Below are 57,671 nucleotides of genomic sequence, written 5' to 3' on the forward strand. Positions count from 1 at the left end.
GAAGACTTCGAAGCCTTGCTGCCGTGGAACTGCTCGCCAGAGATGCCACGGTAACCATTAAGCCCATCGTTTGGTATGTGGGGTTTATGAGGCGCTTACCGTGAACGGGCCACTGGCTTCACGATAGGCGACAATCGCCTTGGCCTTCGCTGAGCCAATACCGAACAGATCACGCCTCAGAGTTTCCGCATCCGCAGTGTTGAGATTGACCTTGGCAGTGGTTTGCTCGGCCTTGGACATTTGGGAGGCGATGGGGGTGAGAGTCTCGGGTTTGGCTGACGGGGCTGCGCTGACAGCCAGTGAAATGCTGGTGAGGACAGCAAAAACCAGAGATGAAAAACAGGCTTTACGCATATAGAGACGCTCCATGACATCAGTGAGAAAAGCAGCTTTTCCGAAGCTGCTTTTCAAACTTAGGTGATGTTTGGGGATAGTCAAAAATGGGTAAATTACAGGGTGTGAGTTCAGGGTTCCAGGCGGCGTTGCTGGTAGATCCAGTCGACGATTTCGCCATCTGGCGCATAGCCACTGACGGTGTCGCGCAGCAATTGACGGACACGGTTGTAGTCATCCTGATCTACTGCAGCAAGCAGCTCTGTCAGCTTGCCTTTGAGTACTTCCCAGTCTAGGTGATCTTCGTTGGCACTCATGATCATTGGGTGCTGGGTCGCCACCACGTTGTCACCAATCAGCAACTCCTCATAAAGCTTTTCGCCGGGACGTAGGCCGGTGAATTCGATGGAGATATCGCCGTGGGGATTCTTTTCGGAACGAACACTCAGGCCTGACAGATGAACCATCTTCTCAGCCAGTTCGACAATTTTTACCGGCTCGCCCATATCCAGTACGAACACATCTCCGCCAAGTCCCATGGAACCGGCTTGAATAACAAGCTGCGCCGCTTCGGGGATGGTCATGAAATAGCGAGTAATTTTCGGGTGGGTTACGGTCAGCGGCCCACCGGACTTGATCTGTTTGTGAAACAGTGGAATCACTGAGCCGGAGGAGCCCAATACATTGCCGAAACGGACCATGGTGAAGCGGGTTTTATTCACATGGGACACGTTGGATCTATCACCGAACAATACCGGTGCCAGTTCACGGCTAAGAGCCTGGAGCGTCAACTCGGCCAGGCGCTTGGTACTGCCCATGACGTTGGTGGGGCGGACAGCCTTGTCGGTGGAAATCAATACAAAGTTGGCAACCCTGGCCTGCAAGGCGGCTTGTGCGGTATTCAGTGTGCCTATTACATTGTTGAGCACGCCTTCGGCAATGTTATGTTCCACCATTGGCACATGTTTATAGGCGGCAGCGTGGTAGACAGTATCCACCCGCCAAGTATTCATGACATCCAGGAGCTTCGATTGATTGCGTACGGAACCCAGGATCGGCAACAGTTTGACTGGCAGCGCCTCGCGAATGACGCGCGGCTCAAGTTCGGAGAGAATGCTGTAGAGATTAAACTCACTGTGTTCAAACAACAGCAATGTCTTGGGCTGCAAAGACAGTATTTGTCGGCAAAGTTCAGAGCCGATGGAGCCACCTGCGCCTGTTACCAAGACGCTCTGCCCCTTGATGCAGTGCTCCAGAAGCTCACCCTGAGCAGGCACAGCGTCACGACCCAATAGGTCGGCGATATCAACTTCCTGAATATCATCGACCTTGACCCTGCCGCTAGCCAGGTCCATAAAACCTGGAACGCTGCGTACGTGAAGCGGAAAGCCCTCGAGGAAGCCCAGGACTTCCCGACGGCGACCGCGATTGGATGAAGGGATTGCCAGGAGAATTTCTTGTGCGCCCGTAACGTCAATCATCCTCTGGATATGTTTAGGCTTATAGACTTGAAGACCGGCGATGACGCGCTCTGCAATGCTGCCATCATCATCAATGAATGCTACAGGACGCATCACGCGCCCCATCCGCAGAGCAGCGACAAGTTGGTTACCCGCAGCACCCGCGCCGTAGATTGCAACTTTGGGCAATCCATCATCGCGATTGGCAAAAGGTACATGCTGGGCAGCCGCAAACCAGTCGCCAAGGAAGTATTGACGCATAGCTAAACGTAGCCCGCCGATCATGATCAGGCTTAGCCACCAGTAGTTAAAAATAATGGAGCGTGGAACGACATTCTGGTGGTTGCTGTACCAGTAGACCACAATCCCCAGGATCAGCGATGACAAGCTGACGGCCTTGATAATGGCAATAAGGGCGTCGTTGCCGAAATAGCGCATAACTGCACGATACATCCCAAAGCGGACAAACAGAGGGATGGCAACAACAGGAGCACTCAAAAACAGCCAGAAATGGACCGTCAGCGGGTTCACCATCTCGTCAAGACCCAGCCGAACTACGAACGCCAACCATAGGGCGAGCCACACCAAGAACACATCAGTAGTTACTTGGATCAAGCGTTTTTGCCTACGTGGCAATCCCTGTAAGAACGTCCGCATTTTTTCCATCGACACGTTTAAGCCCTCCCTACTCTTAAACCAAACAGCTTCTGAACTTCAAGCGTCAAGAAGTGCTTTAAATACAAATATTTGCTAGCGCCAGCAAGTTAAAAATCAAACTACCGCTATCCCACAAGCGAATATAACAACCCTACACTATCACTCATGTTGGATATATAACTTGAATGCTCATTATTCAATCACAGAGGCTAACATTAAAACCTCTTTCAAGACAGAGCACGTTTTATCAATCTCATCATTAGTCAATGTTGGATGCACGAGAAACATCAAACTACTTTCTCCCAGTTTCTTGGCAACGGGCAAACGCTCCACTGGCCGCCAGCCTGTGCCGTCAAAAGCCTTTTCAAGATAAACTTCCGAGCAAGAGCCGGAATAGCACGGCACGCCCCGAGAAACGATCTCGTTGATAATTCGATCCCGGTTCCACTGGGGTTTCAGTTTTTTTGCTTCAACGAACACGTAGCATTTATAGGCAGCGTGCTGAATGTCCGAAGGTATTGCGGGCACCCTGAGCCCAGGAAGAGCGGTTGCGCAGTCCCAGATGCGATTGGCATTGGATAGGCGCTTGGAATGCCACTGCGACATTCTACGAAGTTGAATCCGGCCTATGACTGCTTGCACCTCAAGCATCCGCCAATTGGTGCCAAAACTCTCATGTAACCAGCAAAAACCCGGGGCGTGTTGTCTCTCATACACAGCTTCCCAACTTTTCCCGTGATCCTTGAAGGCCCACATGGTTGACCATAACGCTCGATCGTTAGTGGTAACCATACCCCCTTCCCCGCCTGTCGTCATGATCTTGTCCTGACAGAAGGACCACGCGCCAATATGGCCGATCGACCCGACGGGACGTCCTTTATAAGTTGTGCCGTGGGCTTGGGCGCAATCCTCGATTACCTTGAGGTCATAGCGCTCAGCCAACTCCATGATCGGATCCATATCGCACGGCCATCCAGCCAGATGCACACACAGAATTGCTCTGGTTTTAGGAGTCAGGACCTTAAGAACCGTCTGCGCCGTAATATTTTGAGAGTTCTCGTCAACCTCAGCGAAAATAGGTATGGCTCCAGCGTTTACGATACTGGAAACGGATGCGAGAAATGTCCTAGGGGTAACGACGACTTCATCTCCCGGCCCTATACCCAACGATTTGAAAGCCAAATCAAGTGCCACAGTGCCGTTGGCAAGGGCGATTGCATACTTGCAGCCTGCCCAGGCTGCAAACTCCTTTTCAAACTCACGACCCTCTTGTCCGGTCCAATAGTTGACCTTATTGGACATGATTACGCTTTTTACCGCATCGGCTTCCTCTTCGGAGAAAGACGGCCAAACAGAAAATGGAGTATTTAGCACAGAAAACCCGTCAATTCACAAAATATTAAATTCGTTAAGAAGCCAACGAAACATTATGAGGTTTTCATAATTCGGGCTGGGATCCCCACAACCACCACCTCATCGGGAACATCGGACACTACAGCCGAACCCGCACCTACGGTTGTTCCTGAACCTATACGTATCATTTGCGTGACACATGAGCCGACACCTACCCAGGAAAAATCACCGACAGTCACATTTCCGGCCAATCGGGCTCCTGGGCTGATGTGTACATTAGCCCCGAGAACACAGTCATGATCTACACTAGATCCAGTATTGATGATAGCGCCTGGGCCTATCATCGCATAGGCATTGACACAGGCTCCTGCAAACACCACCGAACCCCTGCCCACCTCGGCGTACTTGCTGACTATCGCAGCGGGATGAATCACACTCACAATTCTTGCACCTGCGGCCTCAAGCAGCTCCAGTTTCGCTCCCCTTGTACGGTTATGCCCGATCGCGACGATCACGCCATCAAACTCATGCACTCGCGCGACTAGATCTGCAGTGGTCCCGCTGATTTTCCATCCCCCGTTCAGGACACGTTCAGGCCAGCAGTTATCAAAAAAGTCAATCTCCGTCCATCCGTTGCACTCAGCAGCATCGGCAACGACTTTCCCATGCCCCCGGGCCCCCAAAATCGCGAGCTTTTTCATCAGTTCTTCCCTGTAAACTTAGACATGGTCACCTCGCCCTCAGCGCCTATCCCATCCCTTACCACGACCTTCTTGACTGTCAGCAGCAGGATCTTGAAGTCGAGCCAAAGGGTCCGGTTGTCCACATACCAAACATCCAACTTGAATTTTTCCTGCCAACTCAAAGAGTTCCGTCCATTGATCTGCGCCCAGCCAGTAACGCCCGGACGGACTTCATGACGCCGAAATTCCTCTTTGCTGTAAAGAGGAAGGTATTCAAGCAACAACGGTCTCGGCCCGACCAGGCTCATATCGCCCTTTAACACATTCCATAACTCGGGGAGCTCATCCAGGCTACTGGACCTCAAAAAACTGCCAAACTTGGTCATTCGCTGTGCATCAGGCAGCGGCTCTCCGCTTTCATCATTGGCATCCCGCATGGTACGAAATTTGATCATTTCGAAGCTTGAGCCATTAATACCTGAGCGCACCTGGCGAAAAAAAACGGGGCTGCCCAACTTCTTGCCAACGAGATACGCGACGACCAGAAGCACGGGAAATAAGACTATCAACATAAAAAAAGATCCGAACACATCAACTATTCTTTTCATCATGCAGCCTTCAAAACGACAATAGATAAATCATTTCCCACTAAACGCAGCGTACTCGTCAATCAGACACTGTGAGATCACGTTAGTATCAAACTTTTCAACGGCGCGCTTCTGAGCGTATGTGGACATCTCGTGACGAAGATTATCGTCACCCAACAACAGCAATAGCGCCTCGCTCAGAGCAATTTCGTCGCGAACAGGAACCAACAAACCAGACTTGCCGTGCTCAATAGCATCGGTCAACCCGTAGATCGCCGTACCCACCGTCGGCGTCCCCATCGCCGCAGCTTCAATGATCACCGTACCAAATCCTTCACGATAACTGGGTAGACATAGGATATCAGCCATTTTCATGTGCTTTTCCGGCTCACTGGAAAACCCAACGGCTTTGACCTTCTCATAAGCTTCTGAGTTTATCTCAGCTAACACCGCAGTCCCGTCTTCTTCGAGAGGGCCTACAAGCACTAGATAAGTATTTTTTTCCGTCTTACAAAGCAGCTGAAAAGCGCCCAATAACTCCCTGACTCCTTTTTCAGCGGTTATACGCCCGACAAAGAGAATGACCTTGGAGTCCAGAGGCAAGCCCACGCCAGCCTTGAACTGACTGATCTCATCCGCGCTGTATCGATCAATTCTGAATCGGTTCAGGTCAATACCCGCGACAGATCCACTACCTAACACACCAATATCACTGTCCTCAACAATATGTGACGCCACCAAGAACTCTAACTGACTTTGGCTATCGGCATAACACCTTGTATTCAAAAATCCGATAATCTTGTCGCAACTCTTCAGAAGATTCTTTTTGAAACCTTCCATTGTGGCCCAAGGCTGACCGGTAAAGGTATGAAGCCTGATCTTTACTCCCGCCAACTTCGCCGCGATCGCACACAGCAAACCTGCTTTAGGTGTTGTCGAATGCACGATATCGAACTTTTCGCGCCTGAAGAGGAAAAAAAGCTCCCACAGTGCGGATAAATCATTCAATAGCTCAATTTTTCGAGGAATGTTCACAATTTTATAAGTCACGTTTTCGATAGCACGAACTCGATCCGCGTGCTCGCCATCACTTGTAACTACGAAAACATTCGCACCTGCATCGTTCATGTACTGAATCTGTTTTTGCAGATGAGCGACAACAAAAATAGGTACCGTAGATACCCGAGCTATTTTTAGGTTTTTTATGGCCATCTGATTTTTCCTATGCATTCGACGCAATAATCGCATCATAAACAACAAAACCCCTGACGTAAAATACAAAGGGCCGCGATTATTTGGCTATTATCTCACCGATATAGTCAGGCACCGATCGCTTAGGCACGAAGTCCAGTACCGCCTCCAACTTTGCCACGCTGTAGGTGGTCCTGCTGACAAGAGAATCAATTCGCTCCTGCGTTACCGGGGAACGCATGAAAAAAGGCGTTAAGTACGCCGCAGACCGCACCATGAGTTCGGGAACCCTATACCCAGGAGGCGGCACGCCCATCGCCAGAGCCAACCCCTCTATCATGGCTTCCAGCCGGCAATCATTGGACACATTGAAAATATGCCCCTTCGCCCTATCGTCAAAACCCACCAACATCAATACATCAACGACATCCTCGACATGCACATACGTCGATATGGCCCCGGCACTCCCGACGTAGAAAAACATCCTACGCTTCACCATATTTGCCAGTTGACGTAACGATGCGTTGGGCATATCGGAAGCAAAGATGTTCGAAGGCCGCACTATGCTGAATGTGAAACCGTCATTTCCCGCATTCGAGATAATCAGTTTATCCGCCTCGGTCTTCGTGATCTCGTAGGTACCTTCAGGGTTAGGCGGAGTCGACTCGGTAACTATTCTTTTTTCTTTGGATGTGCCATACGCACCGACGCTACTAAGTTGTACAAAATGAAAGATCGACTGATGCTGAATCGCCATGCGTGCCATCGCATTAAGAACTTGTTGAATTGTCACCACATGCAAATCATGCATAGCCGACTCATTACGAATTTCACCTGCACAGTTATAAACAACATCACACCCAGTCAGTAATTTATCAAAATCCAAATCCTTGCTGACCAAGTCGCCCTGGAAAAACTCCACCCCATCGACTGGTGAGCGAGACTTTCTACTCAGAACGCGAACATTGTGCCCCTGTGTAACCAGGGACGAGAGTAGCCTTGCCCCGACAAAACCACTGGCACCCAACAATAAGACTTTCATAACGCCTCACCTAAAATACCTGGAATAAAGTTAAACACCACAAACCTCACCCCGCACACTATGAAATGGAACTCCCAGATACTCCAGTTCTAAAATAATTCTTTCGATCAACGGCGTATAGGTAAAGCACTATTGAGAACAGCGGCATCACCTGTAGCCCCTTAAACGTAATTACCAAAAATAGCAAAATCAACGCAATTGCAAACAGTTTTACATCTATTCGACCGGGGTAGTAACCGTCGAAAAGCAAGCTAATCAAACAATAAGTATTCAGCATAACAAAAACAAAAAGTGACCCAACCCCGGAAAAATATAACACTCTAAGATAACCAATATCAGTTCCCATATAAAACTCAAGAGCATCTGCACTTCCCGAAAAATATTTTCCTGCGCCCACCAAGTAAACACCAATCGTATCCGGGAAAACATACATATCAGCCAGACTAGTCACACTATGGCTACTTAGCCTCCCTTGATCAAGATAGTTTCTGAAAATTTCAGTCGCCTCATAAAATGGCCCCTTAGTCACATAAAAACCTATGACCAGCATAAGAAAAAATGACAGCGCAAGTATGAGTTTGAAGGCAAACCCGCGACGAACTACACCGAAGATCATGTAAGCCACAAGGGCACTTCGCGCCATCGCCATAGAGATTGGCAGCATGAGTACGAGAAACACACCTTTTAGAAGCCCAGACCCAGAAATCAGCATGTAATAGAAGGCCGCCACAATAAGAATCAGCGCACCGTCGACATGAAACAAGCCAAAACCCAAAGCCCGCAGTCCAAATACATACTGAAATATTTCCGCCGACCTCGGGGAAATGAATCCCAGCAGGAACGTATATACCCCCACACTTATCACAGACATAACGATGATAATTAGCTGAAATAGCAACCAGACAAGCAGTGCATTGGGTTTATCTTTTATTACTTTGTAAACAACATACCCAAAGAAGAAATTCAAAACCATCTTGCTGGAGATGACAAAGTGAAAAAACAGATCTTGCAGTGAACCCTCACCATACCAGCAAGCGAATATGCCGCCTATCAACCAGATAGTGAAAAGCCCGAAAAATCCTACTGCAAGCCAGCCCCTGACAAACATTAGCCTGAAAAAGCCTATGACAAAAAATGGTATTAGGAATATCGCCATAGGTAATTCCGTGCCATAAACCCTTGGAAACCCTATCACGAGAATTAAAACCAAACTGGCGGTTAATATCGACATTCCATTGTTTTTCATATTATGATGCCGCCCATTAATAACTTCATCAAACACTAATTACCATCTAGCCCTATATCTCAGCGCCCGCTTGCACTGGTCACTCTAACTACTGACGAGTCATATATTTGAGCGCCGACTAACGACATAAAACCTGTAGAGTCGAACTAGGTCAGTAATTCTCGGCAAAGTCTTGGCCTTCAATAAAACCCTTAATGAGTGTTTATAAGCTCTTCTTAAAAATACCAGATCTAAAACCATAGTCATCAACGCGCGCGCAGCAATTTCTTTCTTGTATTCTGGATACATGTCGATAAATTCGAGCTGACTGTTGCTGAAAAAGACTCTCATCTGGTTAGTAGGTTTCGCTCCACTGGAGAGTCCGGCGGAGTGCAATCGATACATTCCAAGAGTCTCCCCCAACACTTGTGCATACCCGTCCCCCAACAAGCGTACCGAAACATACCAATCGAAGGCATCAATTTTGCATGAGTCATCCCAGAAATAACGCTCCACCCTGTACATCGTAGAACTGTGTACAGCCACAGATCCATATAAAAGCATGTCGCGCACCGTCAACTGCCTATTAATTATCGACGACCCTACATTAGGTCGCACATAGGTATCACCAGTCTCGTTGAAAAATCTTGCCTGATGCCAAACCAGACTACAATCTGGATGCTCATCGAGAAAGTTGGCCTGCTTCTGCAACTTCCCCTCGCACATCAGATCATCGCCATCGATATGGGCGATGTACTGCCCTTTAGCCAGGGTATGTACCGAAACATAATTCTTGGTAAAACCGACATTTTTCTCATGAAAAACCGGAATAACAAGCCCGGGATACTTCTGTACGAACTCGGAAATTATTGCCTGAGTCGAGTCAGTTGAAGCATCATCGCCGACTATAATTTCAAAGTCGAAGTCACAGCACTGCTCGACAATACTCTGCAAGCAATCCCTGATGTAATTTTCCTGATTATATGAGACTACGCACACAGAAACTTTACAACCAACAACTTCATGATTATTCATACTTCACTCATGCCTTTTCTAAACCTTCTAAAAAATATAGACCGACCATAAGAAGACCCGAGTAACGAAACAAAAAGCACAATTAGACCAAACACCATTAAATACAACAAGCCGTGGGAATCATCTTGACGGACTAATGGCAGGTATTTCAGGAGAGCACCAGTCACGATGGCAGGCCCGACGATGACAAGCACGTCACCAAGGAGCCACTTCATATGCAGTCCGGGTTCAAGCTTGTAATGGACATATGCTACCCAGCCGAACAGATAAATCATGTTCATCACCACCCATATTACGCCCGCGCCAACCGCACCATATTCTTTGGCCACCACGACGATACAAGGAATCAGCAAGACCAGCAGGCCTACGTTACCGATCAGATGGTACTTTAGAGTGCCTTTTGCGTATTGAAGATAATAGGGAAAAGCACCTATGGAGAGAATTCCGTTGCCCAAGGCATAAAGTTCCAGAATGGGTGCCACATCTTTTGCAAGCACGGCATCTCCAGTCCAGGTATAAACCAGTGTTTCAGCACAGAAGAACATGGTAACTGCAGCAGCGCCTGATATTACACTTACAACTTGGGTGGCATCGCGGTAGACCTTGACCAGTTCGACACGTGCTCCTTCCATGTGCAGTTTTGCCATTCGAGGCATTATAGCCAGGCTGACTGGACCGCTGATCACCATAATTGCACTTGCGACCAGTACCGCCAAGGTAAAATTACCGTACTCTGAGAGCGACAATATATTAGATAATAATAACTTGTCAGTTTGAGTTACCAGAATCCACACCGAAGAAGTAAAAGCGATTGCCAGAGCGAACTTCAAGACCGGTTTTATTGGCTTAATTGACCACCCGAAACTTTCACCCGATTGTACCTGAGGCAAAAGACAACAAGCCTTCCAAAACAGGCCGAATGCCTCTATCAGTGATACCAGCAGTTGAAACATGAAAAACACATACGGGGTTGCTCCATACAGCCACATGGCCGGCAAAACGCCCACAAAGCGCAAGGTAGCCAAAACGAAGTTAAAACTACTCAACCAGACAATTCTTTCAGAGCCCGAAATTACTCCTTTATATAGCCCCCCGATCCATCGCAGAGCTACACTGACAGCCATTATTTGGAGTGCCGTCTGGATGTCGGAAACACTGAGTTCTACTGGTTTCAACCAACGAGAGCTTATTTCATCGGAAAGCACAAAAAGCACGCCGCCGCCTATCAAGGCTATAGCATAAAATATGAGGCTTAAAATTCTAAAAAGTTGGCGAAACTCAAGCGCAGTTGTTGTTCCAGACCTATAGCGTGCTGTCTCTCGGCCAATTGTGGGAGTCAGCCCCATATCCAAAAGACTGAACCATGCCTGGAGCATGGTGAAAAAACCTATCAACCCATACGCCTCTGCCCCCATATACCCGATATATAGAGGCAGTATCAAAATACCTATGAGGGCTACGTATATTTGACTCACGTATCCTGAAATTATATTTTTTTTCAAACTCAATTCGAGAGCTCCTCGATGCTTCCGCTCACTTCAAACCAACCCATTGAGGCTCCCTAGATAGTCATAAATCAATTACTAAAAGCACCTTCTATCAGGGTAATCACTTTTTCCTGCTCCGTATCACTCATACCAGGATATATGGGCAAACATAGAACTTTCAGCGCTATCTGATTCGCCACAGGTAGATTCTCAAGACGCGCCGATTGCATACCTCGGTACATAGGAAACTCGCTAATAAGAGGATAAAAGTAACGCCTGGCAAATACGCCATTAACTTTAAGCCTCTCATACAGGCCATCACGACTCAATGGATATTGCGCATCAATCAAGATAGGAAAATATGAATAATTGGCAATTTTTTGGAGGGTATGCCCTACTAACTTTATTCCTTTAACCTTCGCCAGCCTTTCACGATACTTCTCATCAATATTTTTCCGACTGGCCAAGATCGATTCTATATATTCGAGCTGCAGCAGCCCAAACGCTGCATTGACCTCGCTCATCTTGCCGTTAATACCTGGCGCCACTACGGTAAGCTCATCAACGAATCCGAAATTTTTCAGATGGTCTATTCGTTGTTTCGTTTTCGCGTCTGGACAAATGATAGCTCCACCTTCAAAGGTGTTGAATACCTTCGTAGCATGAAAACTAAGAACACTCAAGTCGCCATGTCGCAATATGCTACCGCCGTTATCTTTTACACCAAAAGCATGTGCAGCATCGTAGATGACTTTAATATTATAATTGTCAGCGATTTTCTGAATAGCATCCACATCACACGGATTCCCATAACAGTGTACCGGCATGATGGCTGTTGTGTGCGGGGTAATTGCCGCTTCGATTTTGACCGGATCTATATTCAATGTTTCTGGATCAATATCTACGAATACAGGCTTGATACCGTTCCACAGCAGCGAATGAGCCGTTGCCACAAACGAGTAGGGAGTTGTGATGACCTCGCCGCTAATCCGCAGGGATTGGAGTGCAGTGAGCAACGCAATAGTGCCGTTGTTGAACAAGGCTATATGCTCAACGCCCAGGTACTCGCACAGAGCCTGTTCTAGCTGCTGATGCATTACCCCACCGTTCGTCAAGATTTTATTTTGCCAAATCTGCTCGAGATAAGGCATAAACTCTGACAATGGCGGAAGAAAGGGTTGAGTAACATATATAGGTTTATCGCTCATCCTGCATCCCTATAACCAAAATAGAGCCGTCAGTCAACGGCAAAAATCCAAAAAAGAAAAAGTTCCATAACGCAGCATGTGAGCTTTGTATCCATTCACTACACAATGCTGCAGACTCGTAAGCACTGCACTCAGGCAGACTAGAAATAGTAACACGACCGCCTTATAAACCCATCAATGCCAGCCAATTGCTACGCCCCCTATGCACCAACATTACGCCAACGCAAGGCTGCGTCAGTCGGTGTGCGGAGGGCTCTACACCCATACGGCGCCAGCACACCGCACGAACCAAGGCTAGAAAACCCGGCAATGTCCTGTTTTGAAGCCCACAGGACCGCTTACAAACAGGGGCTTGGACGCAATTTACCTCATCCTTCAGCTTCATCAGGCAGCAAGCCTTATCACTGACGTCGTAGGACACCGCTTGAATTTCAAAGCTCTTACCTGAAAACCACACCCCACATCAAATAGTGTTTCCTCACAGGCGTGGGCTTATCCTTGCAGCCCCCCGGCATCAGGATAGTTGTCACCTCTCCGATTTTTCCTGAAAACGCATATCGGGGACGGAAAGGGACTGCTCGTGCCGTATTATTTGAACGTAAAGCCGCACTACTGAAGATGCTACTTCCCCCGCTGAGCCTGACGACGGCCGAAGTTCCAGGCATGAGGGGGTCAGTGAAATGTCGTTGTCCCTGAAAACCAAAAGGCCCATCCAAGGACAGGCTTCTTGTCTAAAGTGTCTATATTTTTGGCAACTCCACAGTGGTTTCGCGCCCTTGAACACGAGGAGTAGAATTACTACCAAGAGCAGAGCCGGATGGGCTCATAAAATACCGAAACGCTGCAATTACGAGACCCAATACAGCACCTATCAAAAGCCCAAGAACTATCAATAGCGTCCTTTTTGGTTTTATTGAAGATAAAGGCTCAGAAGCTTCCTGATCAATGGTCGCTAATTTGAGCGAATTCATGTTCGTGCTCAAGTTCCGTAGCCTGACCATTTCAGCTCGCAGTGACTCAACCCCACCCAAAAATACTTCTTCGTTCTTGCGAGCGTTCAGCACTTCAATTTCTCGATTCGCTTCGAGCAGTTGAAGTTCCTTGGCTATCTGCGAAATTCGGCCTTCGGTAAAGTCATCCGACTTACGAGCCTGCAATGCTGCGCGCTCAGCTTCCAGTACCTCAACCCCCATAAAATATAAAGGTATTTGTTGATTATTAACTTCAGTCCGCATTACGCTAGGCGCAGTAGTGCGCTCTGTGTCCGAGAAAGATGACGGAGTCGATGGCTTTCTGATATTCAGAGCCTTGGCTATACCAATGGCTTCACTCAACTGCGCAAGCCGATTTAGTCGCTGGGACTTCAGTTGAGCTCGCAGAGCTTTCAACTCATCCAGCAATTGTGCATGGCGCAGGACATCGGCTTCCTGCAACTTGGCGATCCTAGTTTCTTTTTCCGAATCGTAGCTTGAACGCGCCGAGTCGTACTTGCCTTCTAACTCATTCAGTCGATTGCTTACGATTACGACCATATCGGCAGCGATCTGTTTGCGTTCTATGTTAATCGCATAATCAACAAGCCCGTTAACGATAGCGACACCATCGACGCCCTCTGGATAGTTCAATTCAACTTTTATATAAGAACTTAGCCCTACCGCGCTCTTCGAATCAGGTAGAGCTAAGCTTATGGAGTTCCTATTAAACTCTTCAAAACCTTGTTCAAGTGTTTGCCCCCGACGCTCATAAGCTTGGAAAAGTTTCTGATTAGCTCGAAAAAAACCCAGGCGGGTTTCATAGGACTCCAGCGACGCCCCCACTTTTATAAGAGCTTCAGAAGGAGGAAGCTGATAAACATCAGAGCGATTCAACGCATCCAATTCATTGATTGCAGCTGGGCGCAGCACACTGCTAGCTTGGTATTCGGGGGTGGCTAAAAATGCGTAAGCAGCCGAAATTAACCCGACTCCGGCTGTCGCAAGCATTATCAGCTTTTTCTGCTGCCATACTGCTTGGAAAAGCGCAACAAGATCAATTTCGTCAGACTGGAAAACCGGAGGGGCACGAAAGTTACTACTCACAACAAAAACCTGCCTTCAAAGAGAAACTGCGGGCTCGTTATGCAGACGATTTTGTGGGTTTCTTGTATTTAGACGATCAGCCAGCAAAACCAAGCGTCGCTGCTGGGCTTTGGGCACACAAAATGACTGTTATCGAGAACAGGATGCATTTTGCCATCTCTCCGTCACATTGCAAGACTTGACAGGCCTGCAAGGCAATTCCTATTTAAATAGGAGTTATCCCTAAGTGAGGGTGCGATGAAGCTGGGATTCGAGAATAATCCGGTAAAGTAGAAGTAGCCCTTGCTGCTTCAGTCAGATTTTCGGGGAGAGCCATCAGAGCACGTTATACGCCCTCCCCAGGCGACAAACGGTAATCCGTCACTGACACCACCATCAACGCTCCTGCGCTATCTGCTTGCGACGACCGCTAGGCTTAACCAGCAAACCCAGGACTGGCCCTATCAGCATCCCAACGATCAACGCCACCGTAACAAACACCGAAACCGGCATCTGCGGCGTACTCCACCCCAGAAACGCCAAAGCAACGGCCTGCTGATTTTCCAGTACAAACGCCAGGATCACCAAGGCGATGATCAAGACAGTCAGTACCATGGCAACGCGCTTAACACCGCGCATAAACTTCTCCTATCCCAAAAAAACTCAGACGTCGTCTTCTTCGTCTTCGTTCACTCGATCGCGCAATTCCTTGCCCGGCTTGAAGTGGGGCACGAATTTGCCGTCGAGGCTGACGGACTGGCCGGTTTTTGGGTTGCGACCCACGCGAGGAGCGCGGTAGTGCAACGAGAAGCTGCCAAAGCCGCGGATCTCTATTCGATCGCCAGTGGCGAGGCACTGAGACATTTGCTCAAGCATGGTCTTGATGGCCAGCTCGACATCCTTGGATGAGAGCAGCCCCTGATGGGTGACAATTCGTTCGATCAACTCCGACTTCGTCATATTTTTCCCTTCTTTTTCAAGCAGCTAGGAAAAGCGCTCCGAAGGTTTTAGCATGACCGGAGGAATTTGAACAGCCTGCGTCTTGACTTATCTTGCACAGACTATGTCGGGAAGTGCAGGAACCAGGAACGGACACGCCGCGAGCTTTAGCAATCACCTAAAGCCGCCGGCGCCTTTTGTACCAAGACCACAACAGAACAGGGGATCGTAGCCTGTAGCGACTCTCAGCGAGCCGAGCATGCCTTACGGCTGCATGACAGTCAGGCAGCTCAAATCCCAGGCACAAAAAAGGGCGACCGAAGTCGCCCTTTTTCTATGGTCGGACAGAACTTAGTTCTGTTTTTCCATTTGTGCACGCAACAGGTCGCCCAGAGTGGTAGGACCAGCAGCAGGCTCAGAGGTAGCTGGCTTATCGCGCAGGCTCTGGATTGCTTCTTTCTCTTCAGCATCGTCTTTCGACTTGATGGAGAGCTGGATTACGCGGCTCTTGCGGTCAACGCTGATGATCTTGGCTTCTACTTCTTCGCCAACTTTCAGAACGTTACGTGCATCTTCGATGCGGTCACGGCTGATTTCGGAGGCTTTCAGAGTCGCTTCGATATCGTCGGCCAGAGTGATGATGGCGCCTTTAGCGTCAACTTCTTTCACGATGCCTTTAACGATTGCGCCTTTGTCGTTCTCTTGAACGTACTCGGAGAACGGATCGCTTTCCAGTTGCTTGATGCCCAGGGAGATGCGCTCGCGCTCTGGGTCAACCGACAGGATAACGGTGTCCAGCTCGTCGCCCTTCTTGAAGCGACGAACAGCTTCTTCGCCCACTTCGTTCCAGGAGATGTCGGACAGGTGAACCAGGCCGTCGATGCCGCCGTCCAGACCAATGAAGATACCGAAATCGGTGATCGACTTGATGGTGCCGGAGATTTTATCGCCCTTGTTGAACTGGCCAGAGAAATCTTCCCATGGGTTAGATTTGCACTGTTTGATGCCCAGGGAGATACGACGACGCTCTTCGTCGATGTCCAGAACCATAACTTCCACTTCGTCGCCGACTTGTACGACTTTCGAAGGGTGGATGTTCTTGTTGGTCCAGTCCATTTCGGAAACGTGTACCAGGCCTTCCACGCCTTCTTCCAGCTCTGCAAAGCAGCCGTAGTCGGTCAGGTTGGTAACACGCGCGGTAACGCGAGTGCTTTCTGGGTAACGAGCCTTGATAGCGACCCATGGATCTTCGCCCAGCTGCTTCAAGCCCAGGGAGACACGGTTGCGCTCACGATCGTACTTCAGAACCTTTACATCGATCTCGTCGCCAACGTTGACGATTTCGGAAGGATGCTTGATACGCTTCCAAGCCATGTCGGTAATGTGCAGCAGGCCATCGACGCCACCCAGATCGACGAATGCGCCGTAATCGGTGAGGTTTTTGACGATACCTTTGACTTGCTGGCCTTCCTGCAGGGATTCGAGCAGAGCTTCACGCTCGGCCGAGTTCTCTGCTTCGAGGACGCTGCGACGGGAAACGACAACGTTGTTGCGTTTCTGGTCGAGCTTGATGACCTTGAACTCGAGCTCTTTGCCTTCCAGGTGCGTGGTGTCGCGCACAGGACGAACGTCAACCAAAGAACCTGGCAGGAACGCACGGATGCCGTTAACGTCGACAGTGAAGCCGCCTTTAACCTTACCGTTGATAACGCCCTTGACCACTTCTTCAGCTGCGAAGGCTGCTTCCAGAACAATCCAGCATTCAGCGCGCTTGGCTTTTTCACGGGACAGCTTGGTTTCACCGAAGCCGTCTTCAACCGAGTCCAGCGCAACGTGAACTTCGTCACCGACATTGATAGTCAGATCGCCAGCGTCGTTGTAGAACTGCTCAAGCGGGATGAGTGCTTCAGACTTCAGACCAGCGTGAACGGTTACCCAGCGAGCTTGGTAATCGATATCAACGATAACACCGGTGATGATGGAGCCAGCCTGAAGGTTCAGGGTTTTTAGGCTTTCTTCAAAGAGTTCCGCAAAGCTTTCGCTCATTTTAATTCCTGTTGATAAGGGCGAAGAAGACGCCCATCTGCCACACCCCAGACGGTGTGGGTTACGTTCATATAAGAGAAGAAAGGCAGGACTAAGACTGGTCCCCTGCGCTCCTTCTAAGTCACCCGGTGATATCGCGAATAGCGATTTCACTCAAGATGCGTTCCAGTACCTGCTCGATGGACAACTCCGTGGAATCCAGCTGTATGGCGTCAGCCGCCGGCTTGAGCGGGGCTACCGCACGCTGGGTATCACGCTCATCGCGTGCACGAATCTCATCTAGCAGACTCGACAGACTAACACCATCGACTTTGCCCTTCAACTGCAAGTAACGACGACGAGCTCGTTCCTCGGCGCTGGCGGTCAGGAAAATCTTCAGCGGTGCCTCGGGAAACACCACCGTGCCCATGTCGCGACCATCGGCCACCAGGCCCGGCTGCTCCTGAAATGCCCGCTGGCGCTGCAGCAACGCGTCGCGTACCGCCGGCAACGCGGCTACTTGGGAAGCCCAGGCGCCGACCTGTTCGTTACGCAGATCATCGGTCACATCATCCCCTTCCAGGATAATGCGTTGCGGATGACCTTCCGTCGCCCCGAGGAACTGCACATCGAGGTGAGCCGCCAGCAGCTTGAGGGATTCTTCGTTGGTCAGGTCGACGCCATGGTTGCGCGCTGCAAATGCCAGCAGGCGATACAACGCCCCGGAATCCAGCAGGCACCAGCCCAGGCGCTTGGCCAGGATGCCGGAGATAGTGCCTTTGCCCGAGCCACTTGGCCCGTCGATGGTAATCACCGGTGCTTTGATATTCACAATTGAGCCTCTTGGGCAACACGAATGCCGACTTGGGCACACAGTGTAAGAAAATTCGGAAAAGATGTAGCTACATTGGCGCAGTCATGGATACGGATCGGCGCCGCCGAGCGAAGGGAGGCCACGCTGAATGCCATGGCGATCCGATGATCGCCATGAGCGTGCACTTCACCGCCACCTATCTGGCCGCCATCAATGATAATCCCATCAGGTGTCGGTTCACACTTCACGCCCAGCGCCAGCAGACCGTCGGCCATGACCTGAATGCGATCTGACTCCTTGACCCGCAACTCTGCCGCACCGCGCAGGACTGTTCGACCTTCGGCACACGCAGCGGCAACAAACAGCACAGGGAATTCGTCGATAGCCAGCGGAACCAGCGCCTCGGGAATCTCGATCCCTATCAGCGAAGCCGCTCGAACATGCAAATCAGCTACCGGCTCGCCACCCACTTCCCGCTGGTTTTCCAGGGTGATATCGGCGCCCATCAGACGCAAGATGTCGATTACTCCGGTACGGGTCGGATTGACGCCCACATGCTCAAGCACCAACTCGGAGCCTGTCGCAATCGAAGCTGCCACCAGGAAAAACGCTGAAGACGAGATATCGCCCGGCACTTCGATATGAGCAGCAGTCAGTACATGCCCTGATTCAACCGAAGCCGTAGCCCCCTCGACACTCACCGGATAGCCGAAGCCACGCAACATCCGCTCGGCATGGTCACGGGTCGGAGCAGGTTCAGTGATCGAAGTTTTACCCTCGGCATACAACCCGGCCAGCAACAGGCAGGATTTAACCTGGGCACTGGCCATCGGCAGCGTATAGGTAAGCCCCTTGAGTGCCTGACCACCGCGAATGGTCAACGGCGGCCGCCCATCAGCAGACGTCTCGATGACTGCGCCCATTTCTCGCAAAGGCTTGGCCACACGGCTCATCGGCCGCTTGGACAGCGACGCATCGCCGGTCAAGACGCTGTCAAAACTCTGCGCCGCCAGCAAACCGGACAACAAGCGCATGGAAGTGCCTGAGTTACCCAGATAGATAGGGCCTGGCGCCGGCTTCAGGCCATGCAAACCAACACCATGAATAGTCACGCGCCCGTGGTGCGGACCCTCGATCACTACCCCCATATCGCGAAAAGCCTGCAAGGTCGCCAGGGCATCTTCGCCCTCCAGAAAACCCTCGACCTCGGTAATACCCTCAGCCAGCGAGCCCAAGATGATCGAGCGATGGGAGATCGATTTATCACCCGGCACACGGACCCGCCCGCTCAGCCGACCACCAGGGCTGGCGATGAAAACCATGTCATCCGCATTTACAGCGGCATCCATATAAGCCCGACGAGCCAGAATCTTGCTGAAATGCTCCCGCGCCACCCGCGCACGGGTGAACACGCCCAACAACTGATGCCCATCTCCAGCATCGACCGCGTCGCGCAAGGCATCGAGATCGCTACGGAAGGTATCCAGGGTGCGTAAAACTGCATCGCGATTGGCGAGAAAGATGTCGTGCCACATCACCGGGTCACTGCCGGCGATCCGGGTAAAGTCGCGGAAGCCACCGGCGGCGTAACGGAAAATCTCAAGGTTTTCGTTGCGTTTGGCCAGCGAATCCACCAGACCAAACGCCAGCAAGTGCGGTAAATGGCTGGTCGCCGCCAACACTTCATCGTGGCGCTCGACCTGCATATGCTCGACATCCGCCCCCAGCTCACGCCAAAGCCGGTCGACCACCGCCAATGCCGTCGGATCGGTTTCATCCAGCGGCGTCAGAATCACTTTATGTCGACGAAACAGCTGCGCATTGGACGCCTCTACCCCGCTCTGCTCGGAGCCGGCAATCGGATGCCCGGGAACGAACCGCGCCGGCATGCCACCAAAGGCCAGCCGCGCCGCACGCACCACATTGCCCTTGGCGCTGCCGACGTCGGTCAGAATCGCCTGCCCCAGGTCCATGCCAGCCAACAACGCCAACAACTTCTCCACGGCCAGGATCGGCACTGCCAACTGAATGACATCAGCGCCCTGACAGGCCACCGCCAGATCCTCCTCGCAGCGATCCACCACACCCAACTCAACCGCTAACTTGCGCGATCGCGGGTCCAGGTCCACACCGACCACTTCGCCACACAGGCCGCTTTCACGCAGCCCCTTGGCGAAGGAGCCACCGATCAATCCCAGGCCGACCACCACCAGGCGACCGACCATAGGCACAGCAGGTTGCAATGCAGTGACATCAACCACGAGCCAGAACCTTGGCCAGCGCCTCAAGGAAGCGGCTGTTTTCAGCCGGCAAACCAATGGTGATGCGCAGGTGGTTCGGCATGCCGTAGTTGGCCACCGGCCGCACGATCACGCCCTCGCGCAACAAGCCCTGGAACACCGGCGCAGCCACTTGGCCGAGATCGACGCAAATGAAGTTGCCCTTGGAAGGAATCCAACCCAGGCCCAACTCGCGAAAGCCTTCCTGCAACTGACACATGCCGCTTTCGTTGATGAGGCGACCTTCCGCCAGGTAATCAGCGTCCTGCAGCGCCGCACATGCCGCCGCCAAGGCGAGGCTATTGACGTTGAATGGCTGGCGCACGCGGTTCAGTACATCGGCGACAACGGCGGTGGATAACCCGTAACCGACCCGCAACGACGCCAGGCCGTAAGCCTTGGAGAAGGTCCGCGAGACCAACAGGTTCGGATAAGCCGCGAGGAAGTCCAGACCGTCCGGCAGGTCACTGCCTTCGGCGTACTCGATATAGGCTTCGTCCAGGACGACCAGCACGTTCTCCGGTACGTCTTGCAGGAAATCATCCAGCGCCTCGGCGCCGAACCAGGTGCCGGTGGGGTTATTCGGGTTGGCGATAAACACCACGCGGGTCTGGCCGTCGATAGCCGCCAACATGGCCGACAAGTCATGCCCCCAGTCCTTGGCCGGAATCACCCGCGCCTCGGCACCTACGGCCTGGGTAACGATCGGATACACGGCGAAAGCGTGTTCACTGAACACCGCATTCAAGCCAGGCGCCAGATAGGCGCGCGCTACCAGCTCCAGAATATCGTTGGAACCATTGCCTAGAGTGACTTGGTTGAGCTCCACCCGGCAGCTTTCAGCCAGCAGGGACTTGAGGGCAAAACCATTACCGTCAGGGTAACGGGTCAGCTCAGCCAGCTCTTCACGAATCGCCGCCAATACCTTGGGACTTGGGCCCAGCGGGTTTTCGTTACTGGCCAGCTTGACGATGTTCGCCGGATCCAGATTCAACTCACGCGCCAACTCGTCCACAGGCTTGCCCGGAACATAAGGCGACAGTTGTTGCACGCCCGGCTGTGCCAGGGCGAGGAAGTTGCCACTCATGTTAAAGCCTCACAAAATCGCTTTCGGGTAAGAGCCCAGCACCTTGAGTGCTACGGCCTCCTGACTGATTTTCTCCAGCACACTCTTGACCAGTGGGTCGCGGTGATGGCCGACGAAGTCGATAAAGAACACATACGTCCATTTACCGCTGCGCGAAGGACGAGTTTCAATTCGCGTCAGGTCAATCCCGTTGTCGTGGAACGGCACCAGCAGCTCATGGAGCGCGCCGGGCTTGTTGCTCATGGAGACGATGATCGAGGTCTTGTCATCGCCGGTTGGCGGCACTTCCTGGCTGCCGATCATCAAAAAGCGCGTGGAGTTATCCGGGCGATCCTCGATTTTCTCGGCCAGGCGCGTCAACCCGTATAAGCCAGCCGCCATATCGCCGGCAATCGCCGCCGAATTCCACTCACCCTTGACCCGCTTCGCCGCTTCGGCGTTGCTGGACACCGCCACGCGCTCGACATTCGGGTAATGGGCGTCCAGCCACTTGCGGCACTGGGCCAGGGACTGGGCGTGGGAGTAGATGCGACTGATGCTGTCGGTCTTGGTATTTTCACCCACCAGCAGGTGATGGTGAATGCGCAACTCGACTTCGCCGCAGATCACCATGTCGTGCTCAAGGAAGCTGTCGAGGGTGTGATTGACCGCGCCTTCGGTGGAGTTTTCCACCGGCACCACGCCAAAGTTCACCGCCCCGGCTGCCACTTCACGGAACACTTCGTCGATCGCTGCCATCGGCTTGCTGATCACTGCGTGACCGAAGTGCTTCATGGCTGCTGCCTGGGTGAAGGTGCCTTCGGGGCCGAGGTAAGCCACCTTCAGCGGCTGCTCAAGGGCCAGGCACGAGGACATGATTTCACGGAACAGCCGCGCCATCTCTTCGTTGCCCAACGGCCCCTGGTTACGCTCCATCACGCGCTTGAGCACCTGGGCCTCACGCTCAGGACGGTAAAATACCGGCACTTCGCCTTCAGCCAGGGAGGCCATTTTCACCCGTGCAACTTCCTGGGCGCACCGCGCGCGCTCACTGATCAGCTCCAGGACTTTCTCGTCCAGGCTGTCAATGCGTATGCGCAGGGCCTTGAGTTCTTGCTCAGACATTAGCCGTGTTCCTTTTCGAACTCTGCCATGTAGGCCACCAGCGCGTTGACGGCGTTGATGTCGACAGCGTTATAGATGGAGGCGCGCATGCCACCCACCGAGCGATGGCCCTTGAGATTCAGCAGGCCACGCGCCTCGGCACCGACCAGGAACGGCTTGTCCAGGCGATCATCAGCCAGGCGGAACGGCACGTTCATCCACGAGCGGTCTGGGATGTTGATCGGGTTGCTGTACAGGCCGCTGGCGTCAATAAAGTCGTACAGCGTGCGCTTCTTCTCTTCGTTGAGCTTGCCCATGGCGGCGACACCGCCCTGCTCTTTCAGCCATTCAAACACCAGGCCGGAGAGGTACCAGGCCAGAGTCGGCGGAGTGTTGTACATCGAGCCGTTGTCGGCCGCGACCTTGTAGTTGAGCATGGTCGGGCACAGCGAACGAGCATGACCCAGCAGGTCTTCACGGACGATGTTGACCAGGATACCGCTCGGGCCGATGTTCTTCTGCGCACCGGCGTAGATCATGCCGAAGCGGGAGATATCCATAGGGCGCGAGAGAATGTCCGACGACATGTCGCACACCAGCGGAACATCACCGACCTCTGGAACCCAATCGAATTCCAGGCCGCCAATGGTCTCGTTCTGCACGTAGTGCACGTAGGCCGCGTCCTTGGTGAGCTTCCACTCGTTCTGACCAGGAATGGCGAAGTAATCGTAAGGCTTGGCGGTACCCGCCACGTTGATGTTGCCGTAGCGCGACGCTTCTTCAATGGCTTTCTGCGACCAGATACCGGTGTCGATATAGTCCGCGGTGCCGTCTTCCGGCAGCAGGTTCAGTGGCAATTGGGCAAATTGCTGACTGGCGCCGCCCTGGAGAAACAGCACTTTGTAGTTTGAAGGGATGTCCAGCAGGTCGCGCAGATCCTGCTCGGCCTTGGTAGCAATGGACACGAACTCATCGCTGCGATGGCTCATTTCCATCACAGAGAGGCCTTTACCATGCCAGTCGAGGAGTTCACCCTGCGCGCGCTGCAGGACTGCTTCAGGAAGCGCCGCGGGACCGGCACAGAAGTTATAGGCTCTCTTGCTCACATCCAATCTCGCTCTGATCTGGTGGGACTGAAATCAAATACTGTAGGAGCGAGCTTGCTCGCGAAAAACCCGAGAGCGCAAGGGGCGCCAGGCATCCCGCGTTATCGTTGACGATCTTCGCGAGCAAGCTCGCTCCTACAGGGGGGAGGCGTTCTGTTTCATAAAGGACAAACAACAAGGGGGCGAATCTTCATCCGCCCCCTGCTTGTCCGCTTATTGCTGCGGTTCTTCTTCGTCTGCGGCAGCGTCGAGTGGTTGCTCGTCGACGCCGTCATCAGCGCCTGCGATCACCTCGTCCGGCAACTCAACCCCGTCCTCGCCTTCCAGCTCTTCGCCTTCAACTTCAGATGGCTCCTGGACACGCTCCAGGCCAACCAGAGTTTCGTCGCTGGCCAGCTTGATCAAGGTCACGCCCTGGGTGTTACGTCCCAGGCTCGACACTTCACCAACACGGGTACGCACCAAGGTGCCCTGGTCAGAAATCAGCATGATTTCCTCGCCGTCGAGCACCTGGACTGCACCGACCAGACGGCCGTTGCGATCGTTGCTGACCATGGCGATAACACCCTGACCGCCACGCTTGTACTCAGGGAACTCGCTGATGGCGGTACGCTTGCCGTAACCACGGGCCGACGCGGTAAGAATCTGGCTGCCTTCTTCCGGGATCAGCATGGAAATCAGCTTCTGCCCTTCTGGCAGGCGCATGCCACGCACACCGCGGGCCGTACGGCCCATGGCGCGAACGTCGGATTCCTTGAAGCGGGTAACCTTGCCGCCGTCGGAGAACAGCATGACTTCACGCTCGCCGTCGGTGATGGCCGCGGAAATCAGCACGTCGCCTTCGTCTAGTTCCAGGGCGATCAGACCCACGCTGCGTTGACGACTGAAGGATTCCAGCGGGGTCTTCTTCACGGTACCGCCAGCGGTAGCCATGAAGATGTAGTGACCTTCGGTGTACTCGTCGACCGGCAGCATGGTGGTGATGTATTCACCGTCACCCAGCGGCAACAGGTTGACCAGCGGACGTCCACGGGCAGCGCGGGACGCTTCCGGGATTTCGTAGGTTTTCAGCCAGTACACCTTGCCCTTGCTGGAGAACAGCAACAGCGTGGTGTGGCTGTTGGCAACCAGCAGGTGAGCGATGTAGTCCTCATCCTTGACGCCGGTAGCCGATTTGCCTTTACCACCACGACGCTGGGCCTGGTACGCAGCCAGCGGCTGGGTCTTGGCGTAGCCACCGTGGGAAATGGTCACGACGCGCTCTTCTTCCGGGATCATGTCACCCAGGGTCAGGTCGAGACGGGCATCGAGGATTTCGGTGCGACGCACATCGCCGTATTCGGCGCGGATCACTTCCAGCTCTTCGCGGATCACTTCCATCAGGCGCTCGGCGCTGTTGAGGATGCGGATCAGCTCGCCGATCTGGTTGAGAATCTCCTGGTACTCGGCCAGCAGCTTTTCGTGCTCCAGACCGGTCAGACGGTGCAGGCGCAGTTCCAGAATGGCCTGGGCCTGTTCCGGGGACAGGTAGTACTTGCCTTCGCGAAGGCCGTATTGCGGGTCCAGGGTCTGCGGACGGCAGGAGTCGGCGCCAGCACGTTCAACCATCGCCACAACGGCGCTGGATTCCCACGGCATCTTGATCAGCGCTTCCTTGGCTTCCGACGGGGTCGGCGAAGCCTTGATCAGGGCGATGACCGGATCGATGTTCGACAGGGCAACCGCCTGGCCTTCAAGGATGTGCCCACGTTCACGGGCCTTGCGCAGTTCGAATACGGTACGACGGGTTACGACTTCACGACGGTGACGCACGAAGGCTTCCAGCAGATCCTTGAGATTAAGGATCCGTGGGCGGCCATCGATCAGCGCAACGACGTTGATACCAAACACGCTTTGCAGCTGGGTCTGGGCATAGAGGTTGTTGAGGATCACCTCTGGCACTTCGCCACGACGCAGCTCGATCACGACGCGCATACCGTCCTTGTCGGACTCGTCGCGCAGCTCGGTGATACCTTCAAGCTTCTTCTCTTTAACCAGCTCGGCGATCTTCTCGATCAGACGCGCCTTGTTCAACTGGTAAGGGAGTTCGGTGATGACGATCTGCTGACGGCCACCGACCTTGTCGATGTCTTCGATCATCGAGCGGGCCCGCATGTAAATGCGACCGCGACCGGTGCGGTAGGCTTCGACGATGCCGGCGCGACCGTTGATGATCGCAGCAGTCGGGAAGTCTGGGCCCGGGATGTATTGCATCAACTCATCGATGGTCAACTCAGGGTTGTCGATGAGGGCCAGGCAACCGTCGATGACTTCACCGAGGTTGTGTGGCGGAATGTTGGTGGCCATGCCCACGGCGATACCGCTGGAGCCGTTGACCAACAGATTGGGAATACGGGTCGGCATGACCGCAGGGATCATTTCGGTGCCGTCGTAGTTCGGCACCCAGTCCACGGTTTCTTTGTGCAGGTCAGCCAGCAGCTCGTGCGCCAGCTTGGTCATGCGCACTTCGGTGTATCGCATGGCTGCGGCGTTGTCGCCGTCGACCGAACCGAAGTTACCCTGGCCGTCTACCAGCAGGTAGCGCAGGGAAAATGGCTGGGCCATACGAACGATGGTGTCGTACACCGCAGTGTCGCCGTGAGGGTGATACTTACCGATCACGTCACCGACAACACGGGCAGATTTCTTGTACGGCTTGTTCCAGTCGTTACCCAGCTCGCTCATCGCGAACAGCACACGCCGATGCACGGGCTTCAAGCCATCGCGCGCATCAGGCAGTGCCCGACCGACAATTACGCTCATCGCGTAGTCGAGGTAGGACTGTTTCAGCTCGTCTTCGATATTGACCGGGAGGATTTCTTTGGCCAGTTCGCCCATGAGAAGCCTGATTCCTTTTTCGGGTGAAACCTCGTCACATCCATATGGGACGAACGAAGCTCGCCGCCGCCGGCATGGTGCCTGACAACGACTTACGACAAATCAACGAGTTATGACACGGATCTGCGCAGTAAAGACCACCCCTCGGGGTGACCCTGGAAACCGCCGAATGTTATCACAATCGCCGCCACGCACCTATCCCCCTGATGCGCATGGAGCATAGTAAGTTGATGGATGACAGGCTTGAGGGCGACGAGAGGGGCTCAGAGGTAGATCCAGGCGGTTTTCGAAGGCAGATATACTCAATGCAGCCGCTTGCGACACATCAACTTAGCCATCTTCGCCGTATCCGGCCGCTCGACGATGCCCTTTTCCGTGACGATGACATCGATCAGGTCAGCCGGCGTCACATCAAATACCGGATTGAATACATCCACATCAGCGCCGAGCCGCTGGCCGCCCACTTCCAGCAATTCACGGCCATCTCGCTCTTCAATCGGGATGTCTTCACCACTGGCCAGGCTCATGTCAATGGTGGAGCTGGGCGCCACCACCATAAAACGCACACCATGGTGCATGGCACACAAGGCCAACTGATAAGTGCCGATCTTGCTCGCCACATCGCCATTGGCGGTAATGCGATCAGCACCGACAATCACCCAGGTCACGCCCTTGGTCTTGAGGATGTGCGCGGCGGCAGAATCGGCATTCAGCGTGACAGCAATACCCTCAATGGCCAATTCCCACGCGGTCAGCCGCGAACCCTGCAGCCATGGCCGGGTTTCGTCGGCGTAGACCCGTTCGACCATGCCTTCCAGAAATGCCCCACGAATCACCCCAAGGGCCGTGCCAAAACCGCCAGTCGCCAATGCCCCGGCGTTGCAGTGAGTGAGAAACGCCTGGGCATTGCCCTGGTGCTTGCGGATCAGGTCGACCCCCAATTGCGCCATGGTCAGGTTGGCTTCGCGATCGCTCTCATGAATGGCGATGGCTTCGGCCTCCAGCGCCAATAGCGGGTCGGCATGCTCCTTGAGGCGATCCAGGCGGTCGCGCATGCGACTCAAGGCCCAGAACAGATTCACTGCCGTGGGTCGGGAATCGGCCAGCAGAGCGAAATCCTCTTCCCACGCGGCCTGCCAGTCACCGCCCTCGGCGATGCGGGCCCGGGCTGCTAGCACCATGCCATAGGCCGCGCTGATACCGATGGCCGGCGCGCCACGCACCACCATAGAGCGAATCGCCTCGGCCACACCGGCCGCGCTGGTATAGGCAATCCAGGTTTCCTCGAACGGTAAAATGCGTTGATCGAGCAGATACAGTGCGCCATCACGCCAGTCGATGGCCTTCACCTTCTCCGCAGCCAACAGTCGATCGCGCATCCCTCACCCCGCACTCATGAACAAAAGCCGCCGATTATAGCGATCCGCCAGCCAAGACGCTCGGGTATACTTCGCCCCTCTTTATAACAGCCTTGCCTATCACAACTCGAGAAGACGCCATCTATGACGCCAACTGCTGCCCCGCTCGACTTGTTGCTACTGCCAACCTGGCTGGTACCTGTCGAACCCGCAGGCGTAGTACTCAAGGAGCACGGCCTGGGCATCCGCGACGGACGTATCGCGTTTGTCGGCCCACGGTCGATGGCACTGAAACTGGCCGCCACTGAAGTCCGTGAACTGCCGGGCGTGCTACTCAGTCCAGGCCTGGTCAACGCTCACGGCCACGCGGCGATGACCCTGTTTCGCGGCCTGGCAGACGACTTGCCGCTGATGACCTGGCTGGAAAAGCACATCTGGCCCGCCGAAGCCAAATGGGTCGACGAAGCCTTCGTGCGTGACGGCACCGATCTGGCTATCGCCGAGCAAATCAAGGGTGGCATCAGTTGCTTCTCGGATATGTACTTTTTCCCGAAAGTCGCCAGCGAGCGGGTCCACAACAGCGGCATCCGCGCGCAGATTGCCGTCCCGATCCTCGACTTCCCGATTCCCGGCGCCAGCGATGCCGACGAGGCCATTCGCCAGGCTGTCGAACTGTTCGGCGACCTTAAGCATCACCCGCGGATCAAGATCACCTTCGGGCCTCATGCGCCGTACACCGTCAGCGATGAAAACCTGGAAAAAATCCGGATAATCGCCGAGGAGCTGGACGCCGCAATCCATATGCATGTGCATGAAACCGCCTTCGAAGTGCAGCAGTCGATGGAGCACCGCGGTGAGCGCCCGCTGGCCCGCCTTGCTCGCCTGGGGTTGCTTGGGCCGCGCTTCCAGGCTGTTCACATGACCCAAATCAGCGATGATGACCTGGCTTTGCTGGTAGAAAGTAACAGCAGCGTCATCCACTGCCCGGAATCGAACCTGAAACTGGCCAGTGGCTTCTGCCCGGTGGAGCGTTTGTGGCAGGCAGGTGTCAATGTAGCAATCGGCACCGACGGCGCCGCCAGCAACAATGACCTGGACCTGCTGGGCGAAACCCGTACCGCCGCCCTGCTGGCCAAAGCTGTTGCCGGCTCGGCCACCGCCCTGGATGCCCATCGCGCCTTGCGCATGGCTACTCTCAACGGCGCCCGGGCGATGGGCCTGGAAAGCGAAGTCGGCTCACTGGAGGTCGGTAAGGCCGCAGACATCGTGGCGTTCGACCTCTCGGGTCTGGCACAACAACCGATCTACGACCCCGTATCGCAGCTTATATATGCCACCGGACGCGATTGCGTGAAACACCTTTGGGTCGCCGGCAAGCAATTGCTAGACGACCGGCAACTGACCCGCATGGATGAACAACAGCTGTGCGCCACAGCCGTTGCCTGGGGCCAACGCATCAGCGGACACACCGAATAACGTCGGCCCTGAGCCTGTTCAGGGCCGGCAACTGTTTTGTCAGATTTTAGAGGATGCCCCATGAGTAACGTCGACCACGCTGAAATCGCCAAATTCGAGGCCCTGGCCCATCGCTGGTGGGACCGCGAAAGCGAGTTCAAGCCCCTGCACGATATCAACCCGCTGCGGGTCAACTGGATCGACGAACGCGTCAACCTGGCTGGCAAGAAAATCCTGGATGTCGGTTGCGGGGGCGGCATTCTCAGCGAAGCCATGGCACTGCGCGGTGCCACCGTAATGGGCATAGACATGGGCGAAGCACCGCTGGCCGTGGCCCAACTGCACCAACTGGAGTCCGGCGTCAGCGTAGAGTACCGGCAGATCACCGCCGAAGGCCTGGCCGAGGAAATGCCTGAGCAGTTCGACGTGGTCACCTGCCTGGAAATGCTGGAGCATGTTCCTGATCCTTCATCGGTAATCCGCGCCTGCTTCCGCATGGTCAAGCCGGGCGGCCAGGTATTTTTCTCCACCATCAACCGCAATCCCAAGGCCTACCTGTTCGCGATCATCGGCGCCGAATACATCATGAAGCTGCTGCCTCGCGGCACCCACGACTTCAAGAAATTCATCCGCCCTTCCGAGCTGGGAGCCTGGAGCCGTCAGGCCGGGCTGACCGTCAAGGACATCATCGGCCTGACCTACAACCCACTGACCAAGCACTACAAGCTGGCCAGCGACGTTGACGTCAACTACATGATCCAGACCCTGCGAGAGGAATAAGCCAATGAAGTTGCGAGCGGTTCTTTTCGACATGGACGGTACCCTGCTGGACACCGCGCCGGACTTTATCGCCATCTGCCAGGCCATGCGCGCCGACCGCGGGCTGGCGCCGATTGCCGACCAGCATATTCGTGATGAAATTTCCGGCGGCGCTCGGGCCATGGTCGCCGTGACCTTTTCCATGGACCCGCAATCCCCAGGTTTTGAAGAACTGCGCCTGGAGTTCCTGGAGCGTTACCTCAAAGGTTGCGCGATCCACAGCAAACTGTTCGACGGCATGGCTGAACTGCTGGCGGACATTGAAAAATCCAAGCTGATCTGGGGCGTGGTCACCAACAAGCCGCTGCGTTTCGCCGAGCCGATCATGGAACAGTTGGGGCTGGCTCAGCGCTCAGCGTTACTGATCTGCCCGGACCACGTGACCAACAGTAAACCGGACCCTGAGCCGCTGATCCTGGCCTGCAAGATGCTCGACCTGGACCCGGCCAGCGTGTTGTTCGTCGGTGATGACTTGCGGGATATCGAGTCGGGGCGCGACGCCGGCACCCGAACCGCGGCCGTGACCTACGGCTATATTCATCCCGATGACAATCCCCGCCACTGGGGCGCCGATGTGGTGGTGGATCATCCGTTGGAGCTGCGCAAGGTGCTGGATAACGCGCTTTGCAGCTGCTGATTACGCTCCTACAAGAATTCTGTTGAGGTTGTTTATGTTTGATTACTGCGCACGCCCAGAACTGCTCAAAGGCCGCATCATTCTGATAACCGGTGCCGGTCGCGGGATTGGCGCGGCGGCGGCGAAAACCTACGCTGCCCACGGCGCTACCGTGCTGTTGCTGGGCAAGACCGAAGCCAACCTGACCCAGGTCTACGATGAAATCGAAGCCGCCGGCCACCCACAGCCAGTGGTTATTCCGTTCAACCTGGAAACCGCCCTGCCCCATCAATACGATGAGTTGGCGGCGATGATCGAAAACGAATTCGGCCACCTCGACGGCCTGCTGCACAACGCCTCGATCATCGGCCCGCGCACGCCAATCGAACAGCTGTCGGGCGAAAACTTCATGCGAGTGATGCACGTCAACGTCAACGCGATGTTCATGCTCACCGCCACCCTGCTGCCATTGCTCAAGCTGTCCCTGGACGCGTCGGTGGTGTTCACCTCCAGCAGCGTTGGCCGCAAGGGTCGTGCCTATTGGGGTGCTTATGGGGTGTCGAAATTCGCCACCGAAGGCCTGATGCAAACCCTGGCCGACGAGGTCGACACTGTGACCCCCGTGCGCGCCAACAGCATCAACCCCGGCGCCACTCGCACCAGCATGCGCGCCCAGGCCTACCCAGGGGAAAACCCGAGCAACAACCCGACGCCTGAAGAAATCATGCCGGTGTACCTGTACCTGATGGGCCCGGACAGTACTGGCATCAATGGGCAGGCGTTCGACGCGCAATAAGCCTCATCCCCACGGGTGCAGGTGGCGGTTCGCTGGCGCCTGCAACCCTTTCGTCAATAAACCGTCTTTTGCTTGTTGTCTGCTCCTGTTACCAACCCATTGAATCAAAACGATTTTTTATAACCTGAACGGAATGGCACGAATTTCGCTCCAATCTGTTTCAAACAGGTTATGCGCCGACAAGATGTGCGGCATGGGAGCAGGGGTGATAACCCCCGGCAAAGCGGACTAGACTGTTACTCATGTTTTACGCAACTGAGGGAACAGTAAGTCGCTGGGCACTCACTGCTCTCATCCAGCCTGTAAGACAGCGTTATGTGCTTAGAGGCCATCAGCTTATGAAAACACCGACCCAGACCAACGCAATTGACTTCGACAGTGCAAAATTGCAACGCCTGGGCTTTGGTCAGCCTTCCCTCCTAGCCCAACGCCCCGCCACCATTGCTCAGCTTCGCCAGCAACTGAGCCTGCAATTGCAGACCAGCCTGGAAGCAGAGCGCATTCTTGGTCTGTTCTTTCGGGAAATTCAGAGGCTGGTGCCACTGGATGCCCTGCAATATCGTCACGAGACCAGCGACCTGCGCCTGGAGTACGGCCAGCGCGGCCATCACTCAGTGAGCTACACCCTGAGCCATCAGGGCGAGCATCTCGGGGAACTGGTATTTCGACGCAACCAGCGCTTCACGGAAGAGGAGCTGGGCAATCTGGAATCATTGCTGGCAACCTTGCTCTTCCCCATGCGTAACGCCCTGCTGTATCGCACTGCAACCCGCAGCGCCCTGCGTGATCCGCTGACCGAAACCGGTAACCGTATCGCCATGGACCAGACCCTGCAGCGGGAAATCGATATGGCCCGCAGGCACTTGCATCCGCTGTCATTGCTGATGCTGGACATCGATCACTTCAAGCTTATCAATGACAGTCACGGCCACGCCGCGGGCGACAAGGTACTCAAGGCTGTTGCGGCCTCGATCAAGAGTCAGTTGCGCAATGTCGACATGGTGTTTCGTTTTGGCGGGGAAGAGTTTCTGATCCTGCTGTCCAATACCGGCCGGGATGCTGCGGCCCTGGTCGGCGAGCGACTGCGCAAGGCGGCGCAGGCCCAGGATTACTGGGCGCAAACAACGCGTATCGAATTGACAGTGAGCCTGGGTTGCTCAACCTTGTTGGCGGGAGAGTCCGCCGAGAGCCTGTTGCGCCGGGCGGACAATGCCTTGTATGTGGCCAAGCGCGAAGGCCGCAACCGCCTGGCAATGGCAGGGTAACCGCTACCCCGCCATTGCGTGTCAGGCTTCGCTGGTGGCCAGCACCTGACGCTCGCGGGCAATCGGTGCTTTCTCCAGCTGCATGCAACGCTCCAGGAACAGGTACATATAGTCGTAGCTCTTGCACACGGCCTGGCGCAACTCAACCTGCAAGGCCTTGCTCGGGTTCATCCCGGCCAGGGTGCAGATGATTTCCAGAGCCTCCCAAGGGTGGGCGTCATCGTACTGGGCATGCATCTTCAGCCATTTCATTGCACGCTTACGATCCTCCTCGGAGAAGGCCGCCGCGTAGACACCTGTCGAGCACACCAGCGCAGACCACTCCCCAGTGGCACCCTCGATGGCATAGTTGGTGGCAGCAATGGCAACAATAAGCGGATCGGCCGAACTGGTGTGCCAGCACCAATGACTCAGTGCGTGCAGTTCAGGCGGCACGTTCTGCGCTTGCAACTCTTCCAGGCTAACACCATGGGCACGCGCCCAGTGTACCCAATAATCGGCGTGATTCAGTTCCACACGAATATTGCGCATCAGCCAGCGTCGCGCCATGTCCTCGCCAGGATGACGGGCAAATTTGGTCTTGGTGAGGTTTTGTGCCATGTACAACGCAAACTGTTCAACCACCGGCCACCCACCAATCAGGTAGTGACGCATGGTCTTGGCGCTGAGCTTGTTATCGCGCATGCGCTGGTACAGTTCGTGTTCGACAACCCGGCGCTTGCTCTCGCTACAGTCCTGGATCAATTGCTGAGCCCAGGCTGGGTAACTTGAGGCTTCCATAAGCGGGCCAGTTCTGTTGAATGTGTCGATCACTGTCGGGCTCCTTTTGATGTGTGATGTATACAGACCAGCGAATGTTTCAGCGGAACGTGCCGGGCGCCTTGAATAACAGAGGCTGCGGCCGCACAGGTCGACACTGCAAACTGTCAAAGGTAAACACTTGCGGACGCTCAATCAGGTAGCCCTGAGCGTAGTCCACACCAATCTCAAGCAAGGCTTGTTCGATTTGCGATGTCTCGACAAATTCGGCAATTGTGCGTTTACCCATGACATGACCGATGTGATTGATCACTTCGACCATAGCGCGGTTAATCGGGTCGTCCAGCATATCCTTTACGAAACTTCCATCGATCTTCAGGAAGTCTACAGGTAAATGTTTAAGATAAGCGAATGAGGACATTCCGGCGCAGAAGTCATCCAGGGAAAAGTGACAACCTAACTCTTTGAGTTCATTAATAAAGCGAATTGCACTTCCGAGATTTGAAATAGCACTGGTCTCAGTAATTTCAAAACAAATCATTTCTGGGGGAATGCTGTAAGCCTTGAACTTCTCACGTAAAAAGCCCAAAAAGTCTTCATCACCAATGGTTATGCCTGACAGATTGATCGCACACATGGCCATGGGCCGGCCTGGACGCTCGATCATGCACCTGGCAATGACCCTGAACACATTCTCCACCACCCAACGGTCCAGCGAAGTCATCAGGCCATAGCGTTCGGCGGCAGGAATAAAGCTGTCGGGCAAGATGATCCGACCGGCCTCATCATGCAGGCGCAGCAGGATCTCAATATGGCCATCGCCAGGGTCGGTACGACCGAGCGGCGCGATCTCCTGGGCATACAGGCAAAAACGGTCTTCCTCAAGCGCCATGTGCAAGCGCTGCACCCACGCCATCTCGCCAAAACGCAGGGACAACTCCGAGTCATCGGCGTGATAGACCTGCACCCGGTTACGGCCCTTCTCCTTGGCCATGTAGCAGGCCATATCCGCAGCCCGCAGTGACGTCTCAAGGGTGGTAGGGGTTTGCGAGATGTGCACCAGGCCGATGCTGACGGTGGTGACAAAAGGTCGCCCCTTCCAGACAAAATGCAGGTTTTGCACGGTATGGCGCAGGCTTTCGGCGATCTTCTCGGCCACTGCTGCCGGGCAGTTCTCCAGCAAAATGCCAAACTCATCGCCACCCAGGCGAGCCAGCGTGTCGCCCTCGCGCAGGTCGGATTGCAACAACGCACAGATATGCCGCAACAACTCATCCCCTGCGGCGTGACCACAGGTGTCGTTGACCAGCTTGAACTGATCCAGATCGAGAAACATCAAGGCATGCCGCCCCGTTTGCTGGCGTCCCGCACTGTGCAGCACCTGCTCCAGGCGGTATTCAAACTCACGGCGGTTGGCCAGCCCGGTCAAGGCGTCATGAGTCGCCTGCCAGGACAGATTGGCAATGTATTGGCGCTCCTGAGTCATGTCGTGCAGCACCAGCACCGCGCCGCTGACCTTGCCGGCGCTGCGGATAGGCGCACCCACCAGGGTCACGGAAACCGTGCTGCCGTCCAGGCGCTGGATCAGTTTTGAATGCTCGCTGCTGCCACTGAGTTGGCCACCAAGAATGTGTTCGATCAGGGTAAAACCATCAGACTGGGCATTTTCATCCAGCAGGTTGAACAACGCCCCCAAGGGCAAACCCTGAGCCTGGGCCGCCCTCCAGTGCGTCAGCGACTCCGCTGCCGGGTTCATATAGGCGATGGCACCGTCGACATCGGTGGTGATAACGGCGTCACCGATGGATTCAAGGGTGATCTGGGCCCGCTCCTTCTCGACCTCCAAAGCGTCGGCAAACGCATGGCGCTGGGCCAGCAGCTTACGGGTGCGCAACAGCGCCAGGGCGATGAGCCCCAATGTCGTGGCCAGGTTGGTGATCAACAGCAAGCGCAGAATTACCCGCGAGCCTTCACCCAAGGCATCGCTGAAAGCCTTGGCGGCCGGCGTCACCCCTTCGTTGATGGCAATGATGCGTTCTTTCCAGCCCCGGACATCATCACTGCTCGCCTGATTGGCAATGATTGCCTGGTGCATCTCCTGCGCCAGGTCATCCAGTTGCACCAGGTAACCATCGCCTATGGTCCACAGTTCGATGGCTTTTTCCAGGTAACTGAAATGGCGGAAGTTGAGGTACAGCCAAATCAGGCTCGACACGTCGTCGGGATGGTTTCCACCCTTGAGAATGCCCAGGCGCGCCCCGGTCAGGTCCGGGCTGGAGTGGTCAAGGGCGACTCGCAGCTCATGGCCTCCCTGAGGCACGGCAATGGCGTTATGGTATTTGAGGAAGGTGGCTTGATCGCGGTTGTCGGCGTACAGGGTCAAGTAATAGATGGCGTCTTTCTGACCCTTGGACCACAGGCTTTCGCCAGCCACATAGCCCCGCACTGCCGAAAGCATGTAGAGACTGACACAACCTAACAATGCCTGGAACAGCACAACCGCGATAAAGGGCCAGACGATGCCCAGCAACCGTGGCGTTCCGAGAGTTGCTCCGAGAGTCCGCTTTTGCTTCATGAGGTCCCTTGCACTAGCACAGGCGAGTGAAAACCGCTCCTAACAGCACAGCCTAGGCTAAATTCGATGAATTCGAATGAATACCCTGAAGCGATTTAGTTAGCGCACTTGTTGCAAGTGTCCATAAAGTTTGGCGTAAAGACCACCGTCGGCAATCAATTGCTGGTGGTCGCCGTCTTCGGCGATATGCCCGCCGTCGAATACCAGCACCCTATCAGCCTGTTTCACCGCCGACAAACGGTGAGCAATGATCAGTGTAGTACGGCCACTGAGAAACCGCGCCAGCGCCTGATGCAGGTTGTACTCGGTCGCCGCATCCAGGGCAGACGTGGCCTCGTCAAGGATCACCACTTTCGGTTCCGCCAGGACCATCCGCGCAATGGCCAGCCGCTGACGCTGGCCACCAGAGAATCGCACCCCGGAACGCCCCACCACACTGTCCAGGCCCAGGGGCAATGCCTTGACCGTCGCATCCAACTGGGCAATTTCAAGGGCCTGCCAGCACGCTTGATCGCTGCGCTCACGGCCCATGGTCAGGTTGGCACGCACGGTGTCATTAAACAGCGCCGGGTGCTGCAGCACTACGGCAACATTCTCCCGAATGGTCGCAAGGCCTATCTCCTGCTGGGTCGAGCCACCAAAACGAATACTGCCCGACTGCGGCGTATAGAGCCCCAGTAACAGTTGCACCAGGGTACTTTTACCGCCGCCACTGGCACCGACAATGGCCACTTTCTCGCCCGGCGCGATCACCAGATTCAGCTGATCCAGCACCAAATCCTCGCCATAGCCGAAGTTTAGGCCGCGCACCTCGATGCCCACGGTTTCACGCCCCACAAACGGGTCATCGCCGCCGGTATATTGCGGCTCGTCGGCGCGGGCCAGCAGTTCGTTGATGCGCGTCAGCGCCCCGCCCGCCGCGTAGTAGGCGTATTGCAGGTTCAGCAGTTGTTCCACCGGGCCAATCATGAACCACAGATAGCTGAACACCGCGAGCATCTGGCCGATGGACAGGTCGGAAAACAGCACGGTGAGCATCGCTGCCGCACGGAAGATGTCGATACCGAACTGAAACAGCAACCCACTGGCGCGGCTGGACGCATCGCTTTTCCACTGGGAGTTGACCGCAAAATCCCGCACTTCCTGGGCACGCTGGCCCAGGCGCCCGAGGAAAAACCCCTGGCGGTTACCGGCGCGCACTTCCTGAATGGCATCGAGGGTTTCGGTAAGGGCCTGGGTAAACCGCGAGGTGCTGTCGTTTTCCAGCTTTTTCAGGTACTTGACTCGCTTGCCCAACTGCACCGTGGCGTAGATCACCAACGGGTTGAACAACAGGATCAACAACGCCAGCTTCCAATGCATCCACATCAGTATCCCGGAAGTGCCCACCAGGGTCAGCATGGCTACCAGGAACCGGCTCAGGGTCTCGCCGACAAACTTGTCCAGCGTATCAAGGTCGGTGACCAGGTGGGTAGTGACGGTGCCGCTGCCCAGGCTTTCGTACTCGCTGAGGGAAATGCGCTTGAGCCGTTCGATCAGCCGTACGCGAATTCGATAAACGATGTCCTTGGCCAACCGCGCAAACAAACGCGCCTGCACTACGTTGAACACCAGGGCGCCGCAGCGCAGCAACAGTGTCACCAGCAGCATCAGGCCGATATAACCGGCGGCTTGCTGCCAGCCCGATGGCAGCGCGTGGTTCATCACCTTCAACGCTGCGTCGCCATGGCCCAGCAAGACTTCGTCCACCAACAGCGGCAACAACAAGGGAATCGGCACGCTGCACAGGGTTGCCAAGACGGCAACGCCGTTGGCGGTCCACAAGGATTTCTTGTGATGCAGGGCCAAGCGACGGACTTGCGCCCAGGTCAGCCGATCCACTCGTTTGGATTGCTCAGTGCCGTCGGGCTGATCATGCACAGGCGGCGCGCTCCAGCCAGCGACCGAGCAATGGCGACAGATCGGACAGCGGCTGGTAGCCATTGGTGAGCAAGGCCAACTGGCCGTTTCGTTCGGCCAGCAAGGTGGGAAAACCGGAGATGCCCAGGTCCAGGACCCAGGTAAAATCGGCAGCCGTGGCAGCATGCTGTTCGGCACGATCAAAGGCTTCGGCAAATTCGATCCGCGGCACACCAGCGGTCTCGGCCAGCTCCACCAGCACCTTGGCGCGGGTGACGTCGCGGCCTTCGACATAAAATGCCTGCTGGATCAGCCCGAGCAAGGTCCAGGCGCAATCCGGCGCCAGGCTGCGGGCCGTGACCACGGCGCGACAGGCCGGCTCGGTATCGTAGACAAATCCATCGGGCAAGGCGCCGTCCAGCATGAACGGCTGGCCGGTGGCTTCAGCTACTGCCTGCCAATGCTCCAGGATGTAGCGCCGAGTGGTTGGCTCCAGCGACGCGCCACTGCCGGTGCGCAAACCGCCCACCACCAGGTGCAACTCCACGCCGGCGGCGTGGGCCTGCTCAACCAGCGCCTTGGCCACCGGGGCAAAGCCCCAGCACCAGGAGCACATCGGATCCATTACATAGAGCAGGCGCGTGGACATGACTTAAGTCTCGGTGGATGATTGCTTGTAGTTGTAGCCAATCGGGTGCGGCATATTGCGGGCCTTGGCCAGTTCAATCTGCTTTTGTCGGTCGATAGCACTGCGACGGGTCTTCTCGGAGAGCTTATCCCAGCAATGGGGGCAACTGATGCCGGCCACGTAATGCTCGGATAGGCGATCCGCTACACTAACCGGTGTGCGGCAGGCGTGACATTGATCGTAATCACCTTCGCTCAAATCATGGCGCACGGTCACCCGATTATCGAAAACAAAGCAGTCACCCTGCCATTTGGTTTCTTCCTGAGGCACCTCCTCGAGGTATTTGAGGATGCCGCCCTTGAGATGATAGACCTCGTCAAAGCCCTCGCTGAGCATATAGCTCGACGCCTTTTCACAACGAATGCCGCCGGTGCAGAACATGGCGACTTTCTTGTGTTTGGCCGGGTCGAAGTTGGCTTTGATGTAGTCGGGAAACTCGCGAAAACTGGTGGTCTTCGGGTCGATCGCACCTTCAAAGGTGCCGATGGACACTTCGTAGTCGTTACGGGTGTCGATCAGCAACACTTCTGGGTCGCTGATCAAGGCATTCCAGTCTTGCGGGTTAACGTAGGTGCCGACTTTTTTGTTGGGGTCGACGCCTTCGACGCCCAGGGTCACGATCTCTTTCTTGAGCTTGACCTTGGTGCGGTAGAACGGCTGATCGTCGCAGTACGACTCTTTGTGGTCGATGTCGTCCATGCGTGGGTCGTTCTTGAGCCAGGCCATCAGCCCGTCGATGCCTTCGCGGCTACCGGAAACAGTGCCGTTGATGCCTTCTTCGGCGATCAGCAAAGTGCCTTTGACGCCGTTGTCGACCATCGCCTGCAACAGCGGCTCGCGCAGGGCGACATAATCTTCGAGGGTGACGAACTTATACAGTGCCGCCACGACGATTGGGTGAGTCATGGGTGTTCTCTCCAGGTGGCTACCCTCGTAAAGGGTGAACCGGATGCAAAAAAAACGCGCCGTCTAAGCGGCGCGTTGCGGATTCTAGCAAATGCCCGGTGTCAGAAACACCGGCTCATCGGTTAGTGCCCGCCGGCGCAGGTCGGCGAGGCCGGGGCTACGTCGATTTTCGCCCACTCTTCAGGCGTATAGGTATGCAGCGCCAACGCATGAAACTCGCTCATCAGGTCTCCCAGGGTGGCGTAGACCTTCTGGTGGCGCTTGACGCGGTTGAGCCCGTCGAACTGCTGGCTGACCAGCACAGCCTTGAAGTGAGTCTGCAACCCACGGCTGTGCATGTGGCTTTCATCCAGCACGCTCAGGTGTTGCGGGCTCAGGGCGACGAGTGCCGATTCGATACGCTGTTGCATGGTCATTCCTGGCTCCGCTTACTTCTTCTTGGCTGGTGCTGCTGCTTTTGGCGTCAGTTCGTTGGTCATGTCTTCCAACAACTTGTTCACCACCGGTACCGCGCTTTCCAGTTTGGCCTGGGTCAACTGGGCCGATTGCTGGGTCAGCTGTGGCATTTTTTCCAGGACTTTCTTGCCCAGTGGCGACTTGTAGAAGGCGACCAGGTCCTTGAGTTCGGATTCGCTGAAGTTGCTGGTGTAGAGCTTGATCATGTCCGGCTTGAGCTTGTTCCAGCCGATGGCCTGGTCCAGGGCGGTGTTGGCCTTGGCCTGGTAGGTGTCCAGGACGGTTTGCTTGGCGGCCGGAGCCTTGGTCTGTTCGAAACGCTGGGCGAACATTTGCTGCACTTGCATGTACACCGGGGTACCCAGCTTGTCGGCATGGGCCAGAGTAAGGAAAGCTTCGGCACTGGCGTTGTGGCTGGCGGTATCGGCAAAAACCTGGCCGCTGGCACATACCAGGGCAACCGCGGTACAGATGGCACGAAGACGAGTCATCGAGTTTCCTTTTCTAGCAGGCGAGGTAAGACCCCAGGGGCGACCATTCTGCACCTAAAAAACGCCGCGGCTCAACCCCACGCCTTACAGGGCCTGGTTTTGCGGGCTTGAATCCGATGAAAAGTCTTTTAGGGAACCCCTCAGCCCCATCACGGCCTAAACTGCGCAAACCGACCCGAAGGAGTGTGCCCGATGAGCCGTATCGAAACCGACAGCCTGGGAGAAGTGCAAGTCCCGGATGACGCTTACTGGGGCGCGCAGACCCAACGCTCGCTGGTCAATTTCGCCATTGGTGAGCAGCGCATGCCACTGGCCGTATTGCACGCCCTGGCCCTGATCAAGAAAGCCGCGGCACGGGTCAACGACCGCAATGGCGACCTGCCCGCCGACATCGCCCGGCTGATCGAACAAGCCGCCGACGAAGTGCTCGACGGCCAGCATGACGACCAGTTCCCCCTAGTGGTCTGGCAGACCGGCAGCGGCACCCAGAGCAACATGAACGCCAACGAGGTGATCGCCGGACGCGCCAACGAGCTGTCGGGCAAGCCCCGTGGCGGCAAGAGCCCGGTGCACCCCAACGATCACGTCAACCGTTCCCAGAGTTCCAACGACTGCTTCCCCACCGCCATGAGCATTGCCACGGTGCAGGCGGTGCATCAGCGGCTGTTGCCGGCGATCCGCGAGTTGTCCGGCGGGTTGGCCGAATTGTCGGAGCGCCATATGAAGCTGGTGAAGACCGGTCGCACCCACATGATGGACGCAACACCGATTACTTTTGGCCAGGAAGTCTCGGCCTTCGTCGCGCAACTCGATTACGCCGAACGGGCCATTCGCAGCGCCCTGCCTGCTGTCTGCGAACTGGCCCAGGGCGGTACGGCCGTCGGCACCGGGCTCAATTCGCCCCACGGTTTTGGTGAAGCGATTGCCTCTGAGTTGGCGGCGCTGTCGGGCCTGCCGTTTGTCACTGCGCCGAACAAGTTCGCCGCGCTGGCAGGTCATGAGCCGCTGACCACCTTGTCTGGCGCCCTGAAAACCCTGGCGGTGGCGCTGATGAAAATCGCCAACGACCTGCGTCTGTTGGGTTCCGGCCCACGTGCGGGGTTGGCGGAAGTCAAGTTACCGGCCAATGAGCCGGGCAGTTCGATCATGCCCGGCAAGGTCAACCCGACTCAGTGTGAAGCCTTGTCGATGCTGGCCTGCCAGGTGATGGGCAATGACGTGACCATCGGTTTTGCCGCAAGCCAAGGTCATTTGCAGTTGAACGTGTACAAACCGGTGATCATCCACAACCTGCTGGAGTCGATCCGCTTGCTGGCCGACGGTTGCAGCAACTTCCAGGAGCATTGCATCGCCGGTCTTGAGCCCGATGCCGAGCAAATGGCCGAACACCTGGAACGGGGCTTGATGCTGGTCACCGCGCTGAACCCACATATCGGCTACGACAAATCAGCACAGATTGCCAAGAAGGCCTATACCGAAGGCTTGACGCTGCGCGAAGCGGCGCTGGCGCTGGGGTATCTCACCGATGAAGAGTTTGATCGGTGGGTACGCCCGGAAAACATGTTGTAGAGAGGGGGACACCTAGTTCTTGCTCGCGAAAGCCTGAGAGCGCTGTTGGGTGTCAGGTTTCCCGCGTAATCGTTAACGACCATCGCGAGCAAGCTCGCTCCTACATCAAGCGTGCTCGCCGGGCCTTGAGCCCGGCGAACAACGAAGGCGCCAACGCTACCGTCGCCGACCCCAGCACCACCAGCAACGCTCCGCCATAACCCAAGGCGTTGATCTGCTCGGCATGCACATAGTCAGGCCATAGCCACGCCGCCAAAGCCACCGCGACAAAGGTCACCAAAGGCGTCATCGCCAGGGTCGCGCTGACCCGTGATGCTTCCCAATGGGCCAAGGCCTCGGCAAATGCACCGTAGGCAATCAGCGTATTGAAACAGCACGCGAGCAGCAGCCAGCCTTGCAACGGGCTCAGTTGCAGCGCTTGCATGGGCTGCGCCCACGGTGTGATTAGCAAGGCGCAACACAGGTAGATCACCATCATCACCTGCAATGAATTCCATACCGTCAGCAATTGCTTCTGGCCCAAGGCATAGAAGGTCCAGATCGTGGTTGCCAGGAGAATCGTCAGTACCCCGGCGGTGTAGGTTCCCAGGGACGTCAACAGCTCCGTCAGGCGTTGATTGAAGAACAACGCAAAACCGATGATCAGCACCAGCAGGCCCATGCCCTGCCCCAGGCTAAAGCGCTCCTTGAAGATAAAGACACTGGCGATCATCAGAAAAATCGGCCCCACCTGCACCACCAGTTGTGCGGTGCCGGGGCTCAGCATTTTTAGCCCTACCAGATACAGCACGTAGTTGCCGACCAGCCCGCACACAGCCATTGCCACCAGCCAGCCACCGCGCGGGCCGAGGGACCGCCAACTGGGCAGACGCCGAACAGCGGCGAGATAAACGAACAGGCAAACACCGGAAACCGTCAGACGAAACCAGGTCACGGTGATCGGGTCCATCACCTGCAACACTTGTTTGAGCTTGATCGGCAGAATGCCCCAGAGCAGCGCGGTCAACAGGGCCAGGGATAAACCGTAGACCCAGCGGCCGGAAGAGATGTGCATGAGTGCCCCGGATGCCAGAGAAATAAAGGCTGCATTCTAGGGGATGTGCGGATCGGGGCTAGGTATTTATGACACACCGCGACATCAGCTTTTACGACTGCTGCGCAGCCGAACGCGGCCTCGTTCTACTCGACCGCTGCTACGCAGCCCTCAAGTTCGATTAACGCACCGCTTCGAACAACCCCGTCGCACCCATCCCGCCGCCCACGCACATGGTGACGATCCCATACCGAAGATTGCGCCGTTGCAACTCACGCACCAAGTGCCCGACCTGCCGCGACCCGGTCATGCCAAAAGGGTGACCAATCGAAATCGAGCCGCCATTGACGTTGTACCTGGCGTTATCAATCTCCAGCCGGTTGCGCGCATACAGGCACTGCGAAGCAAAGGCCTCGTTGAGTTCCCACAGGTCGATATCCGCCACCGAAAGGCCCCGCGCCTTGAGCAACTTGGGCACCGAGAACACCGGACCAATGCCCATCTCATCCGGCTCGCAACCGGCGACGGTAAAACCACGGAAAAACGCCCTCGGCTTAAGCCCCAGCTCCAGTGCCTTTTCCAGGCTCATCACCAACGTCATCGAAGCCCCGTCAGACAGCTGCGACGAGTTGCCCGCCGTCACCGATCCATCTTCGGCAAATACTGGCTTCAAACCAGTCAGGCTGGCCAGGGTGGTATCCGGGCGATTGCAGTCGTCGCGGTCTACCACGCCATCAAGGATTTGCACCTCACCGGTATTCTTGTCTTCCACCTTGTACTTGACCGTCATCGGCACGATTTCATCGTCGAACAAACCATCGGCCTGGGCCTGCGCCGTACGCTGTTGGCTTTGCAGGGCGTACAGGTCCTGCTCTTCGCGGCTGACGTTATAGCGACGGGCGACGATCTCGGCGGTCTGGCCCATGGGGAAGTAGATGCCCGGTACCTGTTCCTTGAGCAACGGGTTGATCAGGTTGTCGGTGTTCACGCTTTTCATGGTCAGGCTGATGGACTCGACACCGCCGGCGACGATGATCTCACTGCAGCCAGAAGCAATCTGGTTGGCGGCGATGGCAATGGCCTGCAAGCCCGACGAACAGAAACGGTTGAGGGTCATGCCAGCGGTGCCAGTGCCCAGACGAGACAACACCGCCACATTGCGGCCAATGTTGTAGCCCTGGGCACCTTCGTTGGAGCCGGCGCCGACGATGCAATCCTCGACGCTGGCCGGGTCAATACCGTTGCGAGTCAGCAGGGCATTGACGCAATGGGCGGCCATGTCATCGGGGCGAGTCTGGTTGAACTTGCCGCGAAAGGACTTGGCCAGGCCGGTTCGCACGCTGTCGACGATCACTACTTCACGCATGGGCTACCTCATTATTGTGGTTATTGAGAGATGGACCGAGCATAGATCCAGCCCTCACGAACCGCGACAATCATTCACCCCGCGTATGCAAAAGCATGGACTACTTCTTCTTGTCCTTCTTCGCCCTCTTGTCGTGCTTGTCAGACCGCTCGAACGCCGCCTCCAGCGCCAGGTTGATGGTGCGCAGCACCTTGACCCGCGCCCAGCGTTTGTCATTGGCCTCCACCAGCGTCCAGGGTGAAATCTCGGTGCTGGTGCGATCAACCATATCGCCCACCGCCGCCCGGTAGTCATCCCATTTGTCGCGGTTGCGCCAGTCGTCTTCAGTAATTTTGAAGCGTTTGAAGGGAATTTCTTCCCGAGCTTGAAAGCGTTCCAGCTGGGTCTGTTTGTCGATGGCCAGCCAGAACTTGACGACGATGACGCCCGCGTCGCTCAACTGTTCTTCAAAGTCGTTGATCTCGGCATAGGCGCGCATCCAGTCAGCCGGTGTGCAGAACCCTTCGATCCGCTCCACCAGCACTCGGCCATACCAGGAGCGGTCGAACACGGTGAACATGCCCCGCGCCGGAATTTGCCGCCAGAAGCGCCAAAGGTAAGGCTGTGCGCGCTCGTCCTCGGTGGGCGCGGCAATCGGCACGATGTGGTACTGGCGTGGATCAAGGGCGGCGGCGACACGACGAATCGCCCCGCCCTTGCCCGCCGCATCGTTGCCCTCGAACACTGTCACCAACGCGTGCTTGCGCATGCGTTTGTCGCGCATCAATCCGGAAAGCCGCGCCTGCTCGGTGATCAGTTGCTCTTCGTAGTCGTCCTTTTCCAGGCTCAGGGTCATGTCCAGGCTGCCGACCAGGCTCAACTGGTCGACAGAGGACGGCAGCGGCGCAGGATGAATGCCGCTGGCCTTGGTCTTGCGTGCCTTCAGGGCGTTTTGCAAACCTTCCAGCAGAATCTTGCCGACAGTCAGCCCCCGATAATGCGCATCGACACCTTCGATCACATGCCAAGGCGCGTAGTCGCGGCTGGTGCGACGCAATACCCGCTCACCGAAATGCACGAATTTGCCGTAGGTCTCGGACTGCTGCCAGTCCAGCGGGCTGATGCGCCAACTGTGCAACGGGTCATCCTGCAGGGCCTTGAGCCTGGCCTTCATTTGCTTCTTGGACAGGTGAAACCAGAACTTGAAGATCAGTGCGCCTTCATCACAGAGCATTTGCTCCAGGCGCTCGGCGCCGGCAATGGCCTGGTCCAGCCGCGCGTCCTTGATCTGCCCATGAACCCGGCCCTGGAGCATCTGGCTGTACCAGTTGCCGAAAAAAATCCCCATACGCCCCTTGGCCGGCAACTGTCGCCAGTAGCGCCAGGCCGGTGGGCGGGCCAGCTCTTCGTCGGTCTGCTGGTCGAAGGTGCGCACTTCAATCAGTCGCGGGTCCATCCACTCATTGAGCAGCTTGACCGTTTCGCCCTTGCCAGCGCCTTCAATGCCGTTGATCAGCACGATCACCGGGAACCGACCTTGCTGTTGCAGTTCGTACTGAGCTTCCAGCAAGGCTTCGCGCAGGGCCGGCACTTCGGCGTCGTAAGCCTCTTTGTCGATGGCGTGACCAATTTCGGCAGATTCAAACATGGGCGACTCCCTTCCAAGATGGGTCAAGACTAGCGGATTGGGCACCACGGCGGGTGGGCAATTCCATGGCACTTGCCGTGGATCAATTGCCTGGCGTGGGATCGGCTAGAATGGCCGCCTTGCCTTTGCCGAGTTGCCCATGAACCCAGTACTGCCCAATGCCCAGCTCGACTGGGATGACCAGGGACGCCCGCGCTCGCGGGTTTTCGATGATGTGTACTTTTCCGACCAATCGGGCCTGGAAGAAACGCGCTATGTATTCATCGAGCAGAACCGCCTGCAAGAGCGCTTCGCCGCCTTGCCCGTAAGCGGCAGGCTGGTGATTGGCGAAACCGGTTTCGGCACCGGGCTGAACTTTCTCTGCGCCTGGCAGCTGTTTGAACAACACGCGGTGCAAGGCGCCCGCCTGCATTTTGTCAGCGTGGAAAAGTACCCGCTCAGCCACGCCGACCTGCAGCGTGCCCTGGCCCTTTGGCCGCAGCTCAAGCCTTTTGCCGACCAGTTGCTGGCGCAGTACATCGCCATTCACCCAGGTTTCCAGCGCCTGGTGCTGGATAACGGTCGCGTGACCCTGACGTTGCTGATCGGCGATGCCCTGGAGCAATTGCCGCAACTGGACGCACAGGTCGACGCTTGGTTTCTCGACGGCTTTGCCCCGGCAAAAAACCCGGACATGTGGACCGCCGAGCTGTTTGCCGAACTGGCGCGGCTGGCGGCGCCGGGCTCGACCATCAGCACCTTCACCAGTACCGGATGGGTGCGGCGCCTGCTCAATGGTGCCGGGTTCAAGATGAAGCGCACACCGGGCATCGGCCATAAGTGGGAAATCCTGCGGGGTGAATTTCTCGGCTGGCCAGTCGAGACGCCTGCGCCTGCCGCGATCAAGCCCTGGTTCGCCCGCCCGCCAGCGATCAACGGCGAGCGACGCGCCCTGGTGATCGGCGGCGGCATGGCCGGTTGCGCCAGTGCTGCCAGTCTCGCGGCACGGGGTTGGCAGGTCAGTCTGCTGGAGCGCCATGACGGCCTGGCCCAGGAAGCCTCAGGCAACCCGCAAGGGGTGCTCTATCTCAAACTGTCCGCCCATGGCACAGCGCTGTCGCAAATGATTGTCAGCGGATTCGGTCATACCCGGCGCCTGCTGGAACACCTGCAACGCGGCGTGGACTGGGACGGCTGTGGCGTGCTGCAACTGGCCTTCAATGCCAAGGAGGCCGAGCGTCAGGCGCAACTGGCCGAGGCCTTTACAGCCGACTTGCTGCATCTGCTGGACAGAAACCAGGCCCAGGCTCGTGCCGGTATTGCCCTGGAACACGGCGGGATGTTTTTCCCCGAAGGCGGTTGGGTTCACCCTCCAGCGCTCTGCCAATGGCAGGCAGGGCAACAGGGCATCGATGTACTGGTCCATCACGAGGTGCTTGAGCTACGCAAGGTCGACGACCAGTGGCAGGCCTGGGACGGTGAGCAGTTACTGGTCAGCGCGCCGGTGGTGGTGTTAGCGGGTGCCGCCGAGGTCAAGCGCTTTGCCGCCAGCGCCGAGCTGCCCCTCAAGCGCATTCGCGGGCAGATCACCCGGCTGCCACAGACGGTAGCGAGTCAACAACTGGCGACCGTGGTGTGTGCCGAAGGTTATGTCGCACCGCCGCGCCTGGGTGAGCACACCCTGGGGGCCAGTTTCGACTTCAAGAGCGATGACCTGACGCCCAGCGCCGCCGAGCACGCCGGCAACCTGGCGCTGCTGCGGGAGATTTCCCCGGATCTGGCGCAGCGCCTGCAGGCCGACACCCTCGCCCCCGAAACCCTCGAAGGGCGCGCCGCCTTTCGCTGCACCAGCCCGGACTATTTGCCCATCGTCGGGCCACTGGCCGACCAGCCGGCGTTTGCCCAGGCCTATGACGCCCTGCGCAAGGATGCCCGCCACACACCAGACGTTGCCTGCCCATGGCTGGACGGCCTGTACGTCAACAGCGGCCATGGCTCACGGGGCCTGATCACCGCGCCGTTGTCCGGCGAACTGCTGGCGGCGTGGCTGGACAATGAACCGCTGCCCTTGCCCAGAAACGTGGCCGAGGCCTGTCATCCGAATCGATTCGCCATACGGGCGCTGATTCGCAGCAATGTCGCAAAAGCGCAAAAGTAATCTGTCGCGTACCGCCCCCCAAGCACAAGCGCCACAGCCCGCCGAGCAAGCTCCGCGAGGCTGCGGCCATTTGCCTTATAACGGATTGTTCTAAAACTCCCTGAATGCACTCGGGTCAGTCTCTGGGTGCCCGCCATTTTGTCGTGATGCACTTTTATCCCTCCCCAACGGAAAAACCGGTAAGGAATTTATGTGCGGATTAGCTGGAGAATTACGTTTCGATCACCAACCTGCCGACCTGGCAGCGGTGGAACGGATCACCCATCACTTGGCCCCTCGCGGACCTGACGCGTGGGGCTTCCATGCCCAAGGGCCCATTGCCCTGGGCCATAGACGCCTGAAAATCATGGACCTGTCGGACGGCTCCGCCCAACCGATGGTCGACGCCCAATTGGGCCTGTCCCTGGCGTTCAACGGTGCAATCTATAACTTCCCGGAGCTGCGCGCCGAACTCGAAGCACTGGGCTATGCGTTCTATTCCGCGGGCGACACAGAAGTGTTGCTCAAGGGCTATCACGCCTGGGGTGAAGCGCTGCTGCCCAAGCTCAATGGCATGTTCGCCTTCGCCATCTGGGAACGTGATGCCCAGCGCCTGTTCATCGCCCGCGATCGCCTCGGGGTGAAGCCGCTGTACCTGTCGCGCACCGGCCAGCGCCTGCGTTTCGCCTCGGCCTTGCCCGCGTTGCTCAAGGGTGGCGATATCAACCCGATCCTTGATCCGGTTGCGCTCAACCACTACCTGAACTTCCATGCCGTGGTGCCTGCACCGCGCACCCTGTTGGCGGGCATTGAAAAGTTGCCGCCGGCCAGTTGGATGCGCATCGACGCAGATGGCAAGACCGAACAGAAAACCTGGTGGACCCTGCCCTACGGCCCCCACGCCGACGAAGCCAACCTCACTCTGGAAGACTGGACAGACCGTGTCCTCGACAGCACCCGCGAAGCCGTGGCCATTCGTCAACGGGCGGCAGTGGATGTCGGTGTGCTGCTCTCGGGCGGTGTCGATTCCAGCATGCTGGTAGGCCTGTTGCGAGAAGTCGGTGTGCAGGACTTGTCGACCTTCTCCATCGGCTTCGAAGACGCCGGTGGCGAGCGTGGCGACGAGTTCCAGTATTCGGACTTGATCGCCAAGCATTACGGCACCCGTCACCACCAATTGCGCATCGCCGAAAGCGAGATCATCGAGCAATTGCCGGCTGCCTTCCGCGCCATGAGCGAGCCGATGGTCAGCCATGACTGCATCGCCTTCTACCTCCTGTCTCGGGAAGTGGCCAAGCATTGCAAGGTGGTACAGAGCGGCCAAGGCGCCGATGAACTGTTCGCCGGTTACCACTGGTACCCGCAGGTGGATGGCGCCAGCGACCCGTATGGCGCCTATCGCGATGCGTTTTTCGACCGTAGCTACGATGACTACGCTGCCACCGTCACGCCGAAATGGCTGACGGCCAATGACGCCGCTGGCGACTTCGTGCGCGAACATTTCGCCCAGCCCGGCGCCGACGCGGCTGTGGATAAAGCCCTACGCCTGGACAGCACGGTGATGCTGGTGGATGACCCGGTCAAGCGCGTAGACAACATGACCATGGCCTGGGGTCTGGAGGCGCGCACGCCGTTTCTCGACTATCGCCTGGTGGAGTTGTCGGCCCGTGTGCCGGGTAAATTCAAACTGCCGGACGGCGGCAAGCAAGTGCTCAAGGAAGCCGCGCGACGGGTGATTCCCAGCGAAGTCATCGACCGCAAGAAAGGCTACTTTCCGGTGCCCGGCCTCAAGCACTTGCAGGGCGATACCTTGAACTGGGTGCGCGATCTGCTGCTGGACCCAAGCCAGGATCGCGGCCTGTTCAACCCCGCAATGCTTGACCGCTTGCTCACCGACCCCCAAGGCCAATTGACCCCGTTGCGCGGCTCCAAGCTGTGGCAACTGGCGGCGCTGAACTTGTGGCTCAGCGAACAAGGAATCTGATTCATGAAACCTCATGCCACGGCTTACAGCCAACGCTTGCTGCGGGGCCAGGCGCCCTCCTATGAGCGCCTGCAAGCCCGCTTCGCCGAAGATGGCAGCGAACTGGGCCCCGAGCCTGTCGCCGTGCACTGCGGCTGGGGCCGGCTGTTGATCGGCCACACTTTTCCCGACCCGGCGAGCCTGGCCCTGGAGTTGCTCAACGAGCAGCCTGGGGAACGGGATATCGCCCTGTATGTGGCGGCGCCCCAGCAAATTCTGGGGATTGATCCCCAGCAGTTGTTTCTTGATCCCTCCGACACCCTGCGCCTGTGGTTTAGCGACTACCGCCCGGCGACCAGGGTATTTCGCGGTTTTCGCATTCGCCGCGTGCAGAGCGAGACGGATTGGCAGGCAGTCAATCAGCTGTACCAGGGCCGCGGCATGTTGCCGGTGGCCCCGGCGTTGCTGACCCCACGTCATCAAGGCGGGCCGGTGTACTGGCTGGCAGAGGATGAGGACAGCGGCGCAGTGATCGGCAGCGTCATGGGCCTCAATCACCAGAAAGCCTTTCACGATCCGGAAAACGGCTGCAGCCTCTGGTGCCTGGCAGTGGACCCGCAATGTACCCGGCCCGGGGTCGGCGAAGTGCTGGTGCGCCATCTCATCGAACACTTTATGAGCCGTGGGCTGAGTTACCTTGACCTGTCGGTATTGCACGATAACCGTCAAGCGAAAAGCCTCTACGCCAAGCTCGGCTTTCGGGTGCTGACCACCTTCGCCATCAAACGCAAAAACGGCATCAATCAGCCGCTGTTCCTCGGGCCGGGGCCACAAGCGGGGTTCAATCCCTATGCGCGGATCATCGTCGAGGAGGCCCATCGGCGCGGAATTGATGTGCAAGTAGACGATGCCGATGCGGGCCTGTTCACCCTGAGCCATGGCGGGCGCCGGGTACGCTGCCGGGAGTCTTTGAGCGACCTGACCAGCGCCGTCAGCATGACCTTGTGCCAGGACAAGAGCCTGACCCATAAGGTGCTCAAGGCCGCGGGGCTTAACCTGCCGGCGCAACAGTTGGCGGGGAGTGTCGACGAGAATCTGGAGTTTCTCGACGAACACCGGCGCATCGTGGTCAAGCCGCTGGATGGCGAACAGGGCCAAGGCGTGGCGGTGGACTTGCAGACTATCGAAGAGGTGCAGAAAGCCATTGAAGCGGCGCGCCAGTTCGATGGTCGGGTGTTGCTGGAAAGCTTCCACGAAGGCCTGGACCTGCGCATTGTAGTGATCGGTTTTGACGTGGTGGCTGCCGCGATTCGCCGCCCGGCAGAAGTGATCGGCGACGGCCAACATACCATCGGCGCCTTGATCGAAGCCCAGAGCCGGCGACGCCAGGCCGCCACCGACGGCGAAAGCAAAATCCCGGTGGATGACGAAACCCAACGCACCCTTGATGCCGCAGGCTACGACTACAGCAGCATCCTGCCGCCCGGCCAACACCTGGCGGTGCGCCGTACCGCCAACCTGCACACCGGCGGTTGCCTGGAAGATGTGACCGCCATTTTGCACCCTACCCTGGTGGATGCCGCCGTGCGCGCTGCACGAGCCCTGGACATTCCCGTGGTCGGGCTCGATCTGATGGTGCTGGCGGCTGACCAGCCGGAATACGTATTTATCGAAGCTAACGAACGCGCGGGCCTGGCAAATCATGAACCGCAGCCGACGGCTGAGAAGTTTGTGGATTTGTTGTTCCCCCATAGTCAGCCTTCAAGCTGAGCTGATCCGAACCCAAGGAGTCTTTATGACCCGAACCATCCCCGAACCGGATCTCAACTACCTGCAAAAAGTGCTGTTGGAAATGCTCGCCATTCCCAGCCCTACCGGATTTACCGACACCATCGTGCGCTACGTCGCCGAGCGTCTTGAGGAGCTGGGCATTCCCTTTGAAATGACCCGCCGCGGGACCATTCGCGCCACCCTCAAGGGCCAGAAAAACAGCCCCGACCGCGCCGTGTCCGCGCACCTGGACACCATCGGCGCCGCCGTGCGGGCGATCAAGGACAATGGCCGCCTGACGCTGGCACCAGTAGGCTGCTGGTCCAGCCGCTTTGCCGAAGGCAGCCGCGTCAGCCTGTTTACCGACAACGGTGTGATACGCGGCAGCGTGTTACCGCTGATGGCTTCCGGGCATGCGTTCAACACCGCCGTGGATGAAATGCCCATCAGTTGGGACCACATCGAATTGCGCCTGGACGCCTACTGCGCCACCCGGGCCGATTGCGATTCGCTGGGGGTCAGCATCGGCGATTTCGTCGCCTTCGATCCATTGCCGGAATTTACCGAGAGCGGTCACATCAGCGCCCGCCACCTGGACGACAAGGCCGGTGTCGCAGCACTGCTGGCCGCCCTCAAGGCCATCGTCGACAGCGGCGAACCGTTGCTGATCGACTGCCATCCATTGTTCACCATCACCGAAGAAACCGGCAGTGGTGCGGCGGCGGCATTACCTTGGGATGTCAGCGAATTCGTCGGTATCGACATCGCCCCGGTCGCGCCAGGGCAACACTCCAGCGAACATGCGGTGAGCGTGGCCATGCAGGATTCCGGCGGGCCGTATGACTATCACCTGTCCCGGCATTTGCTGCGCCTGGCGTCGGACAACGAACTGCCGGTGCGTCGCGACCTGTTCCGCTACTACTTCAGCGATGCCCATTCGGCGGTGACTGCCGGCCACGATATCCGCACCGCCCTGTTGGCATTCGGCTGCGACGCCACTCATGGTTATGAGCGCACCCATATCGACAGCCTGGCGGCGTTGAGTCGCCTGCTGGGCGCCTACATCCTCAGCCCGCCGGTATTTGCCAGCGACGCGCAACCGGCCCAAGGGTCCCTGGACCGCTTCAGCCATCAACTGGAACACGAGACACAGATGGAGAGCGACACCAGAGTGCCGTCGGTGGATAGTTTGGTCGGTCAAAAGTCCTGATACTGGCAACAATGATCCCGGCGCAGTAGCATCGCCGGGATTCCTGAACCGAGGCTTGTATGCTGATCCCCTACGACCAACTTGAAGTCGACACCCTGACACGCCTCATCGAAGACTTCGTCACCCGCGACGGCACCGACAATGGCGATGACACGCCCCTGGAAACCCGTGTATTGCGGGTGCGCCAAGCGCTGACCAAAGGCCAGGCACTGATCATCTTCGACCCCGAGAGTGAGCAATGCCAGTTGATGCTCAAGCACGATGTGCCCAAGCATTTGTTTGACTAGGGATTGGACTCCGGTAACAGACAAATGACGATTTTTTTGACATCGCACACGAGCGAGCTTTTGTGGCGAGCGGGCTTGCCCGCTCGCCACAGGGTAATGGCTTGACCTGCACTATCATCCCTTCGCCGACTGGGCCTTCGCTCGCATCTTGTCCGCCATCACCGTCATCTCGTTATAGAGCAACTGCGGGTTCTTCTGCTTCAACGCCCAGGCCATCCGGCCCTGCTCATGAGGCAGGATCATGAATTCACCCTCGGCCACCTGCTGATAGATGTAGTCGGCAATCTCGGCGGCGCTGATAGGCGAGCTTTCCAGCAGTTTGCCCACCTGGGCTTTCATCGCCGGGGTCGGCCCACGGAAGGAGTCCAGCAGGTTGGTCTGGAAGAACGACGGGCATACCACGTGTACGCCAACTTCCTGTTGCTTGAGTTCCACCAGCAGGCTCTCCGACAACGCCACCACACCGGCCTTGGCCACGTTGTAGTTGCTCATGGCTGGGCCTTGCATCAGCGCTGCCATGGAAGCGATGTTGATGATGCGGCCCTTGCTCTTTTCCAGCAGCGGCAGGAACGCCTTGCAGCCCTTGACCACGCCCATCAGGTTGATTGCGATCTGCCAGTCCCAGTCTTCCAGGGACAGTTCGCTGAAGAAACCGCCAGAGGCCACACCGGCGTTATTGACGATCACATCGATACCGCCCAGCTTCTCTTCACAAGCCTGTGCGAAAGCCGTCAGTTGGCTGTAGTCGCGCACATCGCAGCGCTGGATAAAACCATCACCACCGACCTCACGTACCCGCTTCAGGGTTTCTTGCAGGCCCGGCTCGCTGACATCCGACAAGGCCAACTGCCAACCCTCGCGGGCCCAACGCAGCGCGATTTCGCGTCCCAGGCCAGACCCGGCGCCAGTGATCATCATGCGATTTTGCATAGGAAATAGCCTTGTGGTTCACAGAAGAAGTGAGCCGCAGTGTAGCGAAGGTCTTTAGTGCACCCACGCACCATCAGAGTGCTGAATGCCACGGGCAAACCGCGGGGCGGGTCGCTGGCCTGGAAATGATGGAAGTTCAATCTTTTTAAACGTGGCAAACGCCACTACTACAACGTTAAAAGAAATAAGCCACCCACCAAAAAGCTTTAAAAAAAAAGGGAATTTTCTGCTGAGCGCGACAGTCGGAGTTATTAAGGCGTCCGAATTAAAGTGTCGGGCTTATGACTTAACAACCAGGTCTTTTCAGAAGACTAATAAGGAAAACAAAATATGAGCCTCATTCTTATCATTATTCTGATCCTCCTGCTGGTCGGCGGTCTGCCAGTGTTCCCTCACTCCCGCAACTGGGGTTATGGGCCATCGGGTATTCTCGGTACCGTATTGGTAGTGCTGCTGATTCTGTTGTTGCTCGGCAAGATATAAAGCGGCTACACACTGAAAAATATGTAAAAAAAGAGGCCTTGAAGAAGGCCTCTTTTTTATTCGCCGTTATTTAGTCCGGCATACCGTCTACTACACCTGCAGTGTTATCCAGCAGGCTCTTGGTAGCGGTCTGCAGGAACGCTTCAAGTTTCTGCTTGAGCTGTGCCTCATCAGGCGACTCAGGAATCACTTTGCCGGTGGGGTTGGCGCCCAGTTCGTACTGCCACAGTTTGGGCGGCATTTCCTTGGGCAGGACCAGTACTCGGTCAGCGGTGAGCAAGGCCACGGTCTGGTCGCTGCCCGAAGGCTTGATCACGCCAAAGCCCTTGTCGCCTTCCGGCAAGTTGAGCAAGTCACGGCCCCAGCACTGGTGACGGGTTTCACCGCCCAGGCGGCCCATGATAGTTGGCACGATGTCGATCTGCGTACCCACGGTGTGGTCAAGCTCGCCGAACTTTTCCTGCATGCCCGGCGCGATCATCAGCATCGGCACGTTGAAGCGACCCAAGTCCATTTCGGTGATCTGCTGCTCGTTGCCGAAGCCATGGTCGCCGACGATGACGAACAAGGTTTCCTTGAAGTAAGGCTCCTTGCGGGCCTTTTCAAAGAACTGGCCCAGGGCCCAGTCGGAGTAGCGCATGGCCGTCAAATGGTCGTTGAGGCTGCCACGGTCGGTGACCTTGTCGACCGGCAATGGCGTCGGCAAGGCGTACGGCGTGTGGTTGGACAGCGTTTGCAGCAACGCATAGAACGGCTTGCCGCCTTCGCGGGCCTTCAACTCTTCCAGTCCACGGTTGAACATGTCCTGGTCAGACACGCCCCAGGTCGGATCGGAAAATACCGGATCGACATAGTCATTGCGGCCGATAAAGTTGGTCATGCCCTGGTTGCTGAAGAAGCCCGACTGGTTGTCCCAGGCGAAGTCGCCGTTGTAGACATACACGTCTTCGAAATCGCGGACGCTGAGCAATTGCGGCAGGCCGGACAGCTTATGGCTGCCTTCCGGAGTCTGCATCAGGTATTCAAAGCCTGGCAGGTTCGGGAAGCAGGCCATAGTGGCGAACATGCCCTGGTGGGTATGGGTGCCGTTGGAGAAGAAGCGGTCGAACAGCAGGCCTTCCTTGGACAGCTTGTCGAAGTACGGCGTGACATTGCCCTGACGACCGAGGGCGCCCACCGAGTGACCGGCGAAGCTTTCCATCAGGATCACAACGACGTTCTTGATTGGCAGGGTTTTCTCGGCCGGTGGCGTGAAATCACGGCGCACTGCGGCGGTGTCGGCGTCTACCAGTTTCTCGTCTGGCATCACCAGCATGTCCCGCACAGTCTGCGTGGCCAGGGGTTGTTCCAGAGTGGCCTTCCAAACGTTGGTGCGATGCTCGGAGAATCGCGCCTTGGCCGCGGCAATCAGCGACAAGGTGCCGTTGAGGCCCAACTGGTTGGCGAAGTTCGAATCGGTGGTGTAGACATCACCCCAACGTAGCGGCGGGCCCTGGCGCAGCGTGCCACGGGCGGCAACCACGGCAATCAGCAGGCAGACCACGAACACGCCAATGCGGGTGTACCACGGCGCCACTTGGCGGGTGCCGACCGTGCCACCGCTGAACGGGCCACGAGGCCGGGTGGCGCGATCGGCGCCCTTGAAGGCGATGTTCAGGATCAGCGTACCCAAGGCCAAGGCCAGCAGGTAACGCACCACTGGGAAACCGTACCAGAGCATGCTCATCACGGTTTTCGGGTCTTCTTTCACGTACTGGAACACCAGGCCGTTGAGGCGCTGGTGAAACTCGCGGTAGAAGTCCATCTCCATCAGGCCCAGGAACAGGGCGATGCTGGAAGCGACGGTCAGCCAGAACCGGAAGAAGCCGCGAGCGGCCATGGCCCGCACACTGAACAGCGCCAGAATCAGCGGGATACTCAGGTATACCACCAGGCGCAGGTCCAGGCGCAGGCCGTTGGCGAATGCTTCGAGGAAGGTCGAGGCTGGCGTGTCGAGGATCATCTCGCGGTTGTACACCAGCAGCGCCAGGCGCAGCAGGGAGAACATCACCATCATGACCAGAGCGCAAAGCAGCGTGTAAGCCAGATGGGATTTGACGGTCGGTTGCAGCAAGCGATTAGAAGCTCGCTGCTGACTCAGGGCGTCCGGGTTTGCCATGTCGTTTCAGGACCCATTGGAAGTTTAAGTTGCGAAAAAATGCAGCGGCGTACAGCCCTCGCCCATACCAATCGAGGTTGAGCACTGACGCGGGGGGGCAAATGGTGCCCGATCAACAGCGTCTACGCCATTGATTACTGACCGCGTTCTACTTTTCCACCGTTGCAGATGCCAACTTAGAGCCTTGGCAGAGGAAATAAAGCCGGCGAATTGTCTTGGATAGAATGTGAAAATTTTGTACAGCGAATATCTCGATACACAAAAAACTGCTCAGGCTTTATCGTTGAGTCCGACCTGCCTCTGTGGATTGACCCGCATGTTTTATCGCTATCACCCAAGCCCTCTCGGCCCGCTGCTTCTGGCGGCGGACGAACAGGGGCTGCGCGTGTTGTACATGGACATCCACCAGGAGCATGTCCAGGCGCAATGGTCCCCGGCAACGAATGAGCTGGACGAGGTGTGCCGCCAGCTTGATGAGTATTTCGCCCGAAAAAGGGAAGTCTTTGAGCTACCCCTGGCGCCAGTGGGCACGCCGTTCCAGCAGCAGG

General features: G+C 56.5%; 46 protein-coding genes and 1 pseudogene (1 of these 47 running past the window's edge). 13 read left to right on the forward strand and 34 right to left on the reverse strand.

Annotated elements, in window-relative coordinates:
• Window positions 1-99: 99 nt before the first annotated feature.
• The 22 genes and pseudogenes from ACZRJ6_RS20015 to mtnA form a co-directional block, all read right to left on the reverse strand.
• Window positions 100-354 (reverse strand): annotated as a pseudogene (locus ACZRJ6_RS20015) (ComEA family DNA-binding protein); the annotation flags it as partial.
• 110 nt (window positions 355-464) lie between these two features.
• Complete coding sequence (locus ACZRJ6_RS20020) at window positions 465-2,459, reverse strand: polysaccharide biosynthesis protein (protein WP_463969810.1); 1,995 nt, start codon at window positions 2,457-2,459, stop codon at window positions 465-467.
• A 183-nt stretch (window positions 2,460-2,642) separates the two neighbouring features.
• On the reverse strand, window positions 2,643-3,824 hold the full coding sequence (locus tag ACZRJ6_RS20025; protein ID WP_463969802.1) for a DegT/DnrJ/EryC1/StrS family aminotransferase: 1,182 nt from the start codon (window positions 3,822-3,824) through the stop codon (window positions 2,643-2,645).
• Between the two features lie 53 nt (window positions 3,825-3,877).
• Window positions 3,878-4,504, reverse strand: coding sequence for an acetyltransferase (locus tag ACZRJ6_RS20030; RefSeq protein WP_463969801.1), 627 nt, complete (start codon window positions 4,502-4,504; stop codon window positions 3,878-3,880).
• Window positions 4,504-5,097 carry a sugar transferase gene (locus ACZRJ6_RS20035; RefSeq protein WP_463969800.1) on the reverse strand — a complete coding sequence of 198 codons (594 nt, stop codon included), beginning with the start codon at window positions 5,095-5,097 and terminating at the stop codon, window positions 4,504-4,506. The genes ACZRJ6_RS20030 and ACZRJ6_RS20035 overlap by 1 nt, the downstream gene beginning before the upstream one ends.
• Window positions 5,098-5,124: 27 nt before the next feature.
• Complete coding sequence (locus ACZRJ6_RS20040; RefSeq protein ID WP_463969799.1) at window positions 5,125-6,285, reverse strand: glycosyltransferase family 4 protein; 1,161 nt, start codon at window positions 6,283-6,285, stop codon at window positions 5,125-5,127.
• A gap of 79 nt (window positions 6,286-6,364) precedes the next feature.
• The gene (locus ACZRJ6_RS20045; RefSeq protein ID WP_463969798.1) at window positions 6,365-7,306 is read right to left on the reverse strand and encodes an NAD-dependent epimerase/dehydratase family protein; all 942 of its coding nucleotides are present in this window, start codon (window positions 7,304-7,306) and stop codon (window positions 6,365-6,367) included.
• 58 nt (window positions 7,307-7,364) lie between these two features.
• On the reverse strand, window positions 7,365-8,588 hold the full coding sequence (locus tag ACZRJ6_RS20050) for a hypothetical protein (RefSeq protein ID WP_463969797.1): 1,224 nt from the start codon (window positions 8,586-8,588) through the stop codon (window positions 7,365-7,367).
• Between the two features lie 63 nt (window positions 8,589-8,651).
• A complete protein-coding gene (locus tag ACZRJ6_RS20055) occupies window positions 8,652-9,566 on the reverse strand; it encodes a glycosyltransferase family 2 protein (RefSeq protein WP_463969796.1) in 915 nt (304 codons plus the stop codon).
• A complete protein-coding gene (locus ACZRJ6_RS20060) occupies window positions 9,563-11,074 on the reverse strand; it encodes a lipopolysaccharide biosynthesis protein (protein WP_463969795.1) in 1,512 nt (503 codons plus the stop codon). The genes ACZRJ6_RS20055 and ACZRJ6_RS20060 overlap by 4 nt, the downstream gene beginning before the upstream one ends.
• 68 nt (window positions 11,075-11,142) lie before the next feature.
• Entirely contained in the window at window positions 11,143-12,261 is a 1,119-nt protein-coding gene (locus ACZRJ6_RS20065; protein ID WP_463969794.1) for a DegT/DnrJ/EryC1/StrS family aminotransferase, read from the reverse strand.
• Between the two features lie 740 nt (window positions 12,262-13,001).
• Window positions 13,002-14,339 carry a Wzz/FepE/Etk N-terminal domain-containing protein gene (locus ACZRJ6_RS20070; RefSeq protein ID WP_463969793.1) on the reverse strand — a complete coding sequence of 446 codons (1,338 nt, stop codon included), beginning with the start codon at window positions 14,337-14,339 and terminating at the stop codon, window positions 13,002-13,004.
• Window positions 14,340-14,714: 375 nt separating this feature from the next.
• Complete coding sequence (locus tag ACZRJ6_RS20075; protein ID WP_463969792.1) at window positions 14,715-14,957, reverse strand: lipopolysaccharide assembly protein LapA domain-containing protein; 243 nt, start codon at window positions 14,955-14,957, stop codon at window positions 14,715-14,717.
• Window positions 14,958-14,981: 24 nt separating this feature from the next.
• The gene (ihfB, locus tag ACZRJ6_RS20080) at window positions 14,982-15,278 is read right to left on the reverse strand and encodes an integration host factor subunit beta (protein ID WP_048731065.1); all 297 of its coding nucleotides are present in this window, start codon (window positions 15,276-15,278) and stop codon (window positions 14,982-14,984) included.
• 330 nt (window positions 15,279-15,608) lie between these two features.
• Window positions 15,609-17,303, reverse strand: a complete 1,695-nt coding sequence (gene rpsA, locus ACZRJ6_RS20085; RefSeq protein WP_133098917.1) for a 30S ribosomal protein S1 — start codon at window positions 17,301-17,303, stop codon at window positions 15,609-15,611.
• Window positions 17,304-17,424: 121 nt separating this feature from the next.
• Window positions 17,425-18,114 (reverse strand): (d)CMP kinase, encoded by a 690-nt coding sequence (cmk, locus tag ACZRJ6_RS20090; RefSeq protein ID WP_463969791.1) that lies wholly within the window; start codon window positions 18,112-18,114, stop codon window positions 17,425-17,427.
• Window positions 18,111-20,321, reverse strand: a complete 2,211-nt coding sequence (locus ACZRJ6_RS20095; RefSeq protein WP_463969809.1) for a bifunctional prephenate dehydrogenase/3-phosphoshikimate 1-carboxyvinyltransferase — start codon at window positions 20,319-20,321, stop codon at window positions 18,111-18,113. The genes cmk and ACZRJ6_RS20095 overlap by 4 nt, the downstream gene beginning before the upstream one ends.
• Before the next feature lie 28 nt (window positions 20,322-20,349).
• Window positions 20,350-21,462 (reverse strand): histidinol-phosphate transaminase, encoded by a 1,113-nt coding sequence (hisC, locus tag ACZRJ6_RS20100; RefSeq protein ID WP_463969790.1) that lies wholly within the window; start codon window positions 21,460-21,462, stop codon window positions 20,350-20,352.
• Window positions 21,463-21,471: 9 nt separating this feature from the next.
• On the reverse strand, window positions 21,472-22,566 hold the full coding sequence (gene pheA, locus ACZRJ6_RS20105; RefSeq protein WP_463969789.1) for a prephenate dehydratase: 1,095 nt from the start codon (window positions 22,564-22,566) through the stop codon (window positions 21,472-21,474).
• On the reverse strand, window positions 22,566-23,651 hold the full coding sequence (gene serC / locus ACZRJ6_RS20110; RefSeq protein ID WP_133098921.1) for a 3-phosphoserine/phosphohydroxythreonine transaminase: 1,086 nt from the start codon (window positions 23,649-23,651) through the stop codon (window positions 22,566-22,568). The genes pheA and serC overlap by 1 nt, the downstream gene beginning before the upstream one ends.
• A gap of 213 nt (window positions 23,652-23,864) precedes the next feature.
• Complete coding sequence (gene gyrA, locus ACZRJ6_RS20115) at window positions 23,865-26,528, reverse strand: DNA gyrase subunit A (RefSeq protein ID WP_149411578.1); 2,664 nt, start codon at window positions 26,526-26,528, stop codon at window positions 23,865-23,867.
• A 302-nt stretch (window positions 26,529-26,830) separates the two neighbouring features.
• Window positions 26,831-27,907, reverse strand: a complete 1,077-nt coding sequence (gene mtnA, locus ACZRJ6_RS20120) for an S-methyl-5-thioribose-1-phosphate isomerase (protein ID WP_463969788.1) — start codon at window positions 27,905-27,907, stop codon at window positions 26,831-26,833.
• A gap of 123 nt (window positions 27,908-28,030) precedes the next feature.
• Here mtnA and ACZRJ6_RS20125 point away from each other — a divergent pair, with 123 nt between their 5' ends.
• The 5 genes from ACZRJ6_RS20125 (at window position 28,031) to ACZRJ6_RS20145 (ending at window position 32,837) form a co-directional block, all read left to right on the forward strand.
• The gene (locus tag ACZRJ6_RS20125; RefSeq protein WP_463969787.1) at window positions 28,031-29,362 is read left to right on the forward strand and encodes a TRZ/ATZ family hydrolase; all 1,332 of its coding nucleotides are present in this window, start codon (window positions 28,031-28,033) and stop codon (window positions 29,360-29,362) included.
• 60 nt (window positions 29,363-29,422) lie between these two features.
• Window positions 29,423-30,121 carry a bifunctional 2-polyprenyl-6-hydroxyphenol methylase/3-demethylubiquinol 3-O-methyltransferase UbiG gene (ubiG, locus tag ACZRJ6_RS20130; RefSeq protein ID WP_133098925.1) on the forward strand — a complete coding sequence of 233 codons (699 nt, stop codon included), beginning with the start codon at window positions 29,423-29,425 and terminating at the stop codon, window positions 30,119-30,121.
• 4 nt (window positions 30,122-30,125) lie between these two features.
• Window positions 30,126-30,797, forward strand: a complete 672-nt coding sequence (gene mupP / locus ACZRJ6_RS20135; RefSeq protein WP_133098926.1) for an N-acetylmuramic acid 6-phosphate phosphatase MupP — start codon at window positions 30,126-30,128, stop codon at window positions 30,795-30,797.
• Between the two features lie 34 nt (window positions 30,798-30,831).
• Window positions 30,832-31,572 (forward strand): YciK family oxidoreductase, encoded by a 741-nt coding sequence (locus ACZRJ6_RS20140; protein WP_463969786.1) that lies wholly within the window; start codon window positions 30,832-30,834, stop codon window positions 31,570-31,572.
• Between the two features lie 338 nt (window positions 31,573-31,910).
• Window positions 31,911-32,837, forward strand: coding sequence for a GGDEF domain-containing protein (locus ACZRJ6_RS20145; RefSeq protein WP_463969785.1), 927 nt, complete (start codon window positions 31,911-31,913; stop codon window positions 32,835-32,837).
• A gap of 21 nt (window positions 32,838-32,858) precedes the next feature.
• Here the strand turns inward: ACZRJ6_RS20145 and ACZRJ6_RS20150 are convergent, their stop codons facing one another.
• The 7 genes from ACZRJ6_RS20150 to ACZRJ6_RS20180 all read right to left on the reverse strand — a co-directional run bounded on the left by ACZRJ6_RS20150 (window position 32,859) and on the right by ACZRJ6_RS20180 (window position 40,611).
• Window positions 32,859-33,617 carry a TenA family transcriptional regulator gene (locus tag ACZRJ6_RS20150; RefSeq protein ID WP_463969808.1) on the reverse strand — a complete coding sequence of 253 codons (759 nt, stop codon included), beginning with the start codon at window positions 33,615-33,617 and terminating at the stop codon, window positions 32,859-32,861.
• A gap of 79 nt (window positions 33,618-33,696) precedes the next feature.
• Window positions 33,697-36,171: an EAL domain-containing protein gene (locus tag ACZRJ6_RS20155; protein WP_463969784.1), complete on the reverse strand. Its 2,475-nt coding sequence runs from the start codon at window positions 36,169-36,171 to the stop codon at window positions 33,697-33,699.
• Between the two features lie 99 nt (window positions 36,172-36,270).
• Window positions 36,271-38,091, reverse strand: coding sequence for an ABC transporter ATP-binding protein (locus tag ACZRJ6_RS20160; RefSeq protein WP_463969783.1), 1,821 nt, complete (start codon window positions 38,089-38,091; stop codon window positions 36,271-36,273).
• A complete protein-coding gene (locus ACZRJ6_RS20165) occupies window positions 38,084-38,719 on the reverse strand; it encodes a DsbA family protein (protein WP_463969782.1) in 636 nt (211 codons plus the stop codon). Before ACZRJ6_RS20165 ends, ACZRJ6_RS20160 begins: the two co-directional genes overlap by 8 nt.
• Before the next feature lie 3 nt (window positions 38,720-38,722).
• On the reverse strand, window positions 38,723-39,664 hold the full coding sequence (gene trhO / locus ACZRJ6_RS20170) for an oxygen-dependent tRNA uridine(34) hydroxylase TrhO (RefSeq protein WP_463969781.1): 942 nt from the start codon (window positions 39,662-39,664) through the stop codon (window positions 38,723-38,725).
• A gap of 122 nt (window positions 39,665-39,786) precedes the next feature.
• Window positions 39,787-40,080, reverse strand: a complete 294-nt coding sequence (locus ACZRJ6_RS20175) for a BolA family protein (RefSeq protein WP_463969780.1) — start codon at window positions 40,078-40,080, stop codon at window positions 39,787-39,789.
• Window positions 40,081-40,092: 12 nt separating this feature from the next.
• Entirely contained in the window at window positions 40,093-40,611 is a 519-nt protein-coding gene (locus ACZRJ6_RS20180) for a DUF2059 domain-containing protein (RefSeq protein WP_133098935.1), read from the reverse strand.
• A gap of 192 nt (window positions 40,612-40,803) precedes the next feature.
• Here ACZRJ6_RS20180 and ACZRJ6_RS20185 point away from each other — a divergent pair, with 192 nt between their 5' ends.
• Window positions 40,804-42,180: a class II fumarate hydratase gene (locus ACZRJ6_RS20185; protein ID WP_463969779.1), complete on the forward strand. Its 1,377-nt coding sequence runs from the start codon at window positions 40,804-40,806 to the stop codon at window positions 42,178-42,180.
• A gap of 100 nt (window positions 42,181-42,280) precedes the next feature.
• Here the strand turns inward: ACZRJ6_RS20185 and ACZRJ6_RS20190 are convergent, their stop codons facing one another.
• The 3 genes from ACZRJ6_RS20190 to pap form a co-directional block, all read right to left on the reverse strand.
• Window positions 42,281-43,234 (reverse strand): DMT family transporter, encoded by a 954-nt coding sequence (locus ACZRJ6_RS20190; RefSeq protein ID WP_350612982.1) that lies wholly within the window; start codon window positions 43,232-43,234, stop codon window positions 42,281-42,283.
• Between the two features lie 160 nt (window positions 43,235-43,394).
• Entirely contained in the window at window positions 43,395-44,579 is a 1,185-nt protein-coding gene (locus tag ACZRJ6_RS20195) for a thiolase family protein (RefSeq protein ID WP_463969778.1), read from the reverse strand.
• 100 nt (window positions 44,580-44,679) lie between these two features.
• Window positions 44,680-46,206, reverse strand: a complete 1,527-nt coding sequence (gene pap / locus ACZRJ6_RS20200; RefSeq protein ID WP_463969777.1) for a polyphosphate:AMP phosphotransferase — start codon at window positions 46,204-46,206, stop codon at window positions 44,680-44,682.
• 139 nt (window positions 46,207-46,345) lie between these two features.
• Between pap and mnmC the strand changes: the two genes are divergently transcribed.
• From mnmC to ACZRJ6_RS20225, 5 genes are all read left to right on the forward strand, one after another.
• Window positions 46,346-48,343, forward strand: a complete 1,998-nt coding sequence (gene mnmC, locus ACZRJ6_RS20205) for a bifunctional tRNA (5-methylaminomethyl-2-thiouridine)(34)-methyltransferase MnmC2/FAD-dependent 5-carboxymethylaminomethyl-2-thiouridine(34) oxidoreductase MnmC1 (protein WP_463969776.1) — start codon at window positions 46,346-46,348, stop codon at window positions 48,341-48,343.
• A gap of 190 nt (window positions 48,344-48,533) precedes the next feature.
• Window positions 48,534-50,306 carry an N-acetylglutaminylglutamine amidotransferase gene (locus ACZRJ6_RS20210; protein ID WP_463969775.1) on the forward strand — a complete coding sequence of 591 codons (1,773 nt, stop codon included), beginning with the start codon at window positions 48,534-48,536 and terminating at the stop codon, window positions 50,304-50,306.
• A gap of 3 nt (window positions 50,307-50,309) precedes the next feature.
• Window positions 50,310-52,055, forward strand: coding sequence for an N-acetylglutaminylglutamine synthetase (gene ngg, locus ACZRJ6_RS20215; RefSeq protein ID WP_463969774.1), 1,746 nt, complete (start codon window positions 50,310-50,312; stop codon window positions 52,053-52,055).
• Between the two features lie 25 nt (window positions 52,056-52,080).
• Window positions 52,081-53,265, forward strand: coding sequence for an osmoprotectant NAGGN system M42 family peptidase (locus ACZRJ6_RS20220; RefSeq protein ID WP_149411559.1), 1,185 nt, complete (start codon window positions 52,081-52,083; stop codon window positions 53,263-53,265).
• 59 nt (window positions 53,266-53,324) lie between these two features.
• Window positions 53,325-53,552 carry a YheU family protein gene (locus ACZRJ6_RS20225; RefSeq protein ID WP_149411558.1) on the forward strand — a complete coding sequence of 76 codons (228 nt, stop codon included), beginning with the start codon at window positions 53,325-53,327 and terminating at the stop codon, window positions 53,550-53,552.
• Window positions 53,553-53,666: 114 nt separating this feature from the next.
• Here the strand turns inward: ACZRJ6_RS20225 and ACZRJ6_RS20230 are convergent, their stop codons facing one another.
• Window positions 53,667-54,482 (reverse strand): SDR family oxidoreductase, encoded by an 816-nt coding sequence (locus ACZRJ6_RS20230; protein WP_463969773.1) that lies wholly within the window; start codon window positions 54,480-54,482, stop codon window positions 53,667-53,669.
• Between the two features lie 330 nt (window positions 54,483-54,812).
• Between ACZRJ6_RS20230 and ACZRJ6_RS20235 the strand changes: the two genes are divergently transcribed.
• Window positions 54,813-54,965, forward strand: a complete 153-nt coding sequence (locus tag ACZRJ6_RS20235; protein WP_003216767.1) for a DUF3309 family protein — start codon at window positions 54,813-54,815, stop codon at window positions 54,963-54,965.
• A gap of 70 nt (window positions 54,966-55,035) precedes the next feature.
• Here the strand turns inward: ACZRJ6_RS20235 and ACZRJ6_RS20240 are convergent, their stop codons facing one another.
• Window positions 55,036-57,123, reverse strand: coding sequence for an LTA synthase family protein (locus ACZRJ6_RS20240; protein WP_463969772.1), 2,088 nt, complete (start codon window positions 57,121-57,123; stop codon window positions 55,036-55,038).
• Between the two features lie 316 nt (window positions 57,124-57,439).
• Between ACZRJ6_RS20240 and ACZRJ6_RS20245 the strand changes: the two genes are divergently transcribed.
• A protein-coding gene (locus ACZRJ6_RS20245) for a methylated-DNA--[protein]-cysteine S-methyltransferase (RefSeq protein ID WP_149411555.1) crosses the window boundary here: on the forward strand, window positions 57,440-57,671 show its 5' end (the start). 239 nt of this gene lie beyond the right edge of the window; only the first 232 of its 471 coding nucleotides appear in the window; it begins with the start codon at window positions 57,440-57,442; its stop codon lies off the right edge, out of view.

It is taken from the genome of Pseudomonas sp. C321 (assembly GCF_055407105.1).

What these genes read in the sequence shown, in the direction of transcription:
- ACZRJ6_RS20020 (WP_463969810.1), bottom strand. Translation starts at nt 2,459, where the DNA reads ATGGAAAAAATGCGGACGTTCTTACAGGGATTGCCACGTAGGCAAAAA.
- ACZRJ6_RS20030 (WP_463969801.1), bottom strand. Translation starts at nt 4,504, where the DNA reads ATGAAAAAGCTCGCGATTTTGGGGGCCCGGGGGCATGGGAAAGTCGTT.
- ACZRJ6_RS20035 (WP_463969800.1), bottom strand. Translation starts at nt 5,097, where the DNA reads ATGATGAAAAGAATAGTTGATGTGTTCGGATCTTTTTTTATGTTGATA.
- ACZRJ6_RS20040 (WP_463969799.1), bottom strand. Translation starts at nt 6,285, where the DNA reads ATGGCCATAAAAAACCTAAAAATAGCTCGGGTATCTACGGTACCTATT.
- ACZRJ6_RS20045 (WP_463969798.1), bottom strand. Translation starts at nt 7,306, where the DNA reads ATGAAAGTCTTATTGTTGGGTGCCAGTGGTTTTGTCGGGGCAAGGCTA.
- ACZRJ6_RS20055 (WP_463969796.1), bottom strand. Translation starts at nt 9,566, where the DNA reads ATGAATAATCATGAAGTTGTTGGTTGTAAAGTTTCTGTGTGCGTAGTC.
- ACZRJ6_RS20065 (WP_463969794.1), bottom strand. Translation starts at nt 12,261, where the DNA reads ATGAGCGATAAACCTATATATGTTACTCAACCCTTTCTTCCGCCATTG.
- ACZRJ6_RS20075 (WP_463969792.1), bottom strand. Translation starts at nt 14,957, where the DNA reads ATGCGCGGTGTTAAGCGCGTTGCCATGGTACTGACTGTCTTGATCATC.
- ihfB (WP_048731065.1), bottom strand. Translation starts at nt 15,278, where the DNA reads ATGACGAAGTCGGAGTTGATCGAACGAATTGTCACCCATCAGGGGCTG.
- rpsA (WP_133098917.1), bottom strand. Translation starts at nt 17,303, where the DNA reads ATGAGCGAAAGCTTTGCGGAACTCTTTGAAGAAAGCCTAAAAACCCTG.
- ACZRJ6_RS20095 (WP_463969809.1), bottom strand. Translation starts at nt 20,321, where the DNA reads ATGGTCGGTCGCCTGGTGGTGGTCGGCCTGGGATTGATCGGTGGCTCC.
- hisC (WP_463969790.1), bottom strand. Translation starts at nt 21,462, where the DNA reads ATGAGTGGCAACTTCCTCGCCCTGGCACAGCCGGGCGTGCAACAACTG.
- pheA (WP_463969789.1), bottom strand. Translation starts at nt 22,566, where the DNA reads ATGTCTGAGCAAGAACTCAAGGCCCTGCGCATACGCATTGACAGCCTG.
- gyrA (WP_149411578.1), bottom strand. Translation starts at nt 26,528, where the DNA reads ATGGGCGAACTGGCCAAAGAAATCCTCCCGGTCAATATCGAAGACGAG.
- mtnA (WP_463969788.1), bottom strand. Translation starts at nt 27,907, where the DNA reads ATGCGCGATCGACTGTTGGCTGCGGAGAAGGTGAAGGCCATCGACTGG.
- ACZRJ6_RS20125 (WP_463969787.1), top strand. Translation starts at nt 28,031, where the DNA reads ATGACGCCAACTGCTGCCCCGCTCGACTTGTTGCTACTGCCAACCTGG.
- ubiG (WP_133098925.1), top strand. Translation starts at nt 29,423, where the DNA reads ATGAGTAACGTCGACCACGCTGAAATCGCCAAATTCGAGGCCCTGGCC.
- mupP (WP_133098926.1), top strand. Translation starts at nt 30,126, where the DNA reads ATGAAGTTGCGAGCGGTTCTTTTCGACATGGACGGTACCCTGCTGGAC.
- ACZRJ6_RS20140 (WP_463969786.1), top strand. Translation starts at nt 30,832, where the DNA reads ATGTTTGATTACTGCGCACGCCCAGAACTGCTCAAAGGCCGCATCATT.
- ACZRJ6_RS20145 (WP_463969785.1), top strand. Translation starts at nt 31,911, where the DNA reads ATGAAAACACCGACCCAGACCAACGCAATTGACTTCGACAGTGCAAAA.
- ACZRJ6_RS20150 (WP_463969808.1), bottom strand. Translation starts at nt 33,617, where the DNA reads ATGGAAGCCTCAAGTTACCCAGCCTGGGCTCAGCAATTGATCCAGGAC.
- ACZRJ6_RS20155 (WP_463969784.1), bottom strand. Translation starts at nt 36,171, where the DNA reads ATGAAGCAAAAGCGGACTCTCGGAGCAACTCTCGGAACGCCACGGTTG.
- ACZRJ6_RS20165 (WP_463969782.1), bottom strand. Translation starts at nt 38,719, where the DNA reads ATGTCCACGCGCCTGCTCTATGTAATGGATCCGATGTGCTCCTGGTGC.
- trhO (WP_463969781.1), bottom strand. Translation starts at nt 39,664, where the DNA reads ATGACTCACCCAATCGTCGTGGCGGCACTGTATAAGTTCGTCACCCTC.
- ACZRJ6_RS20175 (WP_463969780.1), bottom strand. Translation starts at nt 40,080, where the DNA reads ATGACCATGCAACAGCGTATCGAATCGGCACTCGTCGCCCTGAGCCCG.
- ACZRJ6_RS20180 (WP_133098935.1), bottom strand. Translation starts at nt 40,611, where the DNA reads ATGACTCGTCTTCGTGCCATCTGTACCGCGGTTGCCCTGGTATGTGCC.
- ACZRJ6_RS20185 (WP_463969779.1), top strand. Translation starts at nt 40,804, where the DNA reads ATGAGCCGTATCGAAACCGACAGCCTGGGAGAAGTGCAAGTCCCGGAT.
- ACZRJ6_RS20190 (WP_350612982.1), bottom strand. Translation starts at nt 43,234, where the DNA reads ATGCACATCTCTTCCGGCCGCTGGGTCTACGGTTTATCCCTGGCCCTG.
- ACZRJ6_RS20195 (WP_463969778.1), bottom strand. Translation starts at nt 44,579, where the DNA reads ATGCGTGAAGTAGTGATCGTCGACAGCGTGCGAACCGGCCTGGCCAAG.
- pap (WP_463969777.1), bottom strand. Translation starts at nt 46,206, where the DNA reads ATGTTTGAATCTGCCGAAATTGGTCACGCCATCGACAAAGAGGCTTAC.
- mnmC (WP_463969776.1), top strand. Translation starts at nt 46,346, where the DNA reads ATGAACCCAGTACTGCCCAATGCCCAGCTCGACTGGGATGACCAGGGA.
- ACZRJ6_RS20210 (WP_463969775.1), top strand. Translation starts at nt 48,534, where the DNA reads ATGTGCGGATTAGCTGGAGAATTACGTTTCGATCACCAACCTGCCGAC.
- ngg (WP_463969774.1), top strand. Translation starts at nt 50,310, where the DNA reads ATGAAACCTCATGCCACGGCTTACAGCCAACGCTTGCTGCGGGGCCAG.
- ACZRJ6_RS20220 (WP_149411559.1), top strand. Translation starts at nt 52,081, where the DNA reads ATGACCCGAACCATCCCCGAACCGGATCTCAACTACCTGCAAAAAGTG.
- ACZRJ6_RS20225 (WP_149411558.1), top strand. Translation starts at nt 53,325, where the DNA reads ATGCTGATCCCCTACGACCAACTTGAAGTCGACACCCTGACACGCCTC.
- ACZRJ6_RS20230 (WP_463969773.1), bottom strand. Translation starts at nt 54,482, where the DNA reads ATGCAAAATCGCATGATGATCACTGGCGCCGGGTCTGGCCTGGGACGC.
- ACZRJ6_RS20235 (WP_003216767.1), top strand. Translation starts at nt 54,813, where the DNA reads ATGAGCCTCATTCTTATCATTATTCTGATCCTCCTGCTGGTCGGCGGT.
- ACZRJ6_RS20240 (WP_463969772.1), bottom strand. Translation starts at nt 57,123, where the DNA reads ATGGCAAACCCGGACGCCCTGAGTCAGCAGCGAGCTTCTAATCGCTTG.